The organism is Pseudoalteromonas sp. DSM 26666 (assembly GCF_900116475.1).
Classification (GTDB): domain Bacteria; phylum Pseudomonadota; class Gammaproteobacteria; order Enterobacterales; family Alteromonadaceae; genus Pseudoalteromonas; species Pseudoalteromonas tetraodonis.
This window is the reverse complement of record NZ_FPAR01000007.1, coordinates 1-56,301: the sequence shown is the minus strand read 5'-3', so window position 1 is coordinate 56,301 and position 56,301 is coordinate 1. Positions and strand designations below refer to the sequence as shown.

At 41.2% G+C, this 56,301-nt stretch carries 62 protein-coding genes, 3 tRNA genes and 1 riboswitch (1 of these 66 only partly in view); of the genes, 37 read left to right on the top strand and 28 right to left on the bottom strand.

Annotated elements, in window-relative coordinates:
* Positions 1–453 carry the 5' portion of a 16S rRNA pseudouridine(516) synthase RsuA gene (rsuA, locus tag BM380_RS13680; protein WP_008115462.1) on the bottom strand. It extends 246 nt beyond the left edge of the window, so the window shows 453 of its 699 coding nt (coding positions 1–453); the start codon lies at positions 451–453; the stop codon falls past the left edge of the window.
* 58 nt (positions 454–511) lie between these two features.
* Here rsuA and zapE (BM380_RS13675) point away from each other — a divergent pair, with 58 nt between their 5' ends.
* Positions 512–1,621, top strand: coding sequence for a cell division protein ZapE (gene zapE, locus BM380_RS13675; RefSeq protein ID WP_090494829.1), 1,110 nt, complete (start codon positions 512–514; stop codon positions 1,619–1,621).
* A gap of 72 nt (positions 1,622–1,693) precedes the next feature.
* On the opposite strand, the gene galE is transcribed toward zapE (BM380_RS13675), so the two are convergent.
* On the bottom strand, positions 1,694–2,710 hold the full coding sequence (gene galE, locus BM380_RS13670; RefSeq protein ID WP_013463948.1) for a UDP-glucose 4-epimerase GalE: 1,017 nt from the start codon (positions 2,708–2,710) through the stop codon (positions 1,694–1,696).
* Between the two features lie 251 nt (positions 2,711–2,961).
* On the opposite strand from galE, the gene BM380_RS13665 reads away from it, so the two are divergent.
* The gene (locus tag BM380_RS13665) at positions 2,962–3,447 is read left to right on the top strand and encodes a DUF3016 domain-containing protein (protein WP_028834522.1); all 486 of its coding nucleotides are present in this window, start codon (positions 2,962–2,964) and stop codon (positions 3,445–3,447) included.
* A gap of 55 nt (positions 3,448–3,502) precedes the next feature.
* Here the strand turns inward: BM380_RS13665 and BM380_RS13660 are convergent, their stop codons facing one another.
* Positions 3,503–3,793 carry a hypothetical protein gene (locus tag BM380_RS13660; protein ID WP_010390514.1) on the bottom strand — a complete coding sequence of 97 codons (291 nt, stop codon included), beginning with the start codon at positions 3,791–3,793 and terminating at the stop codon, positions 3,503–3,505.
* Between the two features lie 116 nt (positions 3,794–3,909).
* On the opposite strand from BM380_RS13660, the gene BM380_RS13655 reads away from it, so the two are divergent.
* Positions 3,910–4,119, top strand: a complete 210-nt coding sequence (locus BM380_RS13655) for a hypothetical protein (protein WP_024601670.1) — start codon at positions 3,910–3,912, stop codon at positions 4,117–4,119.
* Here BM380_RS13655 and epmB read toward each other — a convergent pair.
* Positions 4,116–5,129 carry an EF-P beta-lysylation protein EpmB gene (gene epmB / locus BM380_RS13650; protein ID WP_076922713.1) on the bottom strand — a complete coding sequence of 338 codons (1,014 nt, stop codon included), beginning with the start codon at positions 5,127–5,129 and terminating at the stop codon, positions 4,116–4,118. The two genes, BM380_RS13655 and epmB, sit on opposite strands and share 4 nt — an antisense overlap.
* A 40-nt stretch (positions 5,130–5,169) precedes the next feature.
* Here epmB and efp point away from each other — a divergent pair, with 40 nt between their 5' ends.
* Positions 5,170–5,736 carry an elongation factor P gene (gene efp, locus BM380_RS13645; protein ID WP_010390517.1) on the top strand — a complete coding sequence of 189 codons (567 nt, stop codon included), beginning with the start codon at positions 5,170–5,172 and terminating at the stop codon, positions 5,734–5,736.
* Between the two features lie 60 nt (positions 5,737–5,796).
* Positions 5,797–6,771: an elongation factor P--(R)-beta-lysine ligase gene (epmA, locus tag BM380_RS13640; RefSeq protein ID WP_090494827.1), complete on the top strand. Its 975-nt coding sequence runs from the start codon at positions 5,797–5,799 to the stop codon at positions 6,769–6,771.
* A gap of 101 nt (positions 6,772–6,872) precedes the next feature.
* Here the strand turns inward: epmA and BM380_RS13635 are convergent, their stop codons facing one another.
* Positions 6,873–8,972, bottom strand: coding sequence for a TonB-dependent receptor (locus BM380_RS13635; protein ID WP_090494897.1), 2,100 nt, complete (start codon positions 8,970–8,972; stop codon positions 6,873–6,875).
* A 102-nt stretch (positions 8,973–9,074) separates the two neighbouring features.
* On the opposite strand from BM380_RS13635, the gene BM380_RS13630 reads away from it, so the two are divergent.
* From BM380_RS13630 to BM380_RS13595, 8 genes are all read left to right on the top strand, one after another.
* A complete protein-coding gene (locus tag BM380_RS13630) occupies positions 9,075–9,473 on the top strand; it encodes an acyl-CoA thioesterase (RefSeq protein WP_008465083.1) in 399 nt (132 codons plus the stop codon).
* Positions 9,474–9,599: 126 nt separating this feature from the next.
* A complete protein-coding gene (locus BM380_RS13625; RefSeq protein WP_013463956.1) occupies positions 9,600–9,998 on the top strand; it encodes an META domain-containing protein in 399 nt (132 codons plus the stop codon).
* A 100-nt stretch (positions 9,999–10,098) separates the two neighbouring features.
* Positions 10,099–10,205: riboswitch (TPP riboswitch) on the top strand.
* 142 nt (positions 10,206–10,347) lie between these two features.
* Entirely contained in the window at positions 10,348–12,300 is a 1,953-nt protein-coding gene (gene thiC, locus BM380_RS13620) for a phosphomethylpyrimidine synthase ThiC (protein WP_090494825.1), read from the top strand.
* A gap of 96 nt (positions 12,301–12,396) precedes the next feature.
* Positions 12,397–13,398, top strand: a complete 1,002-nt coding sequence (locus tag BM380_RS13615) for an FAD-dependent oxidoreductase (protein ID WP_090494824.1) — start codon at positions 12,397–12,399, stop codon at positions 13,396–13,398.
* A gap of 7 nt (positions 13,399–13,405) precedes the next feature.
* Positions 13,406–13,600, top strand: a complete 195-nt coding sequence (gene thiS, locus BM380_RS13610; RefSeq protein ID WP_013463959.1) for a sulfur carrier protein ThiS — start codon at positions 13,406–13,408, stop codon at positions 13,598–13,600.
* Between the two features lie 4 nt (positions 13,601–13,604).
* Positions 13,605–14,396 (top strand): thiazole synthase, encoded by a 792-nt coding sequence (locus tag BM380_RS13605; RefSeq protein WP_013463960.1) that lies wholly within the window; start codon positions 13,605–13,607, stop codon positions 14,394–14,396.
* Positions 14,397–14,408: 12 nt separating this feature from the next.
* Positions 14,409–15,935, top strand: a complete 1,527-nt coding sequence (gene thiE / locus BM380_RS13600; RefSeq protein WP_090494823.1) for a thiamine phosphate synthase — start codon at positions 14,409–14,411, stop codon at positions 15,933–15,935.
* Between the two features lie 4 nt (positions 15,936–15,939).
* Positions 15,940–16,695: a HesA/MoeB/ThiF family protein gene (locus BM380_RS13595; protein ID WP_175527468.1), complete on the top strand. Its 756-nt coding sequence runs from the start codon at positions 15,940–15,942 to the stop codon at positions 16,693–16,695.
* A gap of 108 nt (positions 16,696–16,803) precedes the next feature.
* Here the strand turns inward: BM380_RS13595 and asd are convergent, their stop codons facing one another.
* Positions 16,804–17,670 (bottom strand): archaetidylserine decarboxylase, encoded by an 867-nt coding sequence (gene asd, locus BM380_RS13590; RefSeq protein WP_016900290.1) that lies wholly within the window; start codon positions 17,668–17,670, stop codon positions 16,804–16,806.
* 14 nt (positions 17,671–17,684) lie between these two features.
* The gene (gene rsgA / locus BM380_RS13585) at positions 17,685–18,743 is read right to left on the bottom strand and encodes a small ribosomal subunit biogenesis GTPase RsgA (protein WP_013463964.1); all 1,059 of its coding nucleotides are present in this window, start codon (positions 18,741–18,743) and stop codon (positions 17,685–17,687) included.
* Positions 18,744–18,865: 122 nt separating this feature from the next.
* Here rsgA and orn point away from each other — a divergent pair, with 122 nt between their 5' ends.
* From orn to BM380_RS13565, 4 genes are all read left to right on the top strand, one after another.
* Positions 18,866–19,411, top strand: coding sequence for an oligoribonuclease (orn, locus tag BM380_RS13580; protein WP_028834530.1), 546 nt, complete (start codon positions 18,866–18,868; stop codon positions 19,409–19,411).
* A gap of 174 nt (positions 19,412–19,585) precedes the next feature.
* Positions 19,586–19,661, top strand: a tRNA-Gly gene (locus BM380_RS13575).
* 130 nt (positions 19,662–19,791) lie between these two features.
* Positions 19,792–19,867: transfer RNA gene (locus BM380_RS13570), tRNA-Gly, on the top strand.
* Between the two features lie 106 nt (positions 19,868–19,973).
* Positions 19,974–20,049, top strand: a tRNA-Gly gene (locus BM380_RS13565).
* Positions 20,050–20,360: 311 nt separating this feature from the next.
* Here BM380_RS13565 and BM380_RS13560 read toward each other — a convergent pair.
* From BM380_RS13560 to BM380_RS13550, 3 genes are all read right to left on the bottom strand, one after another.
* Positions 20,361–20,789: a secondary thiamine-phosphate synthase enzyme YjbQ gene (locus BM380_RS13560; RefSeq protein ID WP_024601659.1), complete on the bottom strand. Its 429-nt coding sequence runs from the start codon at positions 20,787–20,789 to the stop codon at positions 20,361–20,363.
* A complete protein-coding gene (locus BM380_RS13555) occupies positions 20,786–21,253 on the bottom strand; it encodes a chemotaxis protein CheX (RefSeq protein WP_013463966.1) in 468 nt (155 codons plus the stop codon). Before BM380_RS13555 ends, BM380_RS13560 begins: the two co-directional genes overlap by 4 nt.
* 63 nt (positions 21,254–21,316) lie before the next feature.
* Entirely contained in the window at positions 21,317–21,751 is a 435-nt protein-coding gene (locus BM380_RS13550; RefSeq protein ID WP_013463967.1) for a transcriptional repressor, read from the bottom strand.
* A gap of 92 nt (positions 21,752–21,843) precedes the next feature.
* Between BM380_RS13550 and BM380_RS13545 the strand changes: the two genes are divergently transcribed.
* The 8 genes from BM380_RS13545 (at position 21,844) to BM380_RS13510 (ending at position 27,348) form a co-directional block, all read left to right on the top strand.
* A complete protein-coding gene (locus BM380_RS13545; RefSeq protein WP_008115498.1) occupies positions 21,844–22,464 on the top strand; it encodes a MarC family protein in 621 nt (206 codons plus the stop codon).
* 123 nt (positions 22,465–22,587) lie between these two features.
* Positions 22,588–23,520 carry a tRNA dihydrouridine(20/20a) synthase DusA gene (dusA, locus tag BM380_RS13540; protein ID WP_013463968.1) on the top strand — a complete coding sequence of 311 codons (933 nt, stop codon included), beginning with the start codon at positions 22,588–22,590 and terminating at the stop codon, positions 23,518–23,520.
* 236 nt (positions 23,521–23,756) lie between these two features.
* The gene (locus tag BM380_RS13535) at positions 23,757–24,437 is read left to right on the top strand and encodes a PspA/IM30 family protein (protein WP_090494820.1); all 681 of its coding nucleotides are present in this window, start codon (positions 23,757–23,759) and stop codon (positions 24,435–24,437) included.
* Positions 24,438–24,447: 10 nt separating this feature from the next.
* Entirely contained in the window at positions 24,448–24,654 is a 207-nt protein-coding gene (locus tag BM380_RS13530; RefSeq protein WP_013463970.1) for a PspC domain-containing protein, read from the top strand.
* 10 nt (positions 24,655–24,664) lie between these two features.
* A complete protein-coding gene (locus BM380_RS13525) occupies positions 24,665–24,991 on the top strand; it encodes a hypothetical protein (protein ID WP_016900286.1) in 327 nt (108 codons plus the stop codon).
* Between the two features lie 78 nt (positions 24,992–25,069).
* Entirely contained in the window at positions 25,070–25,579 is a 510-nt protein-coding gene (locus BM380_RS13520; protein WP_024601351.1) for a copper chaperone PCu(A)C, read from the top strand.
* Positions 25,580–25,587: 8 nt separating this feature from the next.
* On the top strand, positions 25,588–26,574 hold the full coding sequence (locus tag BM380_RS13515; RefSeq protein ID WP_013463973.1) for a DUF2333 family protein: 987 nt from the start codon (positions 25,588–25,590) through the stop codon (positions 26,572–26,574).
* Positions 26,575–26,577: 3 nt separating this feature from the next.
* A complete protein-coding gene (locus tag BM380_RS13510; RefSeq protein WP_013463974.1) occupies positions 26,578–27,348 on the top strand; it encodes a TIGR04219 family outer membrane beta-barrel protein in 771 nt (256 codons plus the stop codon).
* A 76-nt stretch (positions 27,349–27,424) separates the two neighbouring features.
* Here BM380_RS13510 and BM380_RS13505 read toward each other — a convergent pair whose 3' ends face one another.
* Entirely contained in the window at positions 27,425–28,306 is an 882-nt protein-coding gene (locus BM380_RS13505) for a TIGR03899 family protein (RefSeq protein ID WP_090494819.1), read from the bottom strand.
* On the bottom strand, positions 28,275–28,823 hold the full coding sequence (locus BM380_RS13500; protein ID WP_028834533.1) for an SRPBCC family protein: 549 nt from the start codon (positions 28,821–28,823) through the stop codon (positions 28,275–28,277). The genes BM380_RS13505 and BM380_RS13500 overlap by 32 nt, the downstream gene beginning before the upstream one ends.
* Before the next feature lie 289 nt (positions 28,824–29,112).
* Between BM380_RS13500 and BM380_RS13495 the strand changes: the two genes are divergently transcribed.
* Complete coding sequence (locus BM380_RS13495; protein WP_024601348.1) at positions 29,113–31,296, top strand: YgiQ family radical SAM protein; 2,184 nt, start codon at positions 29,113–29,115, stop codon at positions 31,294–31,296.
* 87 nt (positions 31,297–31,383) lie between these two features.
* Here the strand turns inward: BM380_RS13495 and mgtE are convergent, their stop codons facing one another.
* The 12 genes from mgtE to BM380_RS13435 all read right to left on the bottom strand — a co-directional run bounded on the left by mgtE (position 31,384) and on the right by BM380_RS13435 (position 40,673).
* Complete coding sequence (mgtE, locus tag BM380_RS13490) at positions 31,384–32,742, bottom strand: magnesium transporter (protein WP_013463978.1); 1,359 nt, start codon at positions 32,740–32,742, stop codon at positions 31,384–31,386.
* 139 nt (positions 32,743–32,881) lie between these two features.
* Positions 32,882–33,154, bottom strand: a complete 273-nt coding sequence (locus tag BM380_RS13485; RefSeq protein ID WP_013463979.1) for an HPr family phosphocarrier protein — start codon at positions 33,152–33,154, stop codon at positions 32,882–32,884.
* 19 nt (positions 33,155–33,173) lie between these two features.
* Positions 33,174–34,016 (bottom strand): RNase adapter RapZ, encoded by an 843-nt coding sequence (gene rapZ / locus BM380_RS13480; RefSeq protein ID WP_010390558.1) that lies wholly within the window; start codon positions 34,014–34,016, stop codon positions 33,174–33,176.
* Between the two features lie 19 nt (positions 34,017–34,035).
* Positions 34,036–34,488, bottom strand: coding sequence for a PTS IIA-like nitrogen regulatory protein PtsN (gene ptsN / locus BM380_RS13475; protein ID WP_013463980.1), 453 nt, complete (start codon positions 34,486–34,488; stop codon positions 34,036–34,038).
* Positions 34,489–34,492: 4 nt separating this feature from the next.
* Positions 34,493–34,780, bottom strand: a complete 288-nt coding sequence (gene hpf / locus BM380_RS13470) for a ribosome hibernation promoting factor (RefSeq protein ID WP_010390562.1) — start codon at positions 34,778–34,780, stop codon at positions 34,493–34,495.
* A gap of 26 nt (positions 34,781–34,806) precedes the next feature.
* Positions 34,807–36,306 (bottom strand): RNA polymerase factor sigma-54, encoded by a 1,500-nt coding sequence (locus BM380_RS13465; protein ID WP_024601344.1) that lies wholly within the window; start codon positions 36,304–36,306, stop codon positions 34,807–34,809.
* A 69-nt stretch (positions 36,307–36,375) separates the two neighbouring features.
* Complete coding sequence (lptB, locus tag BM380_RS13460; RefSeq protein ID WP_013463982.1) at positions 36,376–37,101, bottom strand: LPS export ABC transporter ATP-binding protein; 726 nt, start codon at positions 37,099–37,101, stop codon at positions 36,376–36,378.
* Positions 37,098–37,637, bottom strand: a complete 540-nt coding sequence (gene lptA / locus BM380_RS13455; protein ID WP_016900279.1) for a lipopolysaccharide transport periplasmic protein LptA — start codon at positions 37,635–37,637, stop codon at positions 37,098–37,100. Before lptA ends, lptB begins: the two co-directional genes overlap by 4 nt.
* Positions 37,627–38,181, bottom strand: coding sequence for an LPS export ABC transporter periplasmic protein LptC (gene lptC / locus BM380_RS13450; RefSeq protein WP_013463984.1), 555 nt, complete (start codon positions 38,179–38,181; stop codon positions 37,627–37,629). The genes lptA and lptC overlap by 11 nt, the downstream gene beginning before the upstream one ends.
* Positions 38,178–38,729, bottom strand: a complete 552-nt coding sequence (gene kdsC / locus BM380_RS13445) for a 3-deoxy-manno-octulosonate-8-phosphatase KdsC (protein ID WP_013463985.1) — start codon at positions 38,727–38,729, stop codon at positions 38,178–38,180. The genes lptC and kdsC overlap by 4 nt, the downstream gene beginning before the upstream one ends.
* A complete protein-coding gene (locus BM380_RS13440) occupies positions 38,730–39,701 on the bottom strand; it encodes a KpsF/GutQ family sugar-phosphate isomerase (RefSeq protein WP_016900276.1) in 972 nt (323 codons plus the stop codon).
* Positions 39,702–39,704: 3 nt separating this feature from the next.
* The gene (locus BM380_RS13435; protein ID WP_024601341.1) at positions 39,705–40,673 is read right to left on the bottom strand and encodes a calcium/sodium antiporter; all 969 of its coding nucleotides are present in this window, start codon (positions 40,671–40,673) and stop codon (positions 39,705–39,707) included.
* 266 nt (positions 40,674–40,939) lie between these two features.
* Here BM380_RS13435 and BM380_RS13430 point away from each other — a divergent pair, with 266 nt between their 5' ends.
* The 7 genes from BM380_RS13430 to murA are packed head-to-tail and all read left to right on the top strand — an operon-like array spanning position 40,940 to position 45,606.
* Complete coding sequence (locus BM380_RS13430) at positions 40,940–41,755, top strand: ATP-binding cassette domain-containing protein (RefSeq protein WP_090494817.1); 816 nt, start codon at positions 40,940–40,942, stop codon at positions 41,753–41,755.
* Positions 41,755–42,534 (top strand): lipid asymmetry maintenance ABC transporter permease subunit MlaE, encoded by a 780-nt coding sequence (mlaE, locus tag BM380_RS13425; RefSeq protein ID WP_013463989.1) that lies wholly within the window; start codon positions 41,755–41,757, stop codon positions 42,532–42,534. Before BM380_RS13430 ends, mlaE begins: the two co-directional genes overlap by 1 nt.
* A gap of 14 nt (positions 42,535–42,548) precedes the next feature.
* On the top strand, positions 42,549–43,097 hold the full coding sequence (mlaD, locus tag BM380_RS13420; protein WP_013463990.1) for an outer membrane lipid asymmetry maintenance protein MlaD: 549 nt from the start codon (positions 42,549–42,551) through the stop codon (positions 43,095–43,097).
* A gap of 5 nt (positions 43,098–43,102) precedes the next feature.
* Entirely contained in the window at positions 43,103–43,783 is a 681-nt protein-coding gene (locus BM380_RS13415) for an MlaC/ttg2D family ABC transporter substrate-binding protein (protein WP_024601339.1), read from the top strand.
* Positions 43,776–44,069, top strand: coding sequence for an STAS domain-containing protein (locus tag BM380_RS13410; protein WP_008465119.1), 294 nt, complete (start codon positions 43,776–43,778; stop codon positions 44,067–44,069). The genes BM380_RS13415 and BM380_RS13410 overlap by 8 nt, the downstream gene beginning before the upstream one ends.
* Positions 44,070–44,074: 5 nt before the next feature.
* On the top strand, positions 44,075–44,332 hold the full coding sequence (locus tag BM380_RS13405; RefSeq protein WP_007378312.1) for a BolA family protein: 258 nt from the start codon (positions 44,075–44,077) through the stop codon (positions 44,330–44,332).
* 14 nt (positions 44,333–44,346) lie between these two features.
* Positions 44,347–45,606: a UDP-N-acetylglucosamine 1-carboxyvinyltransferase gene (murA, locus tag BM380_RS13400; protein ID WP_008465122.1), complete on the top strand. Its 1,260-nt coding sequence runs from the start codon at positions 44,347–44,349 to the stop codon at positions 45,604–45,606.
* 91 nt (positions 45,607–45,697) lie between these two features.
* On the opposite strand, the gene BM380_RS13395 is transcribed toward murA, so the two are convergent.
* The 3 genes from BM380_RS13395 to BM380_RS13385 form a co-directional block, all read right to left on the bottom strand.
* Positions 45,698–46,780, bottom strand: a complete 1,083-nt coding sequence (locus BM380_RS13395; protein WP_013463993.1) for a trypsin-like peptidase domain-containing protein — start codon at positions 46,778–46,780, stop codon at positions 45,698–45,700.
* 87 nt (positions 46,781–46,867) lie between these two features.
* Entirely contained in the window at positions 46,868–48,220 is a 1,353-nt protein-coding gene (locus BM380_RS13390; RefSeq protein WP_008465125.1) for a Do family serine endopeptidase, read from the bottom strand.
* 122 nt (positions 48,221–48,342) lie between these two features.
* Positions 48,343–48,777: a Z-ring associated ZapG family protein gene (locus tag BM380_RS13385; protein WP_008115546.1), complete on the bottom strand. Its 435-nt coding sequence runs from the start codon at positions 48,775–48,777 to the stop codon at positions 48,343–48,345.
* Between the two features lie 133 nt (positions 48,778–48,910).
* Here BM380_RS13385 and zapE (BM380_RS13380) point away from each other — a divergent pair, with 133 nt between their 5' ends.
* The gene (gene zapE, locus BM380_RS13380; protein ID WP_008465128.1) at positions 48,911–49,999 is read left to right on the top strand and encodes a cell division protein ZapE; all 1,089 of its coding nucleotides are present in this window, start codon (positions 48,911–48,913) and stop codon (positions 49,997–49,999) included.
* Positions 50,000–50,148: 149 nt separating this feature from the next.
* On the opposite strand, the gene gorA is transcribed toward zapE (BM380_RS13380), so the two are convergent.
* Positions 50,149–51,510: a glutathione-disulfide reductase gene (gene gorA, locus BM380_RS13375; RefSeq protein ID WP_090494816.1), complete on the bottom strand. Its 1,362-nt coding sequence runs from the start codon at positions 51,508–51,510 to the stop codon at positions 50,149–50,151.
* 252 nt (positions 51,511–51,762) lie between these two features.
* Between gorA and prlC the strand changes: the two genes are divergently transcribed.
* From prlC to BM380_RS13360, 3 genes are all read left to right on the top strand, one after another.
* Entirely contained in the window at positions 51,763–53,814 is a 2,052-nt protein-coding gene (prlC, locus tag BM380_RS13370) for an oligopeptidase A (RefSeq protein WP_013463996.1), read from the top strand.
* Between the two features lie 162 nt (positions 53,815–53,976).
* Entirely contained in the window at positions 53,977–55,155 is a 1,179-nt protein-coding gene (locus tag BM380_RS13365) for a response regulator (RefSeq protein WP_090494814.1), read from the top strand.
* Between the two features lie 76 nt (positions 55,156–55,231).
* Positions 55,232–55,987: a class I SAM-dependent methyltransferase gene (locus BM380_RS13360; protein WP_090494812.1), complete on the top strand. Its 756-nt coding sequence runs from the start codon at positions 55,232–55,234 to the stop codon at positions 55,985–55,987.
* The last annotated feature ends 314 nt before the right edge of the window (positions 55,988–56,301 follow it).

Here is a 56,301-nt window from a genome sequence, read left to right as displayed (position 1 = left end):
TAATTGCTGCAGTGCATCATCGGTAATCGGCTCTTGAGTTTCAACCAAGTAGGTTTTAAATTTATTCTTTTTAGGCGAGGTAATTTTGTGTGACCAGTCGCCATCGTTAGTAATAAGCACTAGGCCAGTGGTGTCTATGTCTAAACGCCCAGCAATGTGAAAATCGGCCATGTTTGGCTCATCAAGCAAATCAAATACGGTTTTGTGTAACTCATCCGAATTAGCGCACACATAACCTACCGGCTTATTGAGCATAAAGTAGCGTTTACCTAAAAAAACTAATGGCTCGTCATAAAACAGCACGTCATCTTGTTGAGTAACTTGAAAGTCGAATGCCGTGATCACCTCGCCATTAACGCTAGCCGCTTGGCTTTTTATTGCCGCACGGGCTTTTGAGCGTGGTAACTCTGCTAAATGGCTAATAAATTTATCTAAACGGCAAGGAAATTTCATGTTGTTCACATTTTTAGTCGGCTACAATGGTCGCGAGTATAGCGGATAGTGAAATACCATGACAGAGCCCAGCACAGAAATTTTAAGCCTATACCACCGCAAAGTTTCATCAGGAGAGCTTGTTTTTGATGCGGCGCAGCACCAAGCCGTGAGTGCGTTACAGTCTTTGAGTGAGCAATTAAATCAGCCAACAAGCTGGTGGCAAAAAGCACGGTTAATCAAAGGGGTATATTTATACGGTCCTGTTGGCCGAGGTAAATCTATGCTGATGGATTTATTTTATAAAAACTTACCCACAGAAAAAAAGCAGCGCCTGCATTTTCATCACTTTATTGAAAAAATTCATGCTCAATTGGCCAAGTTACAAGGGGATAAAAATCCGCTACAAATAATAGCTAAACAGTGGGCCAAAGAGATAAAGGTACTGTGCTTTGATGAGTTTTTTGTTAGTGATATTGGTGATGCCATGATCATGGCTCGGTTATTTAACGCTTTGTTTGAACAAGGCGTGGTACTAGTCGCAACCTCTAACGCAAAACCCGAGCAACTTTATTACAACGGTTTGCAACGCGCGCGATTTTTACCAACTATCGATTTAATAAATGCGCATTGTCATGTAATTAACGTAGCGGGGGAGGAAGACCACCGCTTCAGGTACGGTAGAAGCAGTCGTCATTATTTTATTAACTTGCCTGATGCTGAATTTGAGGCTGGGTTTTTATCCGCATACCCTCAAGCAACGCGTGATAATACAATGACTGTGCATGGCCGAGCACTTCCCTATTTATTAAAAACTAACGATGCACTACTGATTGATTTTATGGCACTGTGCGCAGGTCCTCGCAGCGCCAATGACTATATGTTTTTAGCAGAACAGTTTTCGGTAGTATATATCGCGAATGTGCCAATAATGGGCAAAGAAGCAACCGGTAAGGTTATTGTGCATGGTATAGAAGATAGCTATCAGCGAGAAAAGCAGCAATTGGGTGAGCATACGCTCGATGATGAAGCACGGCGTTTTATTGCCTTAGTCGATGAGTTTTACGATTGCCACAAATTACTAGTAATTAATGCCCAGGCCGACATAAACGAGTTATACCAAGGTAAAAAGTTATGTTTTGAATATGCGCGAACCCAGTCACGGATTGTAGAAATGCAAAATTGGTAAGTACAACATTAAAACACCGCATTTAATTTAAATGCGGTGTTTTAATTTTAAGCTGATAACTTAAAGAAGCCTTTATGACTTATATCCATTTGGATTATTTGATTGCCAGCGCCAAGTATCTTGCATCATGACATCAATACCACGCTCAGCTTGCCAACCTAGTTCACTAAGGGCTTTTTCTGGCGCAGCATAACAGGCTGCAATATCACCTGGGCGACGAGGTGACACCGCATAAGGGATTGCTTGGTCGCTAGCCTTAATAAACGCATTGACCATTTGTAATACTGAATAGCCGTTACCTGTACCAAGGTTATAAACAAGCGCACCGGTTTCTGCGGCTATTTTATCAAGTGCTTTTAAATGCCCTAGGGCTAAATCTACAACGTGAATGTAATCACGAACGCCAGTACCATCAACCGTATCATAATCGTCGCCAAATACAGCAAGTTGCTTTAATTTGCCAACTGCAACTTGTGAAATGAAAGGCAATAAATTATTAGGAATACCATTAGGGTCTTCACCAATCAAACCTGACTCATGTGCACCGACAGGATTAAAGTAGCGCAAAATAGCAAACGCGAAGCGCTCATCTGATTTAGCGATATCTTGTAACATCATTTCAACCATTAGTTTAGACGTACCATATGGATTGGTTGTACCGCCAACGGGGAAGTCTTCGCGTATTGGTAAGCTTGCTGGGTCGCCGTATACAGTGGCGGATGAGCTAAATACCAGTTTGAATACACCTGCATCACGCATAGCATCAACCAGTGTTAGTGTACCTTGTACATTATTTTGATAATACTCAATGGGTTTTACGACTGATTCGCCCACGGCTTTTAGGCCAGCAAAATGAATCACACTTTCGATGGTATGCTTGGCAAATACCGAGTCTAAAAAGGGTTTATCTAAAATATCACCTTGATAAAAAGTAATTGCTTTGTCAGTTATTTTTTTCACTCTTTCAAGTGACTCTTCAGAGGAGTTACTTAAGTTATCAATCACGATAACGTCGCTGCCTTGCTGTAAAAGTTCTAAAACGGTGTGTGAGCCAATATAGCCTGCGCCACCGGTTACTAAAATTGCCATGAATGCTCCTTGGAAACCTCTGTTCAATTAAGTTAATTTCACCATAAATACTGAGCTTTTACATGTATTATTTTGTTTGTTTTGCAATCGTAACATCGCAAGCTATACTTTTGATTACATTTTGTGCAATTTTAATAACACCGCAGTAGAAAGATTAAGTTATAGTTCATATGTAATTGCTAAAGTAAGGTATAGCAATTTGTAAAATATTTAGTTGATTATAATGATCAGCATACTCGTTGGAGAAACGTATGAACTCAGTTAAAAAAATAGCAATGTTGATATTTATTGCACTACCGAGTGTTGTTTGCGCGGGTGAGGCACAAGTTAAATGGCATGACTTTAATGATTATCGCGATGTACGCCCATCAAACCAAACTAAAGGCTCATACCATAAGCAAATTGCCAAAAATATTGATGAGCACTTTGCAAAGCTCAGTGAGCAGCTTCCTAAAAATTATAGTTTAAAAATTGAAGTAACCGATTTAGATTTAGCTGGTGACGTGCGCTATGGCGGTGTTAACGAAATTCGGGTGGTTAAACCCATTCACTTTCCACGGATTGAATTTAACTATGTGCTCAGTAATGAAAGTGGTGTTGTCGCACAAGAAGACAACGTGAGCTTAAAAGATATGGGCTTTATGGATAAAATTAAAATGGGTCGAGACGAAGCATTTTACTATGAAAAACGCTTATTAACAGAGTGGTTTGGTGAGCAAATTTTACCGCGTATCTAGCTAATAATGCAAAGCATCTACTTTGGTAGATGCTTTGCAAGTAAGTCGCTAATTTTTATTTAAAGGTCGCTAACAGCGTTAGTAAATTTTGTAGTTTAATAACCGCTTGTTTTAGTTTTTCTTCATCCAAACCGTCGCTCGATAAGCTTTCTACATCAGCGGCAACGTCTAACACATAAGGCTTAAAACGTTTAGCTTCGAAACTAAATCCAGCGTCCTCGGCAAATAAGGCTTTAAATTTTCCGTGACCTTGCTGTTGTAACTCATCGAGTTTTTTGTCAGCGTCAAGTGCCTGACGGTAAACAATTTTTAAGTTGGCGTTGAGTTGTTCAATTATAGAATCCATGGTTTTCCTAAAGCTTAGTGCAATGTTGCCGATAAATACTTAAGTGGGTTGGTAAAGTAATTTACCAATTCAGCGACTATAATACGTGTATTACAGTTAAAAGTCAGGTGTGAGTTATGAATATATCAGGTGGAAATCTACCTACAATGCCTGGTGCAGGCCAAGGCGCAGAAGTATTAACTGCTGCTTTATCTAAAAAGCAACAGCAAGCTGATGGTGCCGCTGCACTGGCACTTATTGAAGGTGCTACACAATCTTCAAGTGCGCAAACACCGGCTAAGTCGGTCACTGCAACACTTGGGAATAATGTAAACGTTTATGTTTAAACTAATTTGAGGTCGATAGGGGTTTTACTTTTTTGACCTCCTATTTCCCGAACTAGTTTAGGCACCAAAAATCCAGGCAGGGCTTTTAGTAGCTCGGCCTGAATTTTTATTGCTTGTTGTTCGTCAATATCAAAATGACTTGCGCCTTCTACCTTATCCAGTAAGTGTAAATAATAAGGCAGTACGTCCGCATCAAATAGTGCTTCACTTAAGTTTATTTGCGCATCAACTGTATCGTTCACATCTTTTAAAATAACCGCCTGGTTTAACAGTAGCACATCTGCTTTTTTGAGCATGTTCATGGCATTTTTAAAGTCATTATCTATTTCGTTTGCATGGTTAATATGATTAACGAATATAATTTTTAATGGTGACTTTGCTAATCTTTCACATAATTGTTCAGTAATACGTGCAGGAATAACCACGGGCAAGCGGCTGTGTATGCGCATGCGTTTAATTTGTGGTATTTGCTCAAGCTCATCTAAAAACCAGCTAATAGCATCGTCTTTGGCCATTAGTGGATCGCCACCACTTAAAATCACTTCGTTAATATTTTTATCCGATTTTATATAGCTCAATGCATCAATAAGACTACGTTTATTCAGTTGGTTTTCTTGATAAGGAAAATGGCGTCTAAAGCAGTAGCGGCAATTTACAGCACAACCGGTTTTAAACATGACTAAAACACGCGATTTATATTTATGTAACAGACCCGGTTGATTGTTATCTTGCTCAAGTAACGGGTCTTTATTAAACCCCGATTTAGTTAAAAACTCTTGATGGCGGGGCATAACTTGCAGCAATAAAGGGTCATTTGCATCGCCGTGACGAATTTTTTTTATAAAAGGCAATGGCACACGAACAGGGAACAAGCTACGAGCTTTTATGTCGTTTTCATGGACTTGGCTCGATAAACCAACCATTTCTAGCAACACTTTTGGGCAGGTAACTACATTTGCTAATTCTTTTTGCCAGTTTTTATGCAAATTTGCTTCATTTCTTTGTATCATTGGCACGTAGATTACTCGAAAAATATAAATAGAGGAAACGATGGCGAATTATAGCACCAACGAGTTCAAGGGCGGCCTAAAAATTATGATGGACGGCGAGCCTTGCAGTATCTTAGAAAATGAAATGGTAAAACCGGGTAAAGGCCAAGCGTTTAACCGTGTTCGTATCCGTAAGCTTATCTCTGGCAAGGTACTTGAAAAAACCTTTAAATCGGGTGAATCGGTTGAAGGTGCTGATGTAATGGATACCGATTTAGCGTATCTATACACAGACGGTGAATTTTGGCATTTCATGAACAACGAAACATTTGAACAAATCGCTGCTGATGAAAAAGCACTGGGCGATGCTGGCAAATGGTTAGTTGAAAACGATGTATGTACTATTACATTATGGAACGGCAGCCCAATTGCTGTAACTCCACCAAACTTTGTTGAGCTTGAGATCACTGAAACCGACCCTGGCCTTAAAGGTGATACAGCAGGCACGGGTGGTAAACCAGCAACGCTTAGCACAGGTGCTGTAGTACGTGTTCCATTATTCGTACAAATTGGCGAAGTAATTAAAGTAGACACTCGCAATGGTGAATACGTAAGTCGTGTTAAGTAAGCTGTAACACGCCTTATTAATTAAATCCCGGCTTAAGCTGGGATTTTTTTTGGAGAAAATATGTCAGCAGATCTTTGGGCGCCGAGTGCCAGCATAGATACACTCAAGCAACGAGCAGCGATTATGCGCAGCATTCGTGAATTCTTTTATGCTCGTAATGTAATGGAAGTCGAAACACCAAGTTTAAGTGCTGCCAGTGTAACCGATGTGCATTTAGCCAGCTTTGATACTACATTTGTCGGCCCAGGTCATGCTGGTGGGCTTCCCCTGTTTTTGCAAACATCTCCAGAGTTTGCGATGAAACGCTTGTTAGCGGCCGGCTCAGGCGCTATTTTCCAGCTTTGTAAGGCATTTAGAAATGAAGAAGCGGGCAGTCATCACAACCCTGAATTTACAATGCTCGAATGGTATCGTCCTGGGTTTGACGAATTTGCTTTAATGGATGAAATAGATGAGTTGATGCAGCTTATTCTTGAGGTTGCGCCTGCAGAGCGGATTACCTACCAACACGCATTTGAACGCACGCTAGGGGTCGATCCATTAACTGCCTCTATCACGCAGTTACAACAACTCGCATGCGAACATGGCTTTGCTGATATTGCTAAAAACGAGACTCATAAAGATACCTTACTGCAATTATTATTTTGTATGAAAGTAGAGCCGACTATTGGTCAAGACATCCCCTGTTTTGTGTATCACTTTCCCGCATCGCAAGCGGCGCTTGCACAAATCTGTGGGCACGATCAGCGAGTTGCAGGGCGCTTTGAGCTTTATTATAAAAATATGGAGTTAGCCAACGGCTTTAATGAACTCACCAATGCCAAAGAGCAAGCAAAAAGGTTTAACCAAGATAACGCCTACCGCGCTGCTAGTGGCTTAAAACAAGTACCTATGGATACGCGTTTAATTGCCGCATTAGAGCATGGTTTAGAGCAATGTGCGGGGGTTGCATTGGGAATTGATAGATTAGTGATGCTAGCAACCAATAAGCAAAAAATAAAAGAGGTGATTGCGTTTGATGTGGCAAGAGCTTAAAGCAGCTAATAGCTTAAAGCGGTCAGCTATCAGATAAAAAACACCGCGTTTGCATTAAACGCGGTGTTTTTTTATTCTCGAACTGACAACTGGTCGCAGTATTACAAATTAAGCGTAAACGTAACACCGGCTACGCGAGGCTCGCCTAATTGTGTGTAAGTTTGGGTTGCGTAACCATCTAACGGGTTGTTGCCAAATTCAAAACCGCGAGTTGGAACGGTTTCATCAAACACATTACGTGCCCATGCGCGTACAGCCCACATATCGGCTTCGTAACCAAGGCTTACATTCACTAAGTTTGTGTTTGGAGCTTGTGCATTATGGCTATCGGAGAAGTAATAATCATCTTTACCTTCAACACCTAACATAGCATATAACTCATCAGTAACATTGTAGCGTGCACTAAATGCATATTGATATTTAGGCGCTTGTGCTTGCTCACGACCGTCTTGATTTAAACCAGATTTAGTAACAAAGTCATTAATTTTAGTGTCTAAGTATCCGGCACTTCCGGTAATAAATAAGTTTGGTGTTAGTTGATAGCTGCCTTCAATTTCAAGGCCATAGTTACTGCCAGAGCTGGCATTGGCGACATAACCGGTAAATTGTTGGTCTGATACTTGCCACGACTTTAATTGAATATTGTCACGGTGCATATAAAATGCAGCTAAACGCAGGGTAAACTTATCATCCAATGAGCTGCCTTTAACACCAAACTCACCACTCCATAAGTACTCTGGATCAAAGCTAGTATGCTGTTTGAAAAAATCAGCATCTAAACTTAACCCTTCATCTTTTGCTTTTGCTAGCGCTTCTGAATTAATCCCACCGGCTTTGTAACCGCGCGTGATACTGGTATAAATCATGGTGCGGTCAATAACTTGGTATTCAAGTGCAACCTTGCCACCGAGCATAATATCGTCAGTTTCTTCAATAAAACCGTTACTATCTGTGTAATCACCTTGATATTGCTCAACACGTAAACCGGTAATAAGCGTAGTTTTTGGGCCTATTGCTGTGGCTAATTGGCCATAAGCTGCCATGTTATTGGTTTCATAGGTTGAGGCAAATGGATTGGCTAACCATGTATATTGACGCTCAAGGTCAACATCGCGGTTTTGATAGTAAATACCCGCCACCCAATTACCTGTTTTGCCATTAAACTGCAGATCGAGCGCTTGATCATCACGATCGCGGCTATAAATATCTGTTGAGCTATAACCATCTGGGTGCAGACCGGCAGCACATAATTGCGGCTTACTTGTATCGTTACATACCCAGTCTTCATCAAAACTATAAAAAAGCTCAGTATCAATGGCTGAAAGGTTTAAGCTCATATCAAAGGCGTCAAAACCGGTGTAAGTATTATTAAGGCCAACAGCATAGCTTTGTTGGTTATCTTCGCCCGGTTGATCAGCAAGACTGTTGCGAGAATTATCAAGGGTAAATGCATCGTAACCGTTATTGACATCGATATAGTGCAGGTTTAGCTCTGAATTTAAATGAGCTGTGAGTTGGCTATTTAATTTAAAGCGGGCAACTTGTTCATCTTGATTTTGTGTTTCATCATTTAAATAGAGGTTGTTTACGTAACCGTCAGATTTTCTGCGAAAGTAGCTAACGCGTGTACTGGTATCATCGGTTAAACCTGTGCTAGCAGCAACGCCTGCTTCATGGCTGTTATAAGTGCCAGCACCTAAATGTAATTTTAAACTAGGATCGTTGGTAGCATTAGCTGATTGCATTTGAATCATACCCGCCATGCCATCGGCGCCAAAACGTGTACCTTGTGGACCACGGTAAATTTCTACTTGGTCAATATCAAATAATAATGAGCTGCCACCAAGGCCAGAATAATTTATACCGTCAATCACTAAACCGACAGATGGGTTAATTGGGTCGACGAATTGTGAACGAAGTCCCACCCCTCTAATTTGAATATAACGTCCGCGCGAGGCGCCTGAAGCAAAATTCACATTTGCAGCGCTTGCTAGCATTTCATCTAAATAAGTAGCCCCTCTGAGATTTACTTCATCTTCAGAAAATAAACTTGCGCTGGCACTTAACGTTTGAATGCTTTCTTTTTGAAAGTCACCAGTAACAATGATTTTCTCTAGGTCGGTGTCATCTGCATTGGCGTAGATTGGGGCACCGAATAGTGGTAATAACGTGGCTGTAATTAAAGACAAACGTAAATTCATTAGGTTACTTAACTCCATTTTAGGGACTTGTATGGTAGCAATTATTTCAACACTTGTGCTATAAACGCGGCAATTATACGTTAAATAATTTGGATTACTAATATGACCTTTAAAGTAGACTTTAAAGTGCGTGACTACGAGTGTGACCTACAAGGTATTGTAAATAATAGTGTTTATTTTAATTATCTGGAGCACGCTCGTCATGAGTTTTTATACGCACAGGGTGTTGATTTTGCACAACTTGCCAAAGATAAAATTAACTTAGTGGTACTTCGCAGTGAAATGGATTACAAGCAGTCTTTAAAGCCAGCGGATGAATTTTATGTAGCAGTAGAGCCTGTACGCATTAGTCGCCTTAAATTTGCGTTTAAACAAACGGTAGTTCGCAAATTAGACGAAAAAGTGATGCTCAATGCCTTAGTAATAGGTACGTCGGTTAACGAGAAAGGTCGTCCATTTTTACCACCACAGATAGATAACTTATTCCAAGCAATTGCATAATTCCAAATAGCACTGCTTTTAAACTAGCTTAGAACAAAAATTTACATTTAAAACATGCATTTTTAACGGATAAACCTGACAAATATTGATACTATTACACTAATTAGACAATAAGTTAGTAGTAACATGAAATTAGCAGCAATACCGATGCTTGTAATCGGTTTATGTGTTGGTTGCGCATCAACAGGGACAGTTACCACTGAGCAGCTAAAATATACACAATGGCAATTATCAAAGGTTGATGGTTTGGCCATTCCCGCATCTTTTAAAGCATCAATGAGCTTTATAGAAGCGCTACAAATAAATGGCTTTGCCGGATGCAATAAGTTTTTTGGTGAAGGTTCGCTTGAAGATAGCAGCTTGAGCGTAAGTAAATTAGGTATGACACGCAAATCATGCGGCCCTGAACTGGATGAGTTTGAACAGCAGTTTTTACAAGCGCTTAAGCAAGGTGCCGAGCTTAACCTGCAAGACCAAAAATTGGTGATGCAAGGCGAGCAAAAATTTGTGTTTATCCCTAAGTAAATTTTACACATTTTGAAAAACAGCCCCTTGCGGGGAATTTTCAACTGGCGTACACTCATAGCAGATTTGATTAAAACATTATCAAATCAACGAACAATTTAACTACTTGTCGGAGTGCCTAAGTTTTATTTAGGCTGAGATCGCGAAAGCGGGATCCGTGAACCTGATCAGGTTAATACCTGCGTAGGGAACAAGCTGCCTAAACGGGACGCTTGTGCGTCTTTTTTTATGCGTACAACAACATCAAACCCGTCAATTTAGGCTGCAAAGTGGCATAAAGCTACTTTACGATCTTTCTCTATTCCATCGGAATATCTGGCAAGACAACCCTTAAGCAATGAGGTAAGTCATGTCAAACACTACAAAAAAATCGTCGCGCCGAGAAACTCGTGCTGCTGCATCTGACTATATTTATAACCTAACGGGTCAACCATTTCCAAGCTCTCATAAAGTGTATGTTGAAGGAAGCCTGCAAGGCGTGCGTGTGGGTATGCGCGAAATAACATTAAGCGATACATTCATAGGTGGCACAGATGAAAACCCCGTGTATGAGTCAAATGAGCCGCTGCGTGTTTACGATACATCTGGCCCGTATACCGATCCTAATTTTGAATTAGATGTACGTAAAGGGCTTGATAAATACCGTGAGCAGTGGATTGAAAGCCGTGGTGATACTGAAGTACTTGAGTCAGTTACCTCACAGTTTGCGCAGCAGCGTATGGCTGACGATGGGCTTGATCATATTCGCTTTGAGCATTTACCAAAAATTCGCCGTGCAAAAGCGGGTAAAAACGTAACGCAAATGCACTATGCCCGCCAAGGGATAGTTACCCCAGAAATGGAATATGTAGCGATACGTGAAAACATGGGGCGTGCGCAAATACGTGAAGAGCTTCTCGCGGCACAACATAAAGGGGAATCGTTTGGCGCGAGTATTCCTGAGTTTATTACTCCTGAATTTGTGCGTGCTGAAATAGCGCGTGGTCGCGCTATTTTACCTAACAATATTAATCACCCAGAAACCGAACCTATGATTGTTGGTCGCAACTTTTTAGTTAAAGTAAATGCCAATATTGGTAATTCATCAGTTGGTTCATCCATTGAGGAAGAAGTTGAAAAAATGGTGTGGTCAACCCGTTGGGGTGCCGACACCGTAATGGATTTATCAACTGGGCGCTACATTCACGAAACCCGCGAATGGCTAGTGCGTAATTCGCCAGTCCCTATTGGTACTGTACCCATTTATCAGGCCCTTGAAAAAGTAAATGGCGTAGCAGAAGACCTCACCTGGGAAATATTTCGCGATACCCTGATTGAGCAAGCCGAGCAAGGTGTTGATTACTTTACTATTCATGCTGGTGTACTGCTGCGCTATGTGCCTATGACAGCAAAACGCGTAACAGGCATTGTATCGCGCGGTGGCTCTATTATGGCTAAATGGTGCCTAGCGCATCACAAAGAAAACTTTTTATACACGCATTTTGAAGATATTTGTGAAATTTTAAAACAATACGATGTGTGTTTTTCATTAGGCGATGGCCTTCGCCCAGGCTCTATTGCTGATGCTAACGATGAAGCGCAATTTAGTGAGCTTCGTACCTTAGGCGAACTGACTAAAATAGCTTGGAAGCATGATGTACAAGTGTTCATAGAAGGCCCAGGGCATGTGCCTATGCATATGATCAAAGCCAATATGGAAGAGCAACTTAAACATTGTGATGAAGCGCCCTTTTATACCTTAGGCCCACTCACCACTGATATTGCACCGGGGTACGACCATATAACCTCAGGGATTGGGGCTGCGCAAATAGCTTGGTATGGCTGTGCCATGCTGTGTTATGTAACACCGAAAGAACATTTAGGTTTGCCAAATAAAGAAGACGTTAAAGAAGGCCTTATCACCTACAAAATTGCCGCTCATGCCGCCGATTTAGCCAAAGGTCACCCCGGTGCACAAGAGCGAGACAACGCCCTATCAAAAGCACGCTTTGAATTTAGATGGCACGACCAATTCAACATTGGTTTAGACCCTGTTCGCGCTCGTGAATACCATGATGAAACACTGCCACAAGAATCAGGTAAAGTAGCCCACTTTTGCTCCATGTGTGGCCCTAAATTTTGTTCGATGAAAATAACCCAAGAAGTACGTGACTACGCCAAAGATCTAGAAGCGCGCGGTATTGATCCTAATAACGTGGGTGATGCCATTGAAATCAAAATGGTTGATGTAGAGGCCGAGATGAAAGCTAAATCTGAAGAGTTTAAGCAAACAGGCTCAGAGATTTACCATAAAGCAATATAAAATAGGTTGCGAGTTGCGAGCATCGAGTAGCGAAATGTTTATCTTAACATCTTGTTGCTCGAAGCCAGAGACCCGCAGCTAAATGTAGGAGTGTTTATGTTTTATGACATTGCTGTGGTGGGATTTGGTTTAGCGGGGCGGTTGGCGGCGCTTGAGTTAAGTAAGCAGCACCGTATTACTGTATTTGAAGCTGATGATGAGCATACCCAAAATAGTGCGGGTAAAGTGGCGGCGGCTATGCTGGCACCGCTAGCTGAATCGGTTATGTGTGAACATGATTTAGCGCTATTGGGAGTAGATTCTATTGCTCGCTGGCCTGCTATTTTAGATGAGTTAAACAGTGAGGTGTTCTTTCAACAGCAGGGCACCTTAGTGGTTGCTCACCCGCAGGATAAAGGTGACTTACAAAGTTTTGCACAGCGAATAAAGCCGTTACTAAATTTTAGTGCCAAAGCGGTGAATACGCAGCAAATAGCGGATTTAGAACCTGAGCTTACAGGGCGTTTTAATCAAGGGCTATTTTTACCCGGTGAAGCGCAAATAGATAACCAAGCCTTTTATAAAGCCAGCTTTAGGTTGCTAAATAAGCGCAAAGTAAAGTTTGTGTTTAATCAACGCGTCAGTATTTTTGATGACAAAGTCAATAATCGAGAGTTTGATTACATTATTGATTGCAGAGGGCTTGGAGCCAAACAAGATCAGCCACTTCGAGGTGTGCGCGGGGAAGTGGCAAGGTTATACGCCCCTGAGGTTAACTTAACGCGGCCTGTGCGATTAATGCATCCGCGTTACCCTATTTATATTGCACCTAAACCTAATCATGAATATGTCATAGGGGCAACGGAGATCGAATCGCAAGATACAGGTCCTGCAACTGTGCGCTCAACCCTTGAACTATTATCGGCGGCCTACACTGTTCATAGTGGCTTTGCCGAAGCGCGATTATTAAATATTCAAACAGGCTTACGCCCAGCGTTTAGCGATAATCGCCCACAGGTAAAAAAAACGAGCAAGGTTATCAGTATCAATGGCTTGTATCGCCACGGCTATATGTTGGCACCCGCGCTTGTGGCACAAGCATTATCGCAAATAGAGTGAGTATTAAATGAACATTACAATTAATGGTGAGCCTTTAAATGTGACTAGCCATGCGCTGCTGGAAATAGTAAAAAACGTGGGTGCAATGGCGCCTTATGCCGTGGCTGTAAATGGAGAGTTTATTCCTCAGAGTCGCCATAGCCACGTTGTTATAAATGAAGGTGACAGTATTGAGTTATTGTCACCTATCCAAGGTGGATAGTGCTATGCAAAGCAAAGACTGTTTAACAATTTATGGTGAGCCAATCAATAGTCGCTTGTTAATTGGATCTGCGTTATATCCGTCACCAGATATAATGACGCAATCAATTAAAGCCTCAGGTGCTGAGATAGTCACCGTGTCACTTAGGCGACAACAAAACGCGGCGGCAGGGAATGATTTTTGGCAATTAATTAAAAACACCGGTTTAAAAATACTGCCTAATACTGCCGGATGCCACAGCGTCAAAGAGGCTATTAACCTAGCTAAAATGTGCCGAGAAGTATTTGCTACCGATTGGATAAAACTTGAATTAATAGGCGATGACTATAATTTACAGCCCGATCCCTTTGCATTACTTGAAGCCACAAAAATATTGATTGATGATGGGTTTAAAGTACTGCCTTATTGCACTGATGATTTAGTGCTGTGTCAGCGCTTGAATGGATTAGGCTGTGAGGTGCTAATGCCGTGGGGCGCGCCTATTGGCACCGGTAAAGGATTGTTAAATAGTTATAATTTAAAAACCATTAGAGAACGCCTGCCTAATACAACATTAATTGTTGATGCCGGGTTAGGTTTACCATCGCATGCCTGCCAAGCACTTGAATTAGGGTATGATGCGGTATTATTAAATTCAGCCATTGCAGGGGCGGGTTGCCCAGTGACTATGAGCCGTGCATTTAAAGCTGCGGTAGAGGCAGGGCGCTTTGCATACAATGCCAAAGCAATGCCCGAAAAAGACGTTGCAACCCCCTCAACCCCAACAATGGGTATGCCATTTTGGCATCAGCAGTAAGGAAATAAAAATATGATAAACGTAGTGTGGACAATTGCTGGCTCTGATTCTGGCGGCGGCGCGGGTATTCAAGCCGATATTAAGGCAATGCAAAGTTTTGGTGTGCATGGTTGTACAGCAATCACCGCGCTTACCGCTCAAAATAGCTTAGGTGTAGAGGCCATTAATGCAGTGTCTACCGATATTATTGAGTCCCAGTTGCTTGCACTTGAAAAAGACATGAAAGCCAAAGTGATAAAAATTGGCATGCTTGCCAATGTGCAGCAAATTCAGTTAATTAGTGAGCACATAAGCCATTACAAAGCCAAATGGCCAACCCCGCCGGTTATTGTGTATGACCCTGTGGCTATTGCCTCAAGCGGTGACTTACTAACAGAAGAAGACACCGTAAGCGCGATAAAAGAATGTTTATTACCGCTGGTGGATGTAATTACCCCAAATACCCACGAAACACAGTTATTAACGGGTGTGTATTTAATTGGCCCTGCAGCGATTAAAGAAGCGGCGAGTAAGCTGATGGCGTGGGGCGCAAAAGCGGTGGTGATTAAAGGCGGACATTGGGATTACCCAAGCGGGTATTGCATTGATTACTGCACACAAAACGGTGAAGACTATTGGCTAGGTAATGAAAAAATTCAAGTTCCTCATAGCCATGGTACAGGGTGCAGTATGGCGTCGGTAATTGCTGCGTGTCTTGCAAAAGACTACCCGTTAAAAGATGCGTTTATTTTAGCTAAAGCCTATATAAACCAAGGTTTAAAGCAATCAGTTCGCTATGGCGAGGGCATAGGGCCGGTCGCACAAACGCAGTTTCCTACCGATTTAGCGCATTACCCTCAGGTGATTGAACCGGGTAGCTGGTTAGGTGATGAGTTGGATTTTGATGTGCCGCTTGATTTTAATATGGCTGCTGATTTTGCAGCCTGTGAAAGTAAAAAGCTTGGCCTCTATGGTGTGGTTGATAGCATTGAATGGCTAGAAAAGTGCTTACAGCAAGGAATTAAAACAGCTCAGCTTCGTGTTAAAAATAAAACGCAGAATGAGCTAGATGAACTGATTGCCAAAGCGGTCACCTTGGGTGAGCAGTATAATGCGCAGGTATTTATAAATGATTACTGGCAACTTGCCATCAAACATGGCGCCTATGGGGTGCATTTAGGGCAAGAAGACTTAGAGAGTGCAAACTTAGTTGCTATAAAAGAAGCAGGCCTGCGACTTGGTCTCTCTACCCATGGGTTTTATGAAATGCTACGCGCGCATAATTATCGCCCAAGCTACATGGCGTTTGGTGCTATTTACCCAACGACGACCAAAGACATGACAGGGCAAATACAAGGGCTTGAAAAGCTCAATAAATTTGTACCGCTTATGCAGAGTTACCCTACAGTCGCTATTGGCGGTATTGATTTAAGCCGCGCAACTGAAGTAGCAAATACGGGGGTTGGTAGCGTAGCTGTGGTACGTGCCATTAGTGAAGCGCCTGATCATGTTTCAGCAATTAGATCACTGCAAACCGCGATTAATACGAAACATGACTGATACGTTGCAAACGTTAAATGACAAAGAAATCTTGCGTTATAGCCGCCACATATTACTTGATGAAGTGGGGCTTGACGGGCAGTTAATGCTGAAACGTTCAACGGTTGCCGTAGTTGGTGCAGGTGGCTTAGGTAGTCCTGCGCTGCTGTATTTAGCGGCAGCTGGCATTGGGTCGCTTATTTTAATTGATGACGATGTAGTTGAGCTGTCTAACTTGCAACGCCAAGTGCTCTATAAAGTAAATCATTTGGGGCAAAACAAAGTTCGCGCGGCTGGAAAGGTGCTTGCGAGCCTTAACAATCAAATAAATATAATAACCCACACTCAAAAGCTGGATGATACCAACAGTGCGTTGCTCTTAAAAAACGCCGACATAGTACTTGATTGCTCTGACAACTTTGCGACTCGATACACGGTAAATCGCTATTGCATTGCTAATAACACTCGCTTAATTACAGGGGCTGCGCTGGCAACTCAAGGGCAATTAATGGGGTTTGATTTTAGACAAAGTGACAGCCCATGTTACGGCTGTGTTTTCCCTCAAAGTAGCGATGCACCGGTTATAAATTGTAGTAATGCCGGGGTAATTAGCCCTTTACTTGGGATTGTTGGGTCAATGCAGGCACAATTAACCCTCAATATGTTGTTAGGTCATTTTAAAGGGAATGTGTTTATAACGTTTGACGCATTAAGCTTAAAGCAACAGCATTTTAAGATGACTAAGGATTTAGCGTGTAAAGAGTGTGGCGGGTATGAGTAATGAAAAGCTTGGCTTTTAACGTGAGTAAGCTCTCCGTCTACAAGAAAAGAACACCGCGGTTATTGAAAATAAACGCGGTGTTTTTTAAGCTCGAACTGACACTACCTATTAATCATCAATTTTTGCAAAGGCAGTGCCTAAACGAGTAACTACCTCTGGGAGTTGATCGTCTAATATTTCTGCTTTGTTCGCACCCCATGCAAGTACAACTGTTGAGCCTAATTTAAAGCGACCCATTTCTTCCCCTTTCTTAAGGGTGATCGCGTTTTCGCCTTTAGTTGGGTAGTTCCAGCTAAACACATCACTGCCAGCTGGTGGAGTCACTGTGCCAGCCCAAATAGTTTCTATGCTGGCAACAATGGTTGCGCCTACTAAAACCATAGCTAGCGGGCCAATTTCAGTTTCAAAAATAGCCACTACACGCTCGTTACGGGCAAATAAATTTGGTACGTTTTGAGCGGTAAGTGGGTTTACTGAAAATAAATCGCCCGGTACATAAATCATTTTGCTTAGCGTGCCATCAATTGGCATATGAATACGGTGGTAATCTTTTGGGGCTAAGTAAATAGTTGCAAATTTACCGCCTAAAAATGGGGTTGTGTCGTCTTGTGAGCCACCTAACAATGCTTGTAAGCTGTAATCGTGGCCTTTAGCTTGAATAAGTTGACCATCAACAATGTCGCCTAGTTGGCTAATTGCGCCGTCTACTGGGTGAATAATAATATCGTCATCTTCAACCATAGGACGCACACCGTCTTTCAATGGACGGGTAAAAAATTCATTAAAGCTTTTGTAATGAGCCGGATCTGAATATTTAGCTTCGCTCATATCTATTTTATATTGTTTAATAAATAATTTAATTAATGTGGTTGTTAACGCACCGGCTTTTGCTGCAGCAAGTTTACCTACCACACGAGAAATAAAGTGTTTTGGCATGGCATACTGCATGGCGATTTTAAATTTATCTAAACTCACAGGTTATTCCCTTATTATACGCGGGGCGCACGAGCGCCTGCACGGCCATCGGCCATGGTTTCTAAAATACGGTGGTAGCTTTCAAAGCGTAATTTTGAAATATCGCCATCGGCTACCGCTTGTTTAATTATACAGCCCGGATCGTTTAAATGTTTACAATCTCTAAACCGGCATCCGCCTATAAATTCTCTAAATTCTTTAAAGCACCAAGTGACGCGTTCAACATCTAAATGCCATAGGCCAAATTCACGAATTCCCGGTGAGTCAATTAAATTACCCCCACTCGGTAAATGATGAAGGCGCGATACCGTGGTGGTGTGCTGGCCAAGCCCGCTGTTTTCAGACACTTCTTTAGTCAAAATTTCAGCATCTGGCAGTACAGTGTTAACTAAGGTAGATTTACCCACGCCACTTTGACCAACAAAAATATTATTTTTGCCCGCAAGTACTTCTTTTAACTCATTAATGCCTTCGCCAGTTATATTACTAACTAGCAGCACCTGATAATTAAGCTTACGGTAAATGTCGAGGATTTGTTGTATTTCGTTTAAACCAGCTTCATCAATTAAATCAATTTTATTAAGTACTAAAATGGGTTCGATACCCATGTCTTCACAGGCAATTAAATAGCGGTCAATAATGCTCGGGGTAAACTCTGGCAGTACCGCTGAAACCATTAAAATTTGATCAATGTTAGCGGCAATCACTTTAACCCCATCATAAAAATCGGGGCGCGTGAGTTGTGAACGGCGCTCTTGAGTTGCTTCAATAACACCCGCTAAATCACCTTCACTTACTTTTGCACGGCGAAACAATACTTCATCGCCGCAAACCAAGTTCGATACGGTACGACGAATATTACAACGTAATACATCACCGTTTTGTGTTTCTACATCGGCATGTTGTCCAAAGCGGCTAATAACAATCGCATTTTCCACTTGACCTAAATTATCTGTTTGCCATTCTTGCGCGCCGACTTTTGCCGGTTTTGTATCGGCATTTGATAAGCGCTTTTGATGATTAGCCTTGATCCTACGGGATTGGCCTTTACTTAATTTTTTCTGTTTTGCCACTTGAGGCCTATAACCTGAGTTAAATGCCGAGTTTGCCAAAAAAAGCTTTAGCTCGACGGTTGATGCTAATATGATATATCGAAATGCGTTGGATCTAAAGAAAAGCACCGTTTAAGGTAATTATGACTATTAATAAATCAAATTTAATTTGGCTCGATCTGGAAATGACCGGACTTGAACCAGAGACTGACAAAATACTTGAAATTGCAACTGTTGTCACTGACGCTGATCTGAATATATTAGCCGAAGGCCCAACCATTGCCATTCATCAAAGTGATGAACTACTTGATGGTATGGATGAGTGGTGTACAACTCAGCATGGCAAATCAGGGCTTACAGCGCGTTGTAAGGCAAGTACTTTCGATGAAGCTTATGCCGTTGATCAAACCCTCGCGTTTTTAAAGCAATGGGTACCAGCGGGTGCTTCACCTATGTGTGGTAACTCGATTGGCCAAGACCGTCGTTTTATGAATAAGTATATGCGTGAGCTTGAAGACTTTTTTCATTACCGTAATTTAGATGTAAGTACCATTAAAGAACTTGCTCGTCGTTGGAAACCAGATGTATTGGCTCAAGTGAATAAAAAAGGGTCACATTTAGCGTTAGACGACATTAAAGATTCGATTATGGAATTAAAGGTTTACCGAGAAAAGTTTTTTAATTTATAAAAAATACTTGCAAAGCACCCTAATTATTGTAGAATCCTGCCCCGCTCAAGACGATAACCCCCGCGGGGTTAGTGTGTTTGAGCTTTGACTTTTGAATGCGGCACTAGCTCAGTTGCCAGAATGTTGAACGCGCCCTGTCGCGCACCAACGGACGAATTACTGACTATTTTGAATGCGGCACTAGCTCAGTTGGTAGAGCGCGACCTTGCCAAGGTCGAGGTCACGAGTTCGAGCCTCGTGTGCCGCTCCAATTTCTCACCAAAGAAATTGTAGTTCAAGATGAAAAGTTAAAATTGATATAATGCGGCACTAGCTCAGTTGCCAGAATGTAGGACGCGCCCTGTCGCGCACCAACGGACAAATTACTGACTATTTTGAATGCGGCACTAGCTCAGTTGGTAGAGCGCGACCTTGCCAAGGTCGAGGTCACGAGTTCGAGCCTCGTGTGCCGCTCCAATTTCTCACCAAAAGAAATTGTAGTAGAAATAAAGATTCAAGATGAAAGGCGAAAGGAACAAGGTTTAATTTTGACAGAACCTAGGACCTAGAATCTTCATATAATGCGGTACTAGCTCAGTTGGTAGAGCGCGACCTTGCCAAGGTCGAGGTCACGAGTTCGAGCCTCGTGTACCGCTCCAATCTTATTTACTTTCCAGATATTCATTTTTAAATAGCAAACAATAATCCACACGTTAATCATTATAAATTTAATTTATATAATTTTTATTAGATTTGAAGTGCTCAATGGGTGCGAACGATCTGTGTTGTAATACCAATCCGCAATAATACTCAATCATTTTGCGGGGCTAAACGTGTCGCTATCTGTGTTAAAAAATTCTCATTTAGAACAACTAAATAGCGAATTTTTTGCCTAGCTATCAACCTGTTTTTCCTGCCTCAAAATAGACCGCTTAATTAAGCGAATTGGTATAAAACCTAAAACCTAGCTCTAAAACGTTTCGCCTTGCAAAGTGGCAATAATACGCCTAGCCCCGCCATGGTCGCGATGTTCGCCTAAGTATATTCCTTGCCAAGTCCCCAGCGCTAATTGACCATCATTAATAGGTATCGTTAACTCGCAACCTAAAGTGCTGGTTTTAATATGAGCAGGCATATCATCATCGCCCTCATAGTCATGACGATAATAAGGCTGGCGCTCAGGTACAAACTGATTGAAGTGGCTTTCCATATCCATACGCACGGTCGGATCGGCATTTTCATTAATGGTTAAGCTGGCAGAGGTGTGTTGAATAAATAAGTGTAATAAACCTATTTTTAGTTGGCTCAGCTGTGGGAGTTTAGTCAGTATGTCGTTATCAATTAAGTGAAAGCCCCGCGAGCGAGGCTTTAATGTAATCGTGGTTTGCGACCAGCTCATAGCTTATCGAAGCTCACTTCAATGTTTGCATTACCTGCATCACTGGTAAATGGCATAATAATTTTTTTGCCGTCACTTTTATGCGTAATAGTATGGTTTTTACCAGACACAACAATGGGGGTTGCCATGGCAAAGTCATAGCCTTTTTCACCTAATAGGTTTTTAGCACCACCGGTGACCATATTGGTTATTTCGCCGACCATGTCAGTGACTTCTTCATTTACGCTGTCAGGTCGCTCACCTAACATACGTTCCATTATAGTTAGCGCTAAACTTTCGTCGAAGGTTATTGAAAATGAACCGCGAGTTTGGGGGCCGACCATACCAATTAATCCCGATACATCACCACAGGCTACTTCATCGGTTTTAATGCGAGGTTTACCTGGTTTTAACTGAGTTTGAGCCATGGTGCTCAATACATTCATCAAAGAAGATAAAAAGGGATTAATGAACTCTACATTCATATTATATATCCTTAAATTGGTACTGATAGAGGGTATACGTAAAGTATAGCTATAGTCGCTCAGCTATGCTCGACAAGCGTCACATTTACCGTGTGCTTCTATGGTTTGCCCAGAAACTACAAAGCCACTTTCGGCTGCTAAGTTATTGAGCTCATGTGAAATTACTGTTGAATGCAGCTCTTTAACAAACCCACATGTATCGCAAATTAGTAATTGAACAGGATGAATATGATCAAAGTGATGACACAACATGAATGCGTTAGTGCTTTCAATTTTATGAATAAAACCGAGTTCTGCTAAAAAGTCTAAAGCACGATAAATTGTCGCAGGTTTTGCGCCTGTTTCAGTGACTTTTAATTGCTCTAGCAAATCGTATGCACCCACACCACCTTGAGCGCTTGCTAATAAACGAAATACCTTTTCGCGAATAGGTGTGAATCGCGCACCACGGTTGTCGCATACTTGTTTTGCTTTACTTACGAGTGATTCTATATTCATCTTCTCTCATCCTTACTTTGCCGTGATATACTAACATACTGTATTGTAGTTGCAGCGTTTTATTAACCGCTTTTGTGAAAAGGTATTCATTAATGCATGAACTATTAGCCATATTTATTTTCTTTTTTGCAGTTATCGATCCAATCGGCACAATTCCGGTTTTTATCGCCGTAACTCGGGGTGATGACGACAAGTTTAAGCGTAAAGTGATTTTTAAAGCAGTGGGTGTATCTGCTTTAGTACTGTTGTTTTTTGTGGTTGCCGGTGAGCAATTACTCAATGTGATTGAGATTCCACTATCGGCATTTCAAATAGCCGGTGGGTTGATCTTATTAATTTTTGCACTCTCCATGACGTTTGGTGAAAGTAAACCCGAAGCTGAAATTAAAAGTGTTCGCGATAGCACTGAAACCGCTATTTTTCCGCTGGCTATACCCTCAATTGCAAGCCCAGGCGCTATGTTAGGTGCTGTATTAATGACGCGTAATGAAGAATATACCTGGGTTGAACAAATGATTACCTCATCAATGATGCTGGCCGTTTTAGTGGTGGTACTTATTTTGTTATTACTTGCTACGCATGTACATAAAATAATAGGTGATAGTGGGGCAAGTATTATTAGTCGAATTATGGGGTTAATTTTAAGCTCAGTCGCAGTAACGAATATTTTAAACGGTATCGCACAATACTTTGGCTTGCAGGTGTTTGCTTAATATTGCTGCGCATGGGGCTTTTGTGTAAAATGCAGCGCCTTTTAAGCTGTGCTTAAATTATAAATTTTTGAGGACTACATTTTGGATAAACGTACTTTAAATCGACGCTTTTCTGTTGCCCCCATGCTCGATTGGACTGATCGCCATTGTCGTACGTTTCATCGTAAAATGACAAAGCACACCGTGCTCTACACTGAAATGATCACCACAGGTGCTATTTTGTTTGGCCGTGGTGACTATTTGCACTTTAATCAACATGAAGGCCCAGTAGCGCTGCAGCTGGGGGGCTCAGATCCGCAAGCGCTAGCACAGTGTGCCAAGCTTGCAGGTGAGCGCGGTTATGATGAAATAAACCTTAACGTAGGTTGTCCGTCTGATCGTGTGCAAAATGGGCGTTTTGGTGCCTGTTTAATGGCAGAGCCCGAGCTTGTGGCAGAGTGTGTTGCTGCAATGAAAAGTGAAGTCAGTATTCCTGTTACGGTAAAAACGCGCATTGGTATTGATGAGCAAGATTCCTATGAATTTTTATGTGCGCTTATTGAAGCATCGCATAAAGTAGGCTGTGATGATTTTATTATTCATGCCCGTAAGGCATGGCTAAAAGGATTGAGTCCAAAAGAAAATCGCGAAGTTCCTGAGCTTAACTACCCCCGCGTTTACCAGCTTAAAAAAGATTATCCACAACTTGATTTAAGTATTAATGGCGGTGTTAAAACCATTGAGCAAAGCCTTGAGCATTTACAGTACATAGATGGAGTGATGGTTGGGCGAGAGGCTTACAGCAATCCATTTATGCTAAATGAAGTGGATGAAAAAATATATGGTGACGCTGCTAATACTCAGACACGTCATGATGTTGTGCGCTCTATGTATGATTACATTGAAGAAGAGATGCGTTTAGGCGCTAACTTTTGGCATGTTGCTCGCCATATGTTAGGTATTTTTCAGGGACAACCCGGTGCGCGTGGTTTTAGACGCCATTTATCTGAAAATGGCCATGGCAAGCAAGCTGATTTGAGTGTTATGGATAAAGCACTAAGTTACGTACCCGAATAACAGATCCTCTTTATAGAAAAAAGCCACCTCAGGTGGCTTTTTTTGATCCCAAATTTTGGTCAAAAGTTTAATTTATTAGCCAATTCGACTTAATTTCATTCAGTGGTGAGTCATTAATTTACCTACTTAAAATAACTTAACCACATGATATTTAATGAAAATAAAACCATTTTAAGTTGTTGGCATAACTCTTGGAATCCTGTTGATGTATAAATAAAAATCATCAGGAGAATAACATGGGCATATTTAACCGCGTAAACGACGTCATTCAAGCAAATATCGTAGCTATGCTTGATAAAGCAGAAGACTCAGAAAAGTTACTCAATTTGATGCTTACTGAAATGCAAGAAGCGCTTAATGAGTGTCGTAGTACGGCAGCTGCACTTTTATGTGAAGAAAAGAGCATTAAACGTCAAATAAGTAACAAACAGCAAGCGCTCGCAAATTGGCAATTAAAAGCTGAGCATGCTGTGGCAAAAAATCGTGACGATTTAGCTAAATCAGTATTAGCCGAAAAACACACAGTTGAACAAAGCATAGGGTGCTTGCAAACGCAGCTTGAAACATTGCAGCAATCAATTGTAAAAATCACAGAAGACTGCGAGCGCTTACAACAAAAAATGATGCAGGCAAAAGCAAAACAAGCACAACTTACAAAGCGTGAAAACGTAGTTGAAGCAAGGGCAAAAATAAATACGCAACTACAAAGCGATAAAGTGGCTTTTGCCTTATCACGATTTGAGCAAATAGAGCGCCGCGTTGAAAGTGTAGAGTCGCAAGTTGAAGCGTATGAGCTCACAGATACTGCGAGCAATACAGCTATGCAAATTGAGTCACTGGTTAAAAATGAAAAAATTGATGCAGAACTGGCTAGTTTAAAAGCAAGTTTAAATACTGCTAATAAACAAACAGCTTAAGGAGATTGTTATGAATAGTTTTAATACACACCGTCGTTGGTACAAAAATACGCTTAACAAAAAAATATCAGGCGTCTGTAGTGGGTTAGCTTACCGACTAGACTTTCCGGTATGGTCTACTCGCTTAGTGACTGTTTTATTATTTTTAAGTTTTCCGTTTGCAGTGGCGCTAGGTTATTTAATTGCTCACTGTTGCCTTGAAGAAAAAGCAGTGTAAGGAGAGTAGCATGAAAACATTCGCCGTGTGCCTAGTTATTGTTGCGTTGTTTTTAATTAATAGCGGTTCAATTATTCACTTTGATGTGTGGCAGTTTCCGCTATGGATCTCAGATATTAGCTGGACAGGTATAGAGCTCATTGGTGCATTAGTTGCTATTATCGTTGTTATTGCGATTGTTGCTTTAGTGACGATGGGGTTAGTTGGCGCGGCGATGGTGGCACTGGCTGGTACTATTTTAGCTTTTTTATTCGGATCATTGATGATTGCTTGGCCGTTATTGTTTGTAGCAGGGCTGTGTTGGTTAATCGCAGATAACAAAAAAGTCGTCTCTTGAGCTTAAATTAGCTGCCTAACATAGGGGAATTATGATAAATTTGAACTATATTTTTTTGTTTTAACAAGGATTTTACTGATGATTAAACAATGTATTTCGATAGCAAGTGCATTAATGGTGGGTGTTTTTTCGTCTTCGTTAATGGCGCACGAAGGACATGAACACGATAGTGTTGTTGCGCAGCTACAAGTAACACATGCGCAAGTAAGAGAGTTTTTGCCGGCAACCAAAGCCAGTGTGGCTTACTTTAGTATTAAAAACCACAGCAATGTACCAGCAACCTTGACTAAAGCGACAATTGATGGCCTAGGGCGTGTTGAAATTCATGAGCACGTTCACGCTGACGGTATGATGAAAATGCAAAAAGTCGAATCATTGCTTATTAAAGCTCACCAACAACTCGATTTTAAGCCAGGCAGCTATCATTTAATGGTGTTTGAACCACAAGAACCGTTAAAAGTAGGTCAAGAACGTAAACTCACGCTATATTTTGAAGACGGGAACCGAGTATTTACCAATGCAAAAGTCGTTTCGTTAGCCTCACAAGCAGAGCCGGTAAAAGCATCGAAAGATCATAGTCATCATTAGGAGGATAAATGTCACAGCATAAAGGAAAAATAATAACGGCACTGGTACTGTTATTTGTCGTGTTTTACGCCATTGCAGTGTACTGGAGTATAGAGCCTTCACGTTTTGATGTTGTGCAAAATGCTAAGCAACAAGCGCAGCAACGCAGTGAAAAACTAGTCACAGGTTATGTAACAACTTCAACACTCATCACTGTAGCTGATACGCTTTTAACTAAATCAGGCGGTTACTTATCAAATGATGTGCTACCACCGAGCGTAATAATGGACAATATGCCGGCCTGGGAGTATGGTGCGCTGGAAATGGTGCGTGATTTAGCGTTGTCTATGCGAAAAGATTTTAGCCGCTCACAATCGCAATCAACTGAACACGAAGCGCTCAAAAAAGCTCAGCCACAATTTAACATCAGCTCTGAAGCATGGGCATGGCCAAGTGCTGAGGGTGAATACCAAAAAGGAATTGATTATTTAATGGTATATCGTTCTCAAATAGCCAATCAGCATGAGCGCGATAGCCAATTTTACTCTCGTGCAGATAACCTACGCAGTTGGTTAAAAGAAGCTGAAAAGCGTTTAGGCAGCTTAAGTCAGCGTTTAAGTGCAAGCGTGGGTCAAGATAAGGTTAACACTGACCTCGCCGGTAACTCTTCAAATACACAGGCCACCTATACGCCTTTACAACAACAAATAAAAACATCATGGTGGGAAATTGATGATGTATTTTATGAGTCACGTGGGGCCACTTGGGCTTTACTGCACTTTTTACAGGCGGTTGAATATGATTTTGCCGATGTGCTTGATAAAAAGAACGCCCGTGTCAGCTTGCAACAAATTATTCGCGAGCTTGAAGCAACCCAAGAAACGGTATGGAGCCCAATGATTTTAAACGGTAATGGATTTGGTTATGTCGCCAACCATTCACTTGTTATGGCAAATTATATTTCTAGAGCCAATGCGGCACTAATTGAACTTAGCGAATTATTAGCGCAAGGATAAAAAATGAAAAAGTATTGTATAGCAGCAGCCTTATCAATGGCATGTTTAGCCCCTGTAGCACAAGCCGACACTGTATTGGGTTTATATGTAGGGGTTGATGGTTGGAAAGCAGATAATGACGGTAGCTTTTCTGATAACAATAACGCCCTGCAAAACTTCAACTTTGAAGATGAAACTTTTGTAAGTTATTACGCTGCGCTTGAGCACCCAGTGCCATTAGTGCCAAACTTAAAGTTAAAATACACTGAGCTTGAATTAAACGGCTCAACAGTGCTTGAAGACACATTTAGTTTTAACGGTACTGATTATATTGTTGGCACTGATGTTAATTCAGTGACTGACTTATCGCACATTGATTATATTCTTTACTACGAGATTTTTGATAACGATTTAATCTCAATTGATTTAGGTCTTAATGCTAAGCAGTTTGATGGTGAGCTTGTTGTAACAGGTACATCACAACAAGGTGGCGCTAACTTTACTGAAATCGAAGAGTTCTCTGGTGTTGTGCCGTTAGTATATGGACGTTTTGAAGCGGGTTTACCATTTAGTGGTTTAAGTGTTTTTGCTGAAGGCAGCTTTTTAGCCATTGATGACAGTAAAGTACAAGATTACCAAATGGGTATTGCTTGGGAGTTTATTGATAACCTAGCGGTTGATGTTGCGGTTAAAGCGGGCTACCGCTCTATGGTTTTAGAACTTGATGATGTCGATGATATTAATACTGATATTGATGCATCGGGGCCGTTTGCCGGTATTCAGGTTCACTTTTAATTAAAGTATTATTTTGAGCCACCTTGTGTGGCTCTTATTTTTAAAAGCTAACACACGCTTTAGTCATCTCTGTTTGCTATTTTAAAGAATGCCAAACTAATTCAAACTCCCCTTCAAATGCTGAACCAATTAACTGTTTGTACACCTTGTTAATCGGGTAGTTCATTAATCTAAATAGTTCATCACCTGTTTGAGTAAACTTATAATAGCTAAGCACCAAATCGTTACTTTTTGCTTTTAAGGTTAGTTTTTGTGATAAAAAGGATAGGGTGAACTCTTGTCCTACTTTTAATGCCGCTGACTCTATTTCTTTACGATACAGCAAGTTTAAATCCATTAAAGTTAGTACGTCTGGAAAGCTCACGCCGCTTTTACCTATGCTTAATGACACTTTATTACCTTTACCTAGTAAATCAAATAACGAGGGTTTTTTGTAATACCCCAAGAATATTAGGTGGCTGCTATCCTTTTCGTTATACCCAGAAATAGACACGCACTTTCTTAATGAATCGGCTTCGCGCTGGGTCATGTGCTTGAGTGTTTGTAAACTTTTAATAGAAAAAGTACCTGGGCTAATGGTTTCGCCAGTAAAAATTTTTGCCCACAACACTTGCATAGATTGATTTGAGGTATCTTCACATAAGGCTATAAAGTGCTCTACCCAATCAGCATCGGGCTGTTTGGCGCAAGCAACATCAGGACAAAACTCCATTGCTAAGGCTAAAATAGTCTCAATATTTTGTTGCTGTTTAATCAGTAGTAAGTCTTGTCGTTTTTGAGCACGCGCTAAAATTGAATGCTCGCTATTAATACTATAAAGCGATTTGGCTTTACCTTGAGGATTATAGGTTTTTTCATCAATGGCAGGCATATTACTCACTTTTGTGACCGAGTAACCTAGCAGTGACTCAATAATATTGGCAAGTTTAATCCTGGCTTGTGCGGTTTTGACTGTCATGGCTTTCCATTATTGCTTGTGCATCACTGAGTTGAGCGACCGTTTTTAAGTTATTTAGCCCTAGGGTCACTATATTACCTAATATATTTTCAGCAAATATAGCAACGTACCCAGAAATAAGCGGCATCGTTGCTTGCCCTTCTATATGCCACGTGACGGTTTTTGTGTGCGGGCTAAATAGCAATTTGCTAGTGATAATATGCTCTTGATTAAATAACACACTAAATACAACTTCATTATCGCTTAATGACGATATTGTCATTTCGCCTTTGCCCCATTTACCTTCCCAAGATTGGTAGGCTCCTGCGCCAGAGCTCGGTTCTCCAATATTAAACTTAATATTAGGGTCTATTTGTTGCCACGGCGACCATTTATACCACTGGGTAAAGTCCTCAACTAATGACTTTATTACGGGAGCGCGTGCGTTAATCTTTATACTTTTTTGCACATGATAATTTTGTGGTAACAATAATCCAACGACAACAAAAACCAGGAGTAAAATGATTGAAAACTGCATTATTTTTTTAAGTAGTTTAATAGGTATTCCTCATCTATTTTAATTTACAGCGTCTATCAATTATTAATTATTTAATAGTTTAACGAAGTCGCGGTTGCTTTTGATCTATTTTATCTACCTTGTATTATTCCAAAAGCAGACATTAGCCGTAATAAGTTTAGATGATTTATTAGTTTTAGTAATGCCATAAAGGTAAACAATTTTTAATCAGCGCTTTCATTTTGTGCTATATCAACGGGGATGTCGATAGGGTATAATTCGCGCCTTTTGTTATTGAACGGCCAATTTTATGAGCACATTAAAAGCTGAACGCGCCTTATTCTCATACCCCAAGTATTGGGCTGAGTGTTATGGCACAGCTCCATTTTTACCAACAACACGCGAAGAAATGGACGCGCTTGGCTGGGATAGCTGCGATATTATTATTATTAGCGGTGATGCTTATGTAGACCATCCTAGTTTTGGGATGGCCGTAATTGGCCGAGTGCTAGAAGCGCAAGGTTTTAGAGTGGGTATTATTGCTCAACCAGATTGGAACTCTAAAGATGCGTTTATGGCATTGGGTAAGCCTAACTTATTTTTTGGTATTACAGCCGGTAATATGGACTCGATGATCAATCGTTACACCGCTGAAAAACGAATGCGCCATGATGACGCATACACACCAGGAAATGTCGGCGGTAAACGCCCAGATCGCGCAGTGATCATTTATTCACAACGCTGTCGTGAAGCCTACAAAGATGTGCCATTAGTGTTAGGGGGCATTGAAGCCAGTCTGCGCCGTATTGCTCATTATGATTACTGGCAAGAAAAAGTACGTCGTAGCGTATTATTTGACGCTAAAGGCGATATTTTAATTTATGGTAATGCCGAACGCCCGTTAGTTGAAGTAGCGCATCGTATCGCTGCCGGTGAAACCATCGATACCATACAGGATGTTAGAGGCACGGCAGTTATTCGTAAAGAGCCTTTACCTGGTTGGCGTGGCAGTGACTCAACAGCCATTGATAAAATTGGTAAAATAGACCCTATTCCTAATCCTTATGGCGCGGATGATGTGGGCTGTGCTAAATCAGAATTTAAGCAAGCCGGCATCGATTTACAAGCAGAAGCTGCAAAACCAATTACCATCCAGCCTGCTCGTCCTAAGCCGTGGGAAAAAACTTACGTTAAACTGCCGGCATTTGAGCAGGTTAGCGTTAATAAGCCTTTGTATGCCCATGCATCACGTATTTTACATCAAGAAACCAACCCAGGTTGTGCAAGGGCGTTATTTCAGCGTCATGGCGATCGTTCTATTTGGGTGAATCCGCCGGCTTATCCGCTTGAAACTCAGGAAATGGATGACGTGTTTGGTTTACCTTACCAGCGTATACCACATCCAAGTTATGGCGATGATAAAATCCCTGCTTACGATATGATTAAAACGTCGGTAAATATTATGCGCGGCTGTTTTGGCGGCTGTTCGTTTTGTTCTATTACCGAGCATGAGGGGCGCATAATACAAAGCCGTTCTCAAGAATCGATTATCGAAGAAATTGAACAAATTAGAGATAAAGTGCCGGGCTTTACTGGGGTTATCTCTGATTTAGGTGGGCCAACTGCAAATATGTACAAACTGCGTTGTACCAGTAAAAAAGCAGAGAGTACGTGCCGTCGCTTGTCGTGTGTGTATCCTGATATTTGTAAGCATATGGATACCGATCACACACCCACTATCGACTTATATAAAAAGGCGCGTGAGGTTAAAGGGATCAAAAAGATCTTAATTGCTTCGGGCGTGCGTTATGACCTTGCAGTACGTGATCCTCGTTACGTTAAAGAGCTAGTAACCCATCATGTTGGTGGATATTTAAAAATAGCACCTGAACACACAGAAGATGGCCCATTATCAAAAATGATGAAACCAGGTATGGGCGCCTATGATGAATTTAAAGCGTTATTTGATAAGTACTCAAAAGAAGCGGGTAAAAAGCAGTATTTAATTCCATACTTTATTTCTGCTCACCCGGGGACTAAAGATGAAGACATGGTAAACATGGCTTTATGGTTGAAATCGAATGATTTTAAGCTTGATCAGGTACAAAATTTTTATCCATCACCGATGGCCAACGCAACCACCATTTACCACACAGAAATGAACTCGCTACGTAATATTAAAAATAATACGGAGCAAGTACCTGTGCCTAAGGGAGCGCGCCAACGTCGTTTGCATAAAGCGATTTTACGCTATCACGATCCTGCCGGTTGGCCAATGATCCGCGAAGCCCTGCGTAACATGGGCAAAGCCAAGCTTATTGGTAAAGGACCTAACTGTTTAGTCCCTGAAGAAGGACGAGATGAAAGACAAACCAAAGGCGGAAAAGGTAACAAGGGCGGTCGTCCTGCGCTTACTCGTCATACTGGCTTTAGCCAGTTTAAAAAAGCCAACACTAAACCTAAGGTAGGTGGTAATCGCCAGCGCGCTAAGTAGCCTTAACTTATGTAAATTAACTATCGGCTTAAACAAAAACACCGCGTATTGATGCGGTGTTTTTGTTTAAAAACGTTTATAAAAAGATTAAATCAATAACCAAGTCGCAGTACCTAAGAAGGCAAATATACCAACAATATCAGTTACCGTGGTTAGTACCACACTGCCTGCAAGTGCTGGATCTATTTTCATTTTTTTAAGCAATAGTGGGATACTAGCACCCGCAATACCTGCTGCAACTAAATTCATAAACATAGCAAACGCTAAAACACCACCGAGTTTGAAATCCCATTGCCAAAGCGCAACGACACCGGCAATTAGGATAGACCAAACCATACCGTTAATCGCGCCGATAGCGAGTTCTTTTAATAATAAAAAACGTTGGTTAGTTTGGTTGATATGGCCCACCGCGATACCGCGAATAACCAAAGTCAAGGTTTGGCTGCCTGCAACCCCACCCATTGACGGGACAATGCCATTGAGCACAGCAAGAATTGGTAATATAGCTAAGGTGTTTTCAAAAAAGCTCGCTACAATTGCAGCCAGCAATGCAGTTAGTAAGTTTACACCCAGCCAAATTGAGCGCTTTTTAGAGCTTTTCAACACAGGTGCAAAGGTATCTTCTTCATCATCTAAACCCGCTAAACCCAGTAAACTGTGCTCAGCGTCTTCACGTATAACATCAACGATATCATCAATGGTGATCCGCCCAAGCAAGTGTGCGTTGTCATCAACAACCGGTGCCGATATCCAGTTATGACGCTCAAACAATTGTGCAACTTCGCTCTCATCCATTGAAATAGGAATAGACTCACAGTCTTCATCCATTAACTCATGAACAATTTTTTCAGGGGGATTAGTTAATAAAGTACTCAGCGATAGGGCGCCTAAAAAGCAGTTATTTTCATCAACCACATATAAGTCATCTGTACCCTCAGGTAATTCGCCGCGTAAGCGAATATAACGCAGTACCACATCTAGAGTCACATCGGGGCGAATAGTAACGGTATCTATATTCATCAATGCGCCAGCAGAGCGCTCTTGATACGATAAAGCCTGCGTTGCACGTTCTCTATCTTGAATATCCATAGCGCTAACAACATCTTTATAAACGGTGTCAGGTAGGCTACGTAGTACTTCCCCTAAGTCATCATGGCCCATGTCTTCGGTTGCGGCAGCAATGTGCTCGGGTGCCATTTGCGCAATAATGCCCAAACGTACATCTTCAGACAGCTCTTCAAGCACATCACCTTGTACATCAGGATCAACAAGCTGCCAGAGCATACGGCGAATTTTATGCGGGGATGATTCTAAAAGAAGTGCGGTATCACAAGGCGCCGTTTTTGCCAGCATGCGTCTAACTTGAACAAATTGACCACTATTTAGTGACTTAGTCACCTGTTTTAGTTGTTGTAGTGGAATATCTTGTTCTAAAGCTTCAGGCATTGGCGTCCTTAATTAAATTGTATTACATGCTGGAAGGGTATAAATGCTATTCAATTTTAGTTTATCTTACTTTATGTGAGCAAACTACCTCAACCACTATTAACCTAAGCTTAGGATGATGAGTTAATAATGAACTTTTTTATTCTTGCTCATTAAATCGTTGGTCGATGAGCTCACCTATTGCGCTAAGTGCAGGCTCAGCGTCGGGGCCTTCGCATACCACCTTAACTTCTTTGCCTTGGCTGCTTTCGAGTAACATAAGTGCCAGCACGCTATCGCCAGCGGCTTGTTTGTCATCTTGAAATAAAGTGATTGTGGCATCAAATTGCACAGAAAGCTGAGCTAATACTGTCGCCGCTCTAGCGTGTAATCCTAATTTGTTTTTTATTAAAAATGTATTTTCTAAGCGCATTGCATGTTCTCACTCGGTATTATTCTTGTTCTCGGTGGCGAATTTTTACATTAGGATGGCTCATTGCAAAGCTTTCGCCAATGGTTTGCGCTAAATAAACAGAGCGGTGTTGCCCACCGGTACAGCCAATTGCAATGGTTAAGTAGCTGCGGTTATTTCGTTCTAAATGCGGCAGCCATGTTTGCACAAATGTTTGAATTTGCCATGTAAATTTTTGCACTATACTGTGACTTGCTAGGTAGTCTTTTACTGGTTGGTCCAGCCCTGTAAGTGGCTTAAGTTCAGGCTCCCAATGCGGGTTTGGTAAAAATCGGGCATCGAATACGTAATCTGCTTCTTTAGGGATGCCGTGTTTAAAACCAAATGACTCAAAGGTAATGATCAGTTGTTTATCTTTTTTTCCGAGTATTTTTTCACGAATAGACTCAGCAAGCTGATGCACACTTAAATCCGTGGTATCAATCATATAATCAGCACGGTTAATCAATACATCAAGTAGTTGTTTTTCTTTTTTTATGGCTAAATCAAGCGGCAAAGAATCAATAGATAAAGGGTGGAGACGTCGCGTTTCTGAAAAACGTTTTATTAATGTTTGATCGTCACTGTCTAAATAAAATACCGTTGGTTTAGTAAAACCAGGTAAATATTCAATGATTTCATTAAACTGCTGTTGCTCTTTAGGTAGGTTACGTACATCAACACTCACGGCAATTTTATTATAACTGTCGGAAACACTGCGCACTAATGATGGTAATAAATTAAGAGGAATATTGTCTACACAATAATAACCTAAGTCTTCCACAACGCGTAACGCCACAGATTTACCTGAGCCTGAACGACCGCTTATAATTATTAATTCCATTTATCACCTTTCTTTATTACTACGATTGACTGACGATAACCTGATACAGTTCGCTATCCGATTTGGCGGCGCGTAACTGTTTACAAAATTCTTTATCATTGAGCTTATCAGCAATCGTGGCTAGCGTCTTCAAATGCTGCTGATTATCGCCATCGGGAACAATTAACGCGACAAAAATGTCAACCGGCCGGTTATCAATCGCATCAAAATTAATAGCTGTTTCGCTCACTAAAATCAAAGCAAGGGGCTCTTGAGCTCCACTCATGCGACCATGTGGAATAGCAATGCCTCGGCCAATGCCTGTACTTCCAAGCTTTTCTCTTGCAGTTAATGCATTAAGAATATCTTGTTGTGTTAAATAGGGCAGCTTATTGTGAGCCAATTCACTGATAAATTCTAAAATTCTTTTTTTACTATTAAAAAGGACCGCAGCTTTACTGCAGTCCTGACAGATAAGTGAGCTTAGTTTCATAGTGTTAGTGTCGAGCAAGTTTCTCTTTGTGTTTAATTACTTGACGATCTAGCTTGTCAATGAGCGAGTCTATAGCGGCATACATATCTTGATGCTCAGTAGAGGCAAAAATCTCAGCGCCACTAACATGAACGGTTGCTTCAGCTTTTTGGTTTAGTTTTTCTACATCGAGAATAACGTGCACATTCGTTATGTGATCAGTGTGCCTCTGTAACTTCGAAAATTTACTATTTACGTAGTCTCTAAGCGAGTCGGTAATATCTACATGGCGACCAGTTAAATTCAGTTGCATAAACATTTTCCTCTTTGTTGTACGCCTTAAATCAAACTTTTACGTTGATTAGACGGGGGAATAGCTAGAGATTCGCGATATTTTGCAATGGTTCTCCTCGCTACTTTAATTCCTTGCTCTGCCAATATATCTGCAATTTTACTATCACTCAATGGTTTAGCTGAGTTTTCTGCAGCGATTAATTTTTTAATTAATGCACGTATTGCTGTTGATGAACATTCGCCACCATTTTCAGTACTTACATGGCTTGAAAAGAAATATTTAAGCTCAAAAATGCCACGTGGTGTATGCATGTATTTTTGCGTAGTAACACGCGATATAGTCGACTCATGCATTTCCACCATTTCAGCCACATCGTTAAGCACCATAGGCTTCATAGCCTCAGGACCGTGTTCAAAAAAGGCCTGTTGCTGCTGCACAATACAGTTGGTTACTTTAAGTAGCGTGTCATTCCTACTTTCTAAGCTTTTTATAAACCATTTAGCCTCTTGTAAGTGCGAGCGAATAAACTGGCTATCACCACTTGATTTAACCGTACGCGACATAGCTGCATATTGGCTATTTACTCTGATCTTAGGCATGCTATCTGGGTTTAATTCAACTACCCAACGACCTTTAACTTTCTTAACCGACACATCAGGAATAACGTATTCAGACTCTTCTCTAACAATAGTGTCTGCCGGTTTTGGGCTGAGCGTATGAATCAACGTCATGATTTCTTTAAGCTCATCTTCTTTAAGCTTTGTTTTTTTCATTAACGTGCGATAGTCACGTGCAGCAAGTAAATCAATATGATCGGTTAAGATCATTTTTGTTTCGTTTAAAAAAGGTGTGTCTTTATCAAATTGATTTAGCTGAATACACAAGCACTCTTGTAAACTACGCGCGGCTATTCCCACTGGATCAAATAGTTGAATACGCTTTAGTACCGCTTCTATTTCGTCAAGTTCAACTTCATCTTCGCCGTCGTTTTCTTGGTTAAAGCTTTCTAATATTTCTTCACAGCTAAGGGTTAGAATCCCTGAATCGTCCACAGCTTCTACAATTGCAATAGCTATCGCTTCATCGGTAGGACTAAACGGCGTCAGTTGAAGTTGCCACATTAAATACTCATGCAGCGTTTCAGTCGAAGAGCCTTGATAAATAGATTCATCTTCTGGCATTGGGCCCGATGAAGAGGCAGGCGCAGCGCTCATATATTCATCCCAAGTAACATCCATAGCCATATCATCGCTAATGGTGTCTTTGGTCATTGCTTCGCCGCTATCTTGCTCATACTCGCTAGGTTTATCGTCAGCTGAGGCACTTAGCGTTAAGTCATCGTTATCGGCTTTTTGTTCGTTTTTACCTGCAGTGTCTTCGCTGTAATCGTGTTCTTCAACTTCAAGCAAGGGGTTGCTATCGAGCGCTTCTTGAATTTCTTGCTGGAGATCCAATGTACTGAGTTGCAATAAGCGAATTGCTTGTTGCAACTGTGGAGTCATTGTAAGTTGCTGGCCCATGCGCAGCTGTAATGATTGCCTCATGTATCTCTAACAATCCTTTTAAATTAGTATAATTAATCTTAGCAGATGCTTAGTGTAATAACACACATATTAGAGCTTGAACTGCTCGCCTAAATAAACATCGCGTACTGTTTTATCGTTTAATACATATTCTGGAGTGCCTGATGCAATTAACTCCCCATGAGAAACTATGTAGGCTTTTTCACAAACATCAAGAGTTTCGCGTACGTTGTGATCTGTGATAAGTACGCCAATTCCTCGGTTTTTAAGATGCTCTATAATCTTTTTAATATCTAATACTGAGATAGGATCAACCCCCGCAAAGGGTTCGTCTAAAAGGATAAATTTAGGGTTTGCTGCTAACGCGCGAGCAATTTCAACGCGGCGACGTTCACCACCTGATAAAGCCATACCTTGACTATCGCGGATATGCTGAATGCTAAATTCATCAAGTAAATTATTTAAGGTATCTTCGCGTTGTTGTTTATTTAATTCTTTACGTGTTTCTAAGATAGCCATTAAGTTTTGATAAACAGTCAGCTTTCTAAAAATAGACGACTCTTGCGGTAAATAACCAATCCCTAAACGCGCTCGGCTGTGCATCGGTAATAAAGTAATATCTTTATCATCAATTGATATTTTGCCTTTATCGCTAGGCACAAGGCCTACAATCATATAAAAAGTGGTGGTTTTACCTGCACCATTAGGGCCAAGTAACCCCACAATACTGCCAGCTTCAACCTCTAGGCCAACGTTTTTTACAACTTCACGACCTTTGTAGCTTTTAGCTAATAGCTCTGCTTTTAATGTGCTCATGGTTGACCTTTATCATCTTCTTTTTTATTTTCAACAGGGACTAAAATAGTGTGTACACGGTCTGTTGAGTTTTCGTCTTTTTCTGCGCTAATTAACTGCTGCTCGATATCGTAAGTGATACTTTTAGCTGTTATTTTTTGACCTGCTTGAGCAATGCTTGCATCGCCGATTAAGGTTAAAAAACGCAGCGACACATCGTAACGCACTTCATTAGCACTGGCGCTCATTATGGTGCCATCAGCTTGTGTTTCTTCAAAATATGCAGGGCTGCCTGTGGCAATTAATAACTGTTTGTTATCGCCTAGGTCATCGCGTTTATGCACTTCTAAACGGTCAGCTGTGATACGGCGATTACCATGAATAATTTCAACATTTTTCTCAAAAATGCCTACGTTTTCTTTTAATTGACCTTCTTGCTTATCTGCACTAATTGAAATTTGATTAGCAGCGGGGGCTTCAGCAGGTTCAGCGCCATTACTGTTAAAAGCAATTAATAGTGAGGGAACAATTAAAATTTTAAATAGGTTATTGGTCATAATATAGGGTTCGCGTATGGTTAATAAGTTTAATCACCTCGGTTTTTAAATCGGCCTCAAGGCCTTTACCTGTGATTTTTAAATTAGGTCCTGTAATAACGACAGGCTGCTGTGATTGCATGGTTAATAGTTTTATATCAACATTGATGGTCTGGGCGTTGATCGTATCGATCATGGCGTTATCTACTAAGTTTTGAGCGGTTACATTACCCTCTAACACCAGTTGACGGTCGTCGTAGAGGGTGGCTTCATCGGCGTTAATACGCCATGTTTGCTGCTCGTTGTATAAAGTGAATATAGGCTTTTCAAAAAAGGTAAAACCGAGTTGTTGATACAACTCCATTTTTACCGCAGTTACCTTATGGCTCACTTTACCTTGTTCATTATAAGCCGTTTGTTTTAGCTCAATAGCGGTATAATCAGGCTTAGCAATAACTTGTGTTTCTTCGCTTGCAGTAATATCAACCTTAGTAAAATAAGGATACCAGAGCCAAACCATACAGCTTATGAATAAAACGCTCAGTATAATGCGCGCTACATTCATGAACTCGTTCCTTGGCTAGTTAGTGGCTTGTTATTTTCGAGCATAAGTAAGTCTGTCAGCTCTCTTACCGCACCAAAACCGCCGGGCAGTTGGGTTACATAATGTGATAAACGTTTAATAAGTGGATGAGCATCGTTTACGGCAACCGCAAAACCGACTTGCTCCATTACTGGCATGTCTGGGCCATCATCACCTATATAAGCAATTTGCTCATCGCTAAGCGCTAATTTTTGTTTTAATTCTTGATAGGCTATGAGTTTGTCTTCTTGGCCTTGATATATATGTTGTACGGTTAAACTGCTCATACGTTGCTGCACTATATGAGAATGGCGCCCGGTGATCACGGCGACTTCAAAACCGCTGTTAATTAGGGCTTTGATACCAAATCCGTCTTTGGTGTTAAATGCTTTGAGTTCTTCACCTTGGTTTCCAAGGTAAATACGGCCATCAGAAAATACACCATCAATATCACAAATTAATAGCTTTACTTTTTTTGCGCGCGCCTTTGCATCATCACTTAGCGGTTGATAGAGATCTTCAAATTGCATTTATAGCACTCCCGCTTTAAGTAAGTCTTGCATATTTAGTGCGCCAATCGGTTGATTATGCTCATTAATTACAATTAAGCCATTAATACGTTTTTGTTCCATAATATTTAACGCTTCAGCCGCGAGCATCTCTTGGGTGGCTGTAGTACACGACTTGGTCATCACAACATTAATTTCAGTGCTATGAATGTCAATACGTTGCTCTAAAATACGGCGTAAATCGCCATCGGTAAACAGGCCTGATAATTGCTGGTCACTATCAACAATAGCGGTCATGCCGAGTCCTTTGGCCGACATTTCAATTAAGGCATCTTTAATCGTTTGCGTCTCGTTAATGATAGGCGTATCAGCACCACTGTGCATAACATCTTTAAGAGTTAAGAGTAATCGCTTGCCTAAGCTACCACCAGGGTGCGATAGTGCAAAATCATCAGCAGTAAAGCCGCGTGCTTCTAATAATGCCACCGCCATGGCATCACCCATAGCGAGTGTGGCAGTGGTACTTGCAGTAGGTGCTAAGCCCAATGAGCAGGCTTCTTGTTCAACTTTAATACACACATGCACATTTGCCAATGTTGCCATGGTTGAGCCTTGGTTGCCTGTCATGGCAATCATTTTGGCACCAATGCGCTTTAATACTGGAATAATATTAAGTACTTCGCTGGTTTCACCAGAGTTTGAAATGAGGATAACCACGTCATTTGCTGTGATCATTCCTAAATCACCATGGCTTGCTTCACCCGGGTGAACAAAAAATGCGGGGCTGCCGGTACTGGCAAGAGTGGCGGCTATTTTGTTACCAATATGGCCTGATTTACCCATGCCAATAACAATAATACGACCTGAGCAGTCATACATTAATTGACAGGCTTGGTTAAAGCTTTCATTAACGTATTGTGTAATATCGCTGAGTGCTTGGCGTTCAATCTCTAGAACACGTAACCCTTGTTGAATAAAGTTTAGCGTTGCCATGGGCTATCCTACTTGACTAAAAATATAACCTTGGTAAATCATAAATGCGACGATGAGCAAGCCACCTTCTATTCTATTGATACGTCTTTGACCTCTAAAGTTCAATGACATAGCAATTAGCGCCAAGGTTGCGCCAATCATAATAATAACATCACGGTTAGCTACCGAAGTATCGATAACCGATGGATTAATTAATCCTGCCAGCGGTAATACCGCTAAAATATTAAAAATATTCGAACCAACTATGTTACCCAGCGCTAAGTCATCTTCATTTTTAAGTACACCTGCAATTGAAGCTGCAAGTTCAGGTAAGCTGGTGCCTATAGCAATAATGGTCAAACCAATCACTAAGTCACTTAAGCCAAAATATTTTGCGATATCAACGGCTGAACCAACTAAAAAGTGTGAACTAACCGGCAGTAAAATCATACCCACTACCAGCCAAAAAACAGCTTTTTTGGTTGGTACGTTGTCAGGTACTTCGTCACAGGCTTCGCTCACAAACGGATCGTCTTGGTTTTTAGCTCGCAGTGAGACAAAAATAAGTCCGCCAATAAAAACAACAAAGCCAAATAATAAGGCTGCACCTTCAAAAAATGAAAAATAGTTATCTGAAAAAATATACCAAGTTGCAATGGAGACCAGCAGTACCAGTGGAATTTCACGTTTTAACGTACTTGAAGATACTGATAAGGGTCTTAAAAGGGCGGTAATACCTAAAACTAATAAGATGTTAGTGATGTTTGAACCAACTGCATTACCCACGGCAGTATCGGTTTTATTTGCCAAAGCTGCTGAAGCCGATACCATCATTTCAGGCGCTGAAGAGCCCATAGCTACCACGGTTAAACCTACAATTAGCGTTGGCACGCCAAAGTTTTTAGCCAGTGCTGCTGCACCATAAACAAACCTGTCTGCACTCCATACGAGAGCCGCAAAACCAAGAATTAAAATGACAAACGAGGTAACCATTGTGATAAGCCAATTAATGTAAATTCAGATAGCGCGAATAGTAACAAAAGCCACCATAAAAGTATAAATAAAAGAATAAGGTGTAATACATTAGGCGGTTATTTTAAGTATTCTTTGGCGCTTTTTATATGAAATTTTAAGCCAAAGTTAAGGCTGCTTGAATCAATCTTATAACTGTTTTTGCGACACTATTACAAAATCTTACGAATTGTTTTTTCCATATTGGTTAAAAAACCCTTAAAATAGAAATATGAGAGAGTATTGTTATGGAGAGCGACTTGTCGCAATCAATAGTAGAAGTCAAGGATGTTACCTTTTCTAGAGGCGATAGGGTCATATATAAAAATATGAGCTTTGACGTACCTGAGGGTAAAATTACTGCCATTATGGGGCCAAGCGGAATTGGCAAAACCACGATGCTACGCCTAATAGGTGGCCAGCTTAAACCAGACTCCGGTGATATTTTATTTAAAAACGACAGCATTGTCGCTATGTCGCGCAAAGAACTCTACGCGGCACGTAAACGCATGAGTATGTTATTTCAAAGCGGTGCCTTATTTACTGATATGTCGGTGTTCGATAACATTGCATTCCCCATTCGAGAGCACACGCACCTCAGTGAAGATTTAATCCGTTTAGTGGTATTAATGAAACTACAAGCTGTTGGCTTACGTGGTGCTAAAGATTTAATGCCTTCAGAGTTATCTGGCGGTATGGCACGTCGTGCAGCTTTGGCTCGCTCTATAGCGCTTGATCCTGAACTTATTATGTATGATGAGCCTTTTGCAGGACAAGACCCTATTTCAATGGGGGTTTTAGTTAAGCTGATCAAATCTTTAAACGAAGTACTTGGCTTATCTTCTTTAATTGTCACGCACGATGTGACTGAAGTAATGAGTATTGCCGACCACGTTATTATTATTGCTGATCAAGGCGTTATTGGCAGTGGTACACCAGAGCAGATGCGAGAGCACGAATCACCACTTGTTCAACAGTTTTTAAAAGGGTTATCAGATGGTCCAGTGCCATTTCATTATCCAGCACAAACCTATGCAGATGAACTGTTAGGAGAGCAGCAGTAATGTTGGATTTACTACAAAAAATAGGCCACAAAACGCTGGGCCGATTTGCTGCACTGGGGCGTTCAACCCAAATGCTGGCAAGTGCGTTATGGCATGTACCCAATTTTAAAAAAGGCACACCTTTACTCGTACGCCAATTATATATGGTTGGCTCACAGTCATTATTGATCATTGTTGTATCAGGATTGTTTATCGGCATGGTATTAGCCCTGCAAGGCTATACTGTTTTAGTTGATTATGGCGCTGAAGACAGCCTAGGCCCTTTAGTGGCACTTAGTTTATTACGTGAACTTGGGCCAGTAGTAACCGCATTATTATTTGCCGGTAGGGCAGGCAGTGCGTTAACCGCTGAAATTGGCTTAATGAAAGCCACCGAACAGTTATCGTCGCTTGAGATGATGGCCATTGACCCGCTTAGACGAATTATAGCGCCGCGGTTTTGGGCTGGTTTGATTAGTATGCCAATGTTGGCACTTATTTTTTCTGCTGTAGCTATTATTGGTGCTCATTTAGTGGGGGTTGATTGGCTAGGCGTTGATACGGGAAGTTTCTGGTCAATTATGCAATCTCAGGTGTCGTTTGAAAAAGACATACTAAACGGTTTAATTAAAAGTATCGTATTTGCGATTGTTGTTACCTGGATTGCGCTTTACAAAGGGTATGACTGTGTTCCCACATCAGAGGGGATCAGCAAGGCAACAACAGAGACAGTGGTGCACTCATCACTAGCGGTATTAGGTTTTGACTTTATTTTGACAGCGGTAATGTTTACCAGCTAATAGGGTATTAAATAATGAATTCACGGAAATTAGAAATTTTAGTTGGTTTTTTTGTAGCATTGGGCATTTTGGCATTTTCAATGCTGGCGCTCAAAGTGGCTAATTCGGGTATTAGCGGCTCAGGTGAAACCTACACATTGAACGCCAAGTTTGAAAATATAGGATCATTAAAAACGCGTGCACCCATTAAGGTGGGCGGCGTTGTTATTGGTCGTGTAGAGTCAATTTATGTACACCCACAAGAGTTTTTACCAGTAGTAAATATGAGTATTGATGCGCAGTATTTATGTCGTTTTTCAGACACTAGTTCCATCTCTATCTTAACCTCGGGTATTTTAGGTGAACAATATTTAGGGATTAACCCCGTTATCGCATCAGATTCAGCTAAACAGCGATGCTTAGGCGAAGATGTAGCGAACAGCGAACAAGATCAAGCCATTGACGATTTATTTGGTGTTCAAAGTAAAGCATTAGCTAACGGCGATTCTATTACAGATACCAAGTCAGCATTGGTACTAGAAGAATTAATAGGCCAGTTTTTATTCAACCAAGGTAGTGAGTAATTATTATGTTGAAAACATTTTTAGCAAGTATCGCATTAGTAACTGTCACGCTAGTACAAAGTGTACATGCCGGTGAAGTGAAATTGACTGATCCTAATAAAATGGTACGTCAGGTTGCTGATAATACCTTTGAGCGTATTACCAAAGACCAGCCGTTAATAACCACTAACAAAGAGCATTTACGGGTCATCGTTGAAGAAGAACTGATGCCGTACATTGACTACAAATATGCTGCACTGAGAGTGTTAGGTAGCGAAGTATCTAAGGTACGCGCCATTACCGACAAAGCAGAAAAAGCAAAAGCAATTGAAGATATTCAGCGTTTTATTGGCGCGTTTAGAGAGTACCTTGTTGCCACTTATGCTGGCGTTTTTACCCAGTATACTAATCAACAAGTTGAATTTGCTGCCGAGCAGCCTTTTAAAGGCAAAGATGTGGTGGTGGTAAAAACCAAAATTGTAGAAGCCGGTAAGCCTGATATTAAAATTGATTTTAAAGTACGTGAAGATAGAAGTGGCGAATGGCGTGCTTACGATATGATTGCTGAAGGCATTAGCTTACTTGATGCAAAACAAAGTGAGCTTCAGGGCATTTTACGCCAACAAGGTATTGACCACGTTAGCGACCTGTTAGAGCAAAAAAGTAAGTTACCGGTTCAGTTTAGAGGCAGTGACACAAATGACTAAATTGGCAATCAGCCAAGTCGATGAACAGCATCTACGAGTCAGTGGTGAATTGACTCATAATTCAATTGGCAATGAACGGCTTCTGAATACCAAGCGACAAACTGAGCATAAAACCCTTTATTTTGACCTAAGTGAGGTGACAAGGGTTGACACAGCCGGCTTAGCTTGGTTAATTCACTCTTTTACAGAATTTAAGCAACAAGGCATTCGCCTTGAATTGCAAAACCCACCTGAACAACTGCAAAACCTTATGCAGTTAGGCCAGGTTACAACCCTATTTGAGTGAGAGTTATGGAAACGAGTCAAGTCGAAACATTATTACGCGACGAACTTCAGTTAGCTGAAGTACATGTAAAAGCCAATGGCAGTCATTATGAAGTAATCGCTGTCGGTGAATGCTTTGACGGATTAAGTCGTGTTAAAAAGCAACAGCTAGTATATGGGCCATTAATGAACACTATTTCAGACGGTACCATTCATGCTGTTTCTATCCGCGCTTTTACTCCGACAGAGTGGAAACGTGAGCAAAAATTCATTTTACCGCAATAAATAAGGCCCCTTAGATGGATCAATTTGTAATTCAAGGTGGCACTTCACTCGCTGGTGAAGTAACTATTTCTGGCGCTAAAAACGCAGCTCTTCCGATTCTATTTGCAGCTTTATTAGCTGATGGCAAAAGTACTTTTACTAACGTACCACATCTTCGCGATATCATTACGACCGAAGCCTTATTAAAAACGTTAGGCGCTGATGTTCAGTGGCAGGGCGATTCACTCATTATTGATGGTGCAACGGTAAATAGCACGTTAGCGCCTTATGACTTAGTAAAGCAAATGCGTGCGTCAGTGCTTGCACTTGGCCCTTTAGTCGCTCGATTTGGTGAGGCACAAGTATCCTTACCTGGTGGCTGTGCTATTGGTGCGCGCCCGGTTGATATTCATATTCAAGGCTTAGAGCGTATGGGCGCTCAAATAACCGTTGAAAACGGTTATATTAATGCCAAAGTAGATGGTCGCTTAAAAGGCGCTGAAGTTTTCATGGAAATGATTAGCGTAGGTGCTACTGAAAACTTACTGATGGCGGCAACGCTCGCCGAGGGTAAAACAGTACTAGAAAATGCTGCCCGCGAGCCAGAAATTATCGATTTAGCCAATTGCTTAATTGCTATGGGGGCTAAAATCAGTGGTGCGGGCTCAAGCCGTATTGAGATTGAAGGGGTTGAGCGTTTATCAGGTTGTGAACACCGCATATTACCGGATCGTATTGAAACAGGTACCTTTTTAGTGGCTGCAGCGATGGCTGGCGGCGAAGTACTATGTAAAATGACCGATTTTCATTCACTTGAGCCTGTAATAGAAAAACTACGTGCAACCAATGCGTTATTAGAAGTGCACGATGACAGTATTTACTTAGACATGCGAGGCCGAGAGCTTAAAGCGGTGAATATTAAAACTATGCCTCATCCAGGTTTTCCAACCGATATGCAAGCGCAGTTTACCGCATTAAATGTGGTGGCTAATGGTAGTGCGACGATTACCGAAACTATTTTTGAAAATCGTTTTATGCATGTGCCTGAGCTACAACGTATGGGCGCTAATATTCGCTTAGAAGGCAATACGGCCTTTTGTGGTGAAACAAAAAGCTTATCGGGTGCGCAGGTTATGGCAACCGATTTACGCGCATCGGCAAGTCTTATTCTAACGGGGATTGTGGCTCAAGGCGAAACGGTTGTTGATCGTATTTATCATGTAGATAGAGGCTATCAGCGTATTGAAGATAAACTCAGTGCGCTAGGTGCTAACATCAAACGTAAAAGCAATTAGTTATACTAATACAATTATTATTCTAATCCATAAAAAACGCGATGATCTATCGCGTTTTTTTATGTCTAATGCCAAAGTATAAATAAGCGCTTTATAGCTTGGTTTCAAGCTCTGCTACTTTCACCATTATTTTTTGTATTTCACCGTTACGGTAAAGCTCAAATTCAATTTCTTTCCCCGGTTCGGTACTGCCTATTTTTTTCAATACATTTTGTGGATTAGCCACTGAAAGCCCAGCAATTTTAATCACAATATCTTGCTCTTCTATACCCGCCTGCCATGCAGGACCTAAAGGGTCTAGGTTGGTAATACGCATGCCTGCAACAGGCGTTAAGCTATCATTGACCTCTTTGCCTGTACTGTCTACCGCTGTGCCTTCAAAGCCCAAATAGCCGCGTACAACACGACCATGGCGTATAAGCTTACCCATTACCTCTTTTGCCAAGGTGTAAGGCACCGCAAAAAAGATCCCTTGTATATTTAAGTTTTCACGGGTTTTAAACTGGGCAGAGGTGATCCCTACTAAATCGCCATTAGAATTTACCAGTGCACCACCAGAGTTACCTACGTTAATAGCAGCGTCCATTTGCAGTAAGTTATTGTAAGGACTATCGGTAATTTTTTGTTTACCGGTGGCGCTAATGATCCCCTGAGTAATGGTTTGCCCTAAGTTAAGTGGGTTTCCGATGGCTAACACTAAATCGCCTACACTCGAACTGTAGTTATCATTAACGGGTATAACGGGCAGGTGATTGGCATTTATTTTTAATAATGCTAAGTCGGTAATAGTATCAAAGCCAATGAGTTGCACATCAAAAAAACGTCTGCCGTCAGTAAGAATAACCAGTATTTGATCGGCATTATTGATCACATGGTAATTAGTCAAAATATAACCGTCAGGTGACATGATCACCCCAGAACCAAGCTCTTGCACCGTATTTTGGCGTTTGTAGCGTGGCTCTTTAGAAATGCTTTCTGAAAAAATGGTGACAACCGATGGCGCTGCGCGCTTAACTGCATCAGAAAAGCTCAAATGACTTGCAGTCATTGCACTAGGTAGCGGCACGTTAGGTAGCAATGCAGTGCGCATGTTAGGGCTAAAAAAAACCACTAAAAAAGCAATGCCTAAACCGGCAAATAGAGGAGGAAGTACAAATTTTAGAAGTTTTAGCACGGTATTCTTATTGTTAGTGAGCAATCCCTTTATGATGGCACAAAAAAAATAACAGCGGCAAGTGCCGCTGTTACTTTTATTGTATTATTACTGAATTAATACAAAAATAGATTCACGTCCGCGTTTCACACCTAACACAATATTACCTTGAATATCTTCGATAATTTTGTTCATGTCGCGAATGCTTTCTACTCGTTGACGGTTTACTTGCACAATAACATCGCCTTCTTCAAGGCCAACCCGTGCTGATGGCGAACGAGGGTCTACAGAGGTCACCTCAATCCCTTTCATTTTGTTCTTCTTCACGTTTTCAAGCGTTGCACCTTGGAATGCTGGGTGTAACTCTTCGCCCGCAGCGGTAATGCCTGATGCACCATCTAGGGTTACTTCCACATTTTTAACTTTACCGTCACGGTAAATCCCCAATTGTACTTCGCGGCCTTCACCTAAGGTGGCAATTTTACTGCGTAGTTCATGGAAGCCACTAATTTCACTACCATTAATACTAATAATTACATCGCCTGCTTTAATTCCCGCTTTGCTGGCTGCAGTGTCATCCATTACCTGCATAACATAAGCCCCTTGTTTAACATCAAGCTGCTGTGCTTTAGCAAGACCTGCATCAAGAGGGCGGCCTGAAATACCTAACGAACCACGGCGTACTTCACCATGCTCTACAATTTGATCAACTAGGTTTTTCATCATATTTGACGGAATAGCAAAGCCAATCCCCACATTTCCGCCTGATGCACCTAAAATAGCGGTATTAATACCAATCAGCTCACCGTTTAAATTAACTAAAGCCCCACCTGAGTTACCTTGGTTTATCGCGGCATCGGTTTGAATGAAATCTTCGTAACCCTCAATATTTAAGCCACTGCGGCCTAATGCGCTAACAATACCTGAGGTAACCGTGTGGCTTAAACCAAAAGGGTTACCAATTGCGACGGCAAAATCACCGACACGTAAGTCATCTGAGTTAGCTAGCTTTACTGCGGTTAATTCATCTGCGTCTATTTGTAGTAGCGCAATATCAGACTCTTTATCGCTACCAATTTTTGTTGCTTCATATTCGCGGCCATCTTCAAGGGTGACCACCATTTTTTCAGCGTCTTGCACTACATGGTTGTTAGTAACGACATAACCTTTGTCAGCATCAATAATAACTCCTGAGCCTAAACCACTAAACTGGCGCTTTTGGCTACGTGGCTGCGGGTTGCCAAAAAAGAAATCGAGCGGGTCACCGCGTCGGCGAACCTCTTTAGAGCCTGAAACCTGAATACTCACTACACCTGGGGTAATTTGCTCAAGCATAGGGGCAAGTGTTGGTAATTGTTGACCATTAACGGCAACCGGCAATTTAGCAAACGAGGCGGTTGGACTTAGTAATAAGCTAGTAGATAAAATAGCAGCACTGATAAGTGATAATTTCATTTTCATAGTCAGGGTTTACTCCACTTAAAAAGCAAAAGGCTGCAATAAGCAGCCTCAAAAAAGTATATCAGTAAGATAAAACAACAAAGCTGTTATATCTAAAGACTATGGGGTCAAAAAAAAGTTCATCAAGATGCTTTAGAAGTATTCACATCACCAGCAAATAATCCTGATTTACCCGACACATAATCAGCTGGTTGAGCATCGGCGTTTGAGCGATCTGAACTACGCTCTTTTAATGACGCTTGTAACTGCTCTGTGGTTTCTTTAGAGAAAAACGGTTCAGCAGGGGCTTTATTTCTGTCTTCAAGTAATAGTTGATTGGTTTCTTCAACATGGCTTAATAACTGGTCGTAGTTTTCTTTCATTTTGTTTACTAACTTACCAGTGTTCGCTAAATGGTCGGCAACATCTTGACGATACTGCTCAAGCGAATGCTTAGCTTGCTCTGCTTGTTGCTCTAACTCATCTTGTTTAAATTGTTTTTTAGTGACAAAGGCACCAACGAAAAATGCAGCAATAGCAACCACTATCACTAAACCTACCCATGTAAATGTACCCATAAATTCACCTCTATGCGAAAATAACTAAAAAAATTTAGTTCAATAATAATTCATACTAAGTCTAATATACCCTGAGTATTGATGCGTGTTAATATGCTTTACAAATTAAACTGTGTTTTAACTGTAAATAGATATGACTCCTTGGCAAACATACCAGCAAGACCTTCAACGCGATGACTTTGTACATGACGCAGCACAAGAAAATGCAGTTCGTCATTTACAGCGTTTATACGACGATTTAACACAAGCAAAACCACAATCTAAAGGTTTTTTTGCAAAGCTTTTTAATAAAGCAGAGCCAGCTCCCATTAAAGGTTTATACTTTTGGGGTGGCGTAGGCCGTGGTAAAACTTACCTTGTTGATACTTTTTACGAAGCTTTACCGGGCGATAGAAAAATGCGAGTGCATTTTCACCGTTTTATGCACCGAGTACACGACGAGCTTAAAAAGTTAAACAACACAGCAAACCCATTAGAAACAGTTGCCGATATTTTTAAAGCAGAAACAGACATAATTTGTTTTGATGAGTTTTTTGTACAAGACATTACCGATGCCATGCTGCTCGGTGGTTTAATGGAAGCGCTATTTGCTCGTGGTATTGTGTTGGTTGCAACCTCTAATATTATACCTGATGATTTATACCGCAATGGCTTACAACGCGCTCGTTTTTTACCGGCTATTGCCTTAGTGAATAAGCATACTGAAATAGTTAATGTAGATTCCGGTGTTGATTACCGGTTACGTACACTGGAACAAGCAGAAATTTTTCACAGCCCGCTTGATGAGCAAGCTGATAAAAACCTATTTGAATACTTTGATAAGCTCTCCCCTGAGGCCGGTAAAGTAGACACCCCAATTGAAATAGAAGGGCGGATGATCAAAACCCGCAAGGTGTCTGATTGCATCGTTATGTTTGAATTTAGCGAACTGTGTGAAACCGCGCGTAGCCAAGTGGATTACATGGAAATAAGCCGATTATATAACACGGTGATTTTATCAAACGTAAAACAGCTTGGACAAAATAATGATGATGCAGCAAGGCGTTTTATTGCGTTGGTAGATGAGTTTTATGAGCGTAACGTTACCTTAATTATCTCTGCAGAAAAACCCATTACCGAGCTCTATACACAAGGCAATTTAAACTTTGAATTTAAACGCTGTATTAGTCGCCTGCAAGAAATGCAATCGTTAGAATATTTAGCCCGAGAGCATTTAGCTTAAAATACGAAGGTTAGCGGGCGACGGGCTGCGGGTCTCGAGCAAAACACCTAACTTCTAAATAAAAAAACCTTGCGATGTTAACCACAAGGTTTTTTTATTTCTCGAACCTCGAACCTCGAACCTCGAACCTCGAACCTCGAACCTCGAACCTATCTCATGGTAACAAATTCTTCCGACCCTGTCGGGTGTAGTGCTACAACCGCATCAAAATCGGCTTTAGTTGCGCCCATTTTCATGGCGACTGCAAAACCCTGAATCATTTCATCAACGGTAAAACCAATACCGTGTAAGCCCACAACTTTTTCATCATCGCCTGCACACACAAGCATCATGTTACATGCTTGGCGATGCTGAGTAACTGCGGTGTACATAGCCGCAAAGCTTGATTTATATACTTTTACATTTTCTTCGCCGTACTGAGAAATCGCCTCTTGTTCAGTTAAGCCAATGGTGCCGATAGGTGGATGGCTAAATACCACTGTTGGTACTAGGCTGTAGTCCATTTTCAAATCATCCGGCAGCGCTTTATTAAATAAACGCTCCGATAGAGTACGACCCGCTTTTACAGCAACTGGTGTAAGCTCAATACCATTTTCGATAATATCACCCACAGCGTATACATTTTTAGCCGTTGTGTTTTGGTATTCATCTACTTTTACATAGCCGCTTTCGTTTACTTCTACGCCTGCTGCAGCAAGGTTAATTTTATCGGTTGTAGGTGTACGACCAATCGCCCAAATAACCTGATCAACATTTTCGCTGTAACCGTTTTCAAAATGAATAGTTAAGCTGCCATCAGCCTCTTTTACCACCTCTTTTGGTGAACACTCAGTGTGCAGTGTTGGGCCTTCTTTTGCCATAATATCAACCAGTGTGTCGATAATGTATGGGTCAAAGGTACGCAGTGGCTTGCTCTTACGAACAAATAAATGGGTTTGTGTCCCTAGGCTGTGCAGCACACCTGCAATTTCTACGGCAATATAACCGGCACCAACAACAGCAACACGCTTAGGTTGTTCGTTCAGCTCAAAAAAGCCGTTTGAATCAATACCGTGTTCAGCACCTGGAATGTTAGGAATAGTAGGGCGTCCGCCTACGGCAACTAAAATGTGATCAGCAGTGTAATGCTCACCATTTACTTCAACGGTTTTACTATTCACAAACTTTGCAAAGCCTTTGATCACAGTTACGCCATTTTTAGCTAAACCATTATCATAGCCTTTGTGAATGCGGCCAATATAGGCTTCACGGCTTTCTACTAGCTTTGACCAGTCAAAGCCTTTAACTTCAACATCAAAACCGTAATCAGGAGCATAAAGATTAATTGCTTCAGCAACTTGAGCGCCATGCCACATTACTTTTTTAGGAACACACCCTACATTTACGCAGGTGCCACCCATGTGTTTAGCTTCAATTAATGCTACTTTTGCGCCACGCATTGCTGCACGGTTAGCTGATGCAATACCACCACTACCGCCACCAATTGCAATGTAATCAAAATGCTGAGCCATGTTTAATCCTCTAAATATTAATTTAACTTTTCTGTGCCGATGATAGCATATGCGATGAGCAAGTCACTTGTTCGGGGCTGCTAAAATCTATCAAACATCCTTCATCAAACGAAAGATATGCTATTTCAGATCAAGCTGCTAAGTGATCATTTACAGATACACACTCGTTAACTAGTAAAGCAGGTTTGCCCTTGTATTTACGTATTTTGCCCCAACTTAAATTTTTATATTTTGCATAAACCGAGAATCACTATGACCAATGCACATACTAATCCCCTAATCGGGCTTGAAGGTTTACCGCCTTTTTCAAAAATAAAGCCAGAGCATGTTGTCCCGGCACTAAAAAAAGGTATTGAGCACTGTCGCAGTGCAATTAATGATGTATTAGCAAAGCAATCATACACATGGGAAGATTTAGTATTACCCCTTGAAGAAGCTGACGATAAACTATCGCGATTGTTTTCACCGGTATCGCATTTGAACTCAGTAATGAATAATGATGAACTTCGCGAAGCCTACGAGCAATGTTTACCGCTTATTTCTGAATACTCGACTTTTGTTGGTCAGCACCAAGGTTTGTATGAGGCTTACAACGCACTTTATAACAGTGACGAATTTAAAACACTCACTACTGCCCAGCAAAAAACCATTACTAACGCATTGCGTGACTTTAAGCTTTCAGGCATTGCACTAAATCCTGAGCAGCAAAAACGCTACGGTGAAATTAGTGCGCGTTTATCAGAGCTTGCCTCAAAATTTGGTAATAATGTGATGGATGCCACGCTTGCATGGCATAAGCATATTACCGATGAAAGCCAATTGGCTGGTTTACCAGAATCAGCGCTTGCATTAGCGGCCGATACAGCAAAAAGTAAAGACTTAGACGGCTGGGTATTTACCCTAGATTTCCCTTCATATTTGCCGATTATGACCTATGCAGATAATCGTGAACTTCGCAAAGAAACATACACCGCGTTTTCTACCCGTGCATCCGATCAGGGCCCTAATGCGGGAGAGTTTGATAACTCTGCGATCATGAGTGAAGAGTTGGCACTGCGTCATGAGTTAGCACAATTACTTGGCTTTAATAACTACGCTGAAAAATCGTTGGCTACAAAAATGGCAGAATCACCCGCGCAGGTATTCTCATTTTTAGAAGACTTAGCCGCTAAGTCTAAACCACAAGCAGAGCAAGAACTTAAAGAGCTGCAACAATACGCAGAGCAAAAGCATGGTATTAGTGAACTGCAGGCGTGGGATTTTGGTTATTACAGTGAAAAACTAAAGCAAGAAAAGTACGCGATTTCAGATGAAGTTCTTCGCCCGTACTTCCCAGCAAATAAAGTACTAAGTGGCTTATTTGAAACGGTTAATCGCCTATTTGGTATTACTGTAAAAGAAGTCGCTGATTTTGATAGCTACCATAAAGATGTACGCTTTTTTGAAATTTACGATAGCAATAACACTTTACGTGGTCGTTTTTACTTAGATTTGTATGCGCGCGATCACAAGCGTGGTGGTGCGTGGATGGATGACTGTATGGGTCGTAAAGTGCGCGCTAATGGTGAACTTCAAACACCAGTTGCTTACCTGGTGTGTAATTTTAATAAAGCGATTGGCGATAAGCCTGCTTTGTTTACCCATAATGAAGTAACCACACTGTTTCATGAGTTTGGTCACGGCATTCATCATATGCTTACCCAAGTAGATGCAGCCCCCGTTGCCGGTATTAATGGTGTGGCATGGGATGCCGTTGAGTTGCCAAGTCAGTTTTTAGAAAACTGGTGTTACGAGGAAGAAGCGCTTAGCTTTATCTCAGGTCACTTCGAAACCGGTGAGCCACTACCTAAAGAGTTGCTTGATAAACTACTTGCGGCTAAAAATTATAACTCAGGTATGCAAATGTTAAGACAACTTGAGTTCTCGTTATTTGATTTTAAAATCCACCACGATTACGTGGCAGACAAACCATGTAACATTCAAGCTGTGCTTGATGATGTACGCAGTCGTACCTCAGTCATTAAGCCGCCAGCGTTTAATCGTTTTCAGCATGGCTTTAGTCATATTTTTGCGGGCGGTTATAGTGCAGGTTATTACTCGTACAAATGGGCTGAAGTACTTTCGGCAGACGCCTATTCTAAATTTGAAGAAGAGGGGATTTTTAATCCACAAACAGGCCAAGCGTTTATGCAGCACATTCTTGAAAAAGGCGGCAGCGAAGAGCCGATGGCACTGTTTAAAAACTTCCGTGGTCGTGAGCCAAGTGTAGACGCACTACTACGCCATAGTGGCATTGCCGCTTAGGGTCTATTGACCTTTGCGGATTAAAATAAAATTACAAAAGCGCCCCAGTGGCGCTTTTTTATTGCCTAAAACACAGTGTTGTTAAAGAATATTTTGAATAAATTTTAGTAGTTTCAACATAGCGTACTATGCTTTGAACAAAGTACTAAAAGGGACTAACGCATGGCAAAGTTAATACTGGCAATTGATGACGATAAATTAATGCACCATATTATTGAAGAGTCTTTAGCTGGGTTTTGTAAAGTGATCCATGCCAAAAATGGTGAAGATGGCATAAGACAAGCAAATAAATATAACCCCGATATTATTTTGCTTGATGTTGAAATGCCAGGAATGTCTGGTTATGAAGTCTGCCAAAGTATTAAACAAAATAAAGCCACAACAGATATTCCTGTAATGTTTTTATCATCCAAAGTGGGACAAGCTGAACGTATTAAAGGGTTTAGTGTTGGTGGGGCAGACTACATTTTAAAGCCTTTTAACGCACAGGAGCTGATGGCACGTATTAAAATTCTTTATCAGTACCGCAAGCAATGCGCAGCACTGCAGTATGATATAGCAAAGGCCAATAAAACAGCTGAAATGGCGATGATTGAAACCGGTGACATGGGACGCATTATGCGCTTTGTTTGTCAAAGCTACCATGCTGATAATTTAGAATTATTAAGTGAATACTTTTTAGGCTTTTTTACGCCATTACATCTCAATGTCGTGGTTGTTTTTTGGCAAAATAACCAGGGAGTGTTTTATAGCCAAGAGACGGGCGTATGCCCATTAGAGCAAGAGCTACTCATGCAGCATAAAAATGCAGAGCGCTTTGTTGATATTGGTCATAGTACTATTATTAATTACCCTAATATTTCACTGTTAATTAAAAATATGCCAATAGATACGCCATCACTGTATGGTCGCTATAAAGATTTATTTCCGCATATTTTAGAAGTAACTAACGAAAAAGTAGTTACTATACAGCAGCACCAATATCGACTAATGCGCGACAATGAGCTAACCCTTGCTTTTAAAGATATTGTTGCCCAGCTTAAAAATCAAAACGCCATGCAAACGAATGCGATTAGCCAGCTTACAGAGCAGCTCGAGCAACTCCAATCGTTAATGCAAACACAAAATGACTTACCAGCTTCGCAGCTCAATGAGCAAATAACTCAGCTTAGCCATACATCACAGCAGCTGGTTGCAACCACGAATGATTTAGCCTTTATTAAGCACCAACTAAAAACAACTACTCAACAGCGTGATGACTTAATTACTCAAACACAACTAAGTAAACAACAAGCGCAGCCAGAATCTGAGAGTGAAAATAACGATATTGAGTTGTTTTAAACTATACACCTTGCGAACTTCGTATATTGCTGCTGTTTGGGTATAATAGCGGTGAAATTTATCATCGGAGTGTGAAGTGGTTATACAGTGTGCGTTTAAAGAGTGTCGGCCATATTTGGATGAGTTAGAAACACGTTTTGGGCTTGCTCAATGGGCGGAGCAAAGCCGTGGCTTTAGTTTGCATTACGATGATAAAGGGCTAAGCCTATATAAAACTGATGAGCCTAAACTAGGTGCAATTAACGTAGACTTTGTAACTGGTGCTGTTGCACATAGGCGTAAATTTGGTGGTGGTAAAGGGCAATCAATTGCTAAAGCCGTTGGTCTTAATAAGGGCGCAACGCCAGTGGTACTCGATGCAACCGCAGGGCTTGGACGTGATGGTTTTGTTTTAGCTTCGCTAGGCTGTAAAGTGATTTTGCATGAGCGCCACCCCGTGGTTGCCGCGCTGTTATATGACGGTTTACAACGCGCTTATAACGATAGTGAAATTGGCCTATGGATGCAGCAAAATATGAGCTTAATATTTGGCTCAAGCCATACCTTACTTACTCAATGTGACAGCATGCCAGATGTGGTGTATTTAGATCCAATGTTTCCGCACCGTGAAAAATCAGCATTGGTTAAAAAAGAAATGCGGGTATTCCAAGAGTTAGTGGGTGGCGATACCGACGCCGATGATTTACTCGAGTTTGCCTACCCCCTTGCCAGCAAACGTGTTGTAGTTAAACGCCCCGATTATGCGCCATTTTTAAATGATAAAACCCCAAGCATGCAAATCAAAACCAAGAAAAACCGCTTTGATGTGTATGTAAAAGCCGCGATGGTTTAGATTAAAGGTTAACAGGCTACGAGCGACGGGCTTCGAGCCTAAAACGTGTGCGAGGTAAACTAGGGCTGATGGGGTGGCGTACACTATTTTGTAGGCGGGGCTTTATGCCGCGTATAGGGTAAAGGCTCCGAGGGTGTAATTAATGTTGTGTAACTGCCAATTATAATTTGCTTTATCAAGAGTTGGAGGGTTAGGTGATGAATAAATGACGAATTGCTTTTTAATTAATACCAAACACAATCCTGCCGAACCCCGAACCCCGAACCCCGAACCCCGAACCCCGAACCCCGAACCCCGAACCCCGAACCCCGAAC

Excerpts from the sequence above, each read along its gene's own strand:
- zapE (WP_090494829.1), top strand. The coding sequence starts at position 512 with ATGACAGAGCCCAGCACAGAAATTTTAAGCCTATACCACCGCAAAGTT.
- galE (WP_013463948.1), bottom strand. The coding sequence starts at position 2,710 with ATGGCAATTTTAGTAACCGGTGGCGCAGGCTATATTGGCTCACACACC.
- BM380_RS13665 (WP_028834522.1), top strand. The coding sequence starts at position 2,962 with ATGAACTCAGTTAAAAAAATAGCAATGTTGATATTTATTGCACTACCG.
- BM380_RS13660 (WP_010390514.1), bottom strand. The coding sequence starts at position 3,793 with ATGGATTCTATAATTGAACAACTCAACGCCAACTTAAAAATTGTTTAC.
- BM380_RS13655 (WP_024601670.1), top strand. The coding sequence starts at position 3,910 with ATGAATATATCAGGTGGAAATCTACCTACAATGCCTGGTGCAGGCCAA.
- epmB (WP_076922713.1), bottom strand. The coding sequence starts at position 5,129 with ATGATACAAAGAAATGAAGCAAATTTGCATAAAAACTGGCAAAAAGAA.
- efp (WP_010390517.1), top strand. The coding sequence starts at position 5,170 with ATGGCGAATTATAGCACCAACGAGTTCAAGGGCGGCCTAAAAATTATG.
- epmA (WP_090494827.1), top strand. The coding sequence starts at position 5,797 with ATGTCAGCAGATCTTTGGGCGCCGAGTGCCAGCATAGATACACTCAAG.
- BM380_RS13635 (WP_090494897.1), bottom strand. The coding sequence starts at position 8,972 with ATGAATTTACGTTTGTCTTTAATTACAGCCACGTTATTACCACTATTC.
- BM380_RS13630 (WP_008465083.1), top strand. The coding sequence starts at position 9,075 with ATGACCTTTAAAGTAGACTTTAAAGTGCGTGACTACGAGTGTGACCTA.
- BM380_RS13625 (WP_013463956.1), top strand. The coding sequence starts at position 9,600 with ATGAAATTAGCAGCAATACCGATGCTTGTAATCGGTTTATGTGTTGGT.
- thiC (WP_090494825.1), top strand. The coding sequence starts at position 10,348 with ATGTCAAACACTACAAAAAAATCGTCGCGCCGAGAAACTCGTGCTGCT.
- BM380_RS13615 (WP_090494824.1), top strand. The coding sequence starts at position 12,397 with ATGTTTTATGACATTGCTGTGGTGGGATTTGGTTTAGCGGGGCGGTTG.
- thiS (WP_013463959.1), top strand. The coding sequence starts at position 13,406 with ATGAACATTACAATTAATGGTGAGCCTTTAAATGTGACTAGCCATGCG.
- BM380_RS13605 (WP_013463960.1), top strand. The coding sequence starts at position 13,605 with ATGCAAAGCAAAGACTGTTTAACAATTTATGGTGAGCCAATCAATAGT.
- thiE (WP_090494823.1), top strand. The coding sequence starts at position 14,409 with ATGATAAACGTAGTGTGGACAATTGCTGGCTCTGATTCTGGCGGCGGC.
- orn (WP_028834530.1), top strand. The coding sequence starts at position 18,866 with ATGACTATTAATAAATCAAATTTAATTTGGCTCGATCTGGAAATGACC.
- BM380_RS13560 (WP_024601659.1), bottom strand. The coding sequence starts at position 20,789 with ATGAGCTGGTCGCAAACCACGATTACATTAAAGCCTCGCTCGCGGGGC.
- BM380_RS13555 (WP_013463966.1), bottom strand. The coding sequence starts at position 21,253 with ATGAATGTAGAGTTCATTAATCCCTTTTTATCTTCTTTGATGAATGTA.
- BM380_RS13550 (WP_013463967.1), bottom strand. The coding sequence starts at position 21,751 with ATGAATATAGAATCACTCGTAAGTAAAGCAAAACAAGTATGCGACAAC.
- BM380_RS13545 (WP_008115498.1), top strand. The coding sequence starts at position 21,844 with ATGCATGAACTATTAGCCATATTTATTTTCTTTTTTGCAGTTATCGAT.
- dusA (WP_013463968.1), top strand. The coding sequence starts at position 22,588 with ATGCTCGATTGGACTGATCGCCATTGTCGTACGTTTCATCGTAAAATG.
- BM380_RS13535 (WP_090494820.1), top strand. The coding sequence starts at position 23,757 with ATGGGCATATTTAACCGCGTAAACGACGTCATTCAAGCAAATATCGTA.
- BM380_RS13530 (WP_013463970.1), top strand. The coding sequence starts at position 24,448 with ATGAATAGTTTTAATACACACCGTCGTTGGTACAAAAATACGCTTAAC.
- BM380_RS13525 (WP_016900286.1), top strand. The coding sequence starts at position 24,665 with ATGAAAACATTCGCCGTGTGCCTAGTTATTGTTGCGTTGTTTTTAATT.
- BM380_RS13520 (WP_024601351.1), top strand. The coding sequence starts at position 25,070 with ATGATTAAACAATGTATTTCGATAGCAAGTGCATTAATGGTGGGTGTT.
- BM380_RS13515 (WP_013463973.1), top strand. The coding sequence starts at position 25,588 with ATGTCACAGCATAAAGGAAAAATAATAACGGCACTGGTACTGTTATTT.
- BM380_RS13510 (WP_013463974.1), top strand. The coding sequence starts at position 26,578 with ATGAAAAAGTATTGTATAGCAGCAGCCTTATCAATGGCATGTTTAGCC.
- BM380_RS13505 (WP_090494819.1), bottom strand. The coding sequence starts at position 28,306 with ATGACAGTCAAAACCGCACAAGCCAGGATTAAACTTGCCAATATTATT.
- BM380_RS13500 (WP_028834533.1), bottom strand. The coding sequence starts at position 28,823 with ATGCAGTTTTCAATCATTTTACTCCTGGTTTTTGTTGTCGTTGGATTA.
- BM380_RS13495 (WP_024601348.1), top strand. The coding sequence starts at position 29,113 with ATGAGCACATTAAAAGCTGAACGCGCCTTATTCTCATACCCCAAGTAT.
- mgtE (WP_013463978.1), bottom strand. The coding sequence starts at position 32,742 with ATGCCTGAAGCTTTAGAACAAGATATTCCACTACAACAACTAAAACAG.
- BM380_RS13485 (WP_013463979.1), bottom strand. The coding sequence starts at position 33,154 with ATGCGCTTAGAAAATACATTTTTAATAAAAAACAAATTAGGATTACAC.
- rapZ (WP_010390558.1), bottom strand. The coding sequence starts at position 34,016 with ATGGAATTAATAATTATAAGCGGTCGTTCAGGCTCAGGTAAATCTGTG.
- ptsN (WP_013463980.1), bottom strand. The coding sequence starts at position 34,488 with ATGAAACTAAGCTCACTTATCTGTCAGGACTGCAGTAAAGCTGCGGTC.
- hpf (WP_010390562.1), bottom strand. The coding sequence starts at position 34,780 with ATGCAACTGAATTTAACTGGTCGCCATGTAGATATTACCGACTCGCTT.
- BM380_RS13465 (WP_024601344.1), bottom strand. The coding sequence starts at position 36,306 with ATGAGGCAATCATTACAGCTGCGCATGGGCCAGCAACTTACAATGACT.
- lptB (WP_013463982.1), bottom strand. The coding sequence starts at position 37,101 with ATGAGCACATTAAAAGCAGAGCTATTAGCTAAAAGCTACAAAGGTCGT.
- lptA (WP_016900279.1), bottom strand. The coding sequence starts at position 37,637 with ATGACCAATAACCTATTTAAAATTTTAATTGTTCCCTCACTATTAATT.
- lptC (WP_013463984.1), bottom strand. The coding sequence starts at position 38,181 with ATGAATGTAGCGCGCATTATACTGAGCGTTTTATTCATAAGCTGTATG.
- kdsC (WP_013463985.1), bottom strand. The coding sequence starts at position 38,729 with ATGCAATTTGAAGATCTCTATCAACCGCTAAGTGATGATGCAAAGGCG.
- BM380_RS13440 (WP_016900276.1), bottom strand. The coding sequence starts at position 39,701 with ATGGCAACGCTAAACTTTATTCAACAAGGGTTACGTGTTCTAGAGATT.
- BM380_RS13435 (WP_024601341.1), bottom strand. The coding sequence starts at position 40,673 with ATGGTTACCTCGTTTGTCATTTTAATTCTTGGTTTTGCGGCTCTCGTA.
- BM380_RS13430 (WP_090494817.1), top strand. The coding sequence starts at position 40,940 with ATGGAGAGCGACTTGTCGCAATCAATAGTAGAAGTCAAGGATGTTACC.
- mlaE (WP_013463989.1), top strand. The coding sequence starts at position 41,755 with ATGTTGGATTTACTACAAAAAATAGGCCACAAAACGCTGGGCCGATTT.
- mlaD (WP_013463990.1), top strand. The coding sequence starts at position 42,549 with ATGAATTCACGGAAATTAGAAATTTTAGTTGGTTTTTTTGTAGCATTG.
- BM380_RS13415 (WP_024601339.1), top strand. The coding sequence starts at position 43,103 with ATGTTGAAAACATTTTTAGCAAGTATCGCATTAGTAACTGTCACGCTA.
- BM380_RS13410 (WP_008465119.1), top strand. The coding sequence starts at position 43,776 with ATGACTAAATTGGCAATCAGCCAAGTCGATGAACAGCATCTACGAGTC.
- BM380_RS13405 (WP_007378312.1), top strand. The coding sequence starts at position 44,075 with ATGGAAACGAGTCAAGTCGAAACATTATTACGCGACGAACTTCAGTTA.
- murA (WP_008465122.1), top strand. The coding sequence starts at position 44,347 with ATGGATCAATTTGTAATTCAAGGTGGCACTTCACTCGCTGGTGAAGTA.
- BM380_RS13390 (WP_008465125.1), bottom strand. The coding sequence starts at position 48,220 with ATGAAAATGAAATTATCACTTATCAGTGCTGCTATTTTATCTACTAGC.
- BM380_RS13385 (WP_008115546.1), bottom strand. The coding sequence starts at position 48,777 with ATGGGTACATTTACATGGGTAGGTTTAGTGATAGTGGTTGCTATTGCT.
- zapE (WP_008465128.1), top strand. The coding sequence starts at position 48,911 with ATGACTCCTTGGCAAACATACCAGCAAGACCTTCAACGCGATGACTTT.
- gorA (WP_090494816.1), bottom strand. The coding sequence starts at position 51,510 with ATGGCTCAGCATTTTGATTACATTGCAATTGGTGGCGGTAGTGGTGGT.
- prlC (WP_013463996.1), top strand. The coding sequence starts at position 51,763 with ATGACCAATGCACATACTAATCCCCTAATCGGGCTTGAAGGTTTACCG.
- BM380_RS13365 (WP_090494814.1), top strand. The coding sequence starts at position 53,977 with ATGGCAAAGTTAATACTGGCAATTGATGACGATAAATTAATGCACCAT.